We start from the raw sequence: 57,671 nt of genomic DNA on the forward strand, positions 1-57,671 counted from the left end.
TTGATTTCCAGCTTAACGGTAAATCCATTGAGCAGCGTCCGCTGATCGTGATGGAAAATGTGGAAGAGGGCGGATTCTTTGGTCGGATGTGGGATTTCGTGATGATGAAATTCCATCAGTGGTTCGGCAGCTGGTTCTCTTAATCTTCTGATAACCGGATGGCGCGAAACGTCATCCGGTTATACGTCATTAATACATCAACTTAATGCGCTGCGTCTGCGCGTACTTCACATACTCATCTTCCGGGCAACAATCGCTCACCACAATATCAAAGCGTTTCAGGTCACCCATGCGCGCCGGACGCACCTTGCCAAATTTACTGTGGTCGACAACCAGCACATGCTTTTGCGCCATCGACATGGCCCAGTGTTTTACCGGCAACTCTTCAAGATTAAAACAGGTAGCGCCTTTACTGACATGCACGCCCGCCGCAGAATAAAAAGCGATATCCGGGCAAAAATTATTCAGCGTTTGCTGAAAATCGATGGGTTTGAAAATGGCGTTGCTGGCGTGAAATTCACCACCGCACAGAAATGCGCGGCAATGGGGTTTCTCTTTCAGCGCCAGAAAGGTATTTAGCGAATAACAAACGGCGGTAAAAGGGATTTCATTATCAATCGCTTCAATAATCCACGGCGTGGTGGTGCCACAGTCAAAAAAGAGGGTCTGATCGGGTTCTACCAGTGTCGCAGCCAGTTTTGCCGCCCGGCGTTTTTCTTCCACCAGGCGGGATTTTTGATCGCTTAACAGGTAATGGCTGGCACTGCGCGGTTCCAGAACAATATAGCCGCCGAGCAAAACGACGGGCGCACTGTGGTTGTTCAGATCGCGACGAATCGTCATCTCCGAAACCCCAAGCAGGGCGGCGGCGTCTTTAAGATGTAACTTATCGCTGCGTTTTAATTCTTGCAGCAGCTGCCCGATACGCTCTTCGCGACGTGTTTCCATAATCCCTCTGAATAGTTATTGAAGCGAGCCGCTCAATACTACACTTTTTAGCAGAGATCAGTCACGCACCCAGCCTTTGCGGATCGGTAATGCAAAACAGAAGCGATACCACGATTGCAGACGTTGATAGAGTTTATGCCCCATCGCTTGCCAGATAATCTGAGCGCTAAGGCAGCCAATCATACCTGCCAGCAATCCACCGAGCATATCCAGCGGCCAGTGCACGCCAAGATAAACGCGCGACCAGGCAATGACGACGGCCAGCACCATTAAAAGTGAGCCGGACCACAGGCGATGCCAGCATAAAAATGCCAGTGCAAAGGTGAAAATCACCGTACCGTGGTCGCTTGGGAATGAGTCATCCGCCGCATGATGCAGGAAGTTATAGCCGATATTTTCGACAAAGGGTCGGTCGTGCGGAAAAAGATGTCCCATCGTCCAGGACACAAACAGGCTGACCGCCAGCGCGATAGCGATTTTTATCACCAGTTGCCGTTGTGCTGTAAGCCCCCACAACCAAAGCACCGCGGCCAGCAGCGGTACCACGGTAATCAAATCTTTAGCAATAAAAATCGCCAACGAGATCATCCACGGAGCCGAGTCTGGCGTCGCGTTAATAAGAGAGAATAGAGAGAGATTCAAATTTTCCAGCATAACTTCCCGACGCAAAGTGATTAAAAGGGAGCCAATACAGGCAAGTCGTTGAGAATAAAGTGCAGGTTAAACTGGGTAAAGCGGCATCGTCTTATTTCCCTCAAGCGGCCTGTTTACGGTGGGTAATTGTAACGGGCATAGGTTAAATAAAACTTAAAGAAAGCGTAGCTATACTCGCAATAATGTAAGAATGTGCTTAACCGTGGTTTCAGCTACAAAATTCGCTTTCTCGTTAGCTGTGCTTTTATTAAACTCTGCGCGATTATTATTGGCGAAGAAATTGCATGCAAAATAAATTAGCTTCCGGTGCCAGGCTTGGACGTCAGGCGTTACTTTTCCCTCTCTGTCTGGTGCTTTACGAATTTTCAACCTATATCGGCAACGATATGATTCAACCCGGTATGTTGGCCGTGGTGGAACAATATCAGGCGGGCATTGATTGGGTTCCTACTTCAATGACCGCATATCTGGCGGGCGGGATGTTTTTACAATGGCTCCTGGGGCCGCTGTCGGATCGTATTGGTCGCCGTCCGGTGATGCTGGCGGGGGTGGTGTGGTTTATCATCACCTGTCTGGCAATATTACTGGCGCAAAACATTGAACAATTCACTCTGTTGCGCTTCTTGCAGGGCATAAGCCTCTGTTTCATTGGCGCTGTGGGATACGCCGCAATTCAGGAATCCTTCGAAGAGGCGGTTTGTATCAAGATCACCGCGCTGATGGCGAACGTGGCGCTGATTGCTCCGCTACTTGGTCCGCTGGTGGGCGCGGCGTGGATCCATGTGCTGCCCTGGGAAGGGATGTTTGTCTTGTTTGCCGCATTGGCAGCGATCTCCTTTTTCGGTCTGCAACAAGCCATGCCTGAAACCGCCACGCGTATAGGCGAGAAACTGTCACTGAAAGAACTCGGTCGTGACTATAAGCTGGTGCTGAAGAACGGCCGCTTTGTGGCGGGGGCGCTGGCGCTGGGATTCGTTAGCCTGCCATTGCTGGCGTGGATCGCCCAGTCGCCGATTATCATCATTACCGGCGAGCAGTTGAGCAGCTATGAATATGGCTTGCTGCAAGTGCCTATTTTCGGGGCGTTAATTGCGGGTAACTTGCTGTTAGCGCGTCTGACCTCGCGCCGCACCGTACGTTCGCTGATTATTATGGGCGGCTGGCCGATTATTATTGGTCTGTTGGTCGCTGCTGCGGCAACGGTTATCTCATCGCACGCGTATTTATGGATGACCGCCGGGTTAAGTATTTATGCTTTCGGCATTGGTCTGGCGAATGCGGGACTGGTGCGATTAACCCTGTTTGCCAGCGATATGAGTAAAGGTACGGTTTCTGCGGCGATGGGAATGCTGCAAATGCTGATCTTTACCGTCGGTATTGAAATCAGCAAACATGCCTGGCTGAACGGGGGCAACGGACTGTTTAATCTCTTCAACCTTGTCAACGGAATTTTGTGGCTGTCGCTGATGGTTATCTTTTTAAAAGATAAACAGATGGGAAATTCTCACGAAGGGTAAAAAAATGCCTGATTGCTTTGTGCGATCAGGCATTCTCGAATTAATGGTGATGGTCGTCAATCTGGTGTTCGATAACCATCCCTTCACCTACGCTGGCAAGATGGCGAACATAAGGATGCGGGCGGTAAGCCGGAGCTGGCGCAGGAGCCACATAGACGGTTTGCGGCACAGTCGCGACGCTGACCGCTTGTGGAACGCTGACTGAATCAGGAACCACAACCACTTTGTATCCACTCGGCACATCGACGGTGACACTTTGCGCCATCGCCACACCAGTAAAGCCCATTAAAAGCGCGCCCAACAGTAGACAATTTTTCATAAACATTTCGCCTGAAATAATGCAGCGGGTTAATTTCCGCGAATTATGCAGCCTTCATTCAGGTATTGTGTTGCCGGGCGTGCTGCCGTTTTTATTGGTCAAATGGCGCTTCGTGTTTAAGCACTTTATCGATCACATCCAGTACGCCTTCACGGTTATTGGAGCCTGCCCGGTATTTTGCCGCTGCGACGACCGCATTGCCGGCATTTTCCATTGCAAAACTAAAGCCTGCCTGACGCAGCATCTCAATATCGTTACCGCCATCGCCAAAGACCACCACTTCGCTGTCGTCTATTCCCCATAATTTCTGCAGTTGGCGAAGGCCATTGGCTTTATGTACGCCGGGGATAATCAGATCGATGCTGCCGTTGCCGGTGTGGACCGGCACCATAATATCGCCGATGGCCTCATGTAATGCTTTTTGTACTTGTGGAATCAGTTCATCGGAAAGATTCAGGCCAAACTTAAAGAAGATATCCTCTAAGTTGTCAAAGTTATCGACGTATTCCAGACGGTGATAATACATTTCCGCCACCGTTTTCATGGCATCGTCATATTTTTTGAGCGTATAGGCGCTATTTTTTCCGCAGGCAATAATTTCCACTTCCGGGCGCGTCAGCAAATGTTCCACGACAGTAGTAAACGCATCCTTCGACAGCTCGCCATTAAAAACATCTTTGCCTTCGCTCACTACCCAGCCGCCGTTTTCAGCCACAAAGGCAATTTCATTAGCAATTTCAGGGAAGAAAGAGATCAACTGATAATATTGATTCCCGCTGGCGACTACAAAGCGAATTCCTTGTGCTTTCATTTGCTGATACTGAGCCATAAACCGCTCACGGTTATAGGTTTTTTGATCGCTTAAGAAAGTACCATCCATGTCTACCGCAATTAATTTAATGCTCATCAACTATTCTCCATCGCCGTCTGCGTTTTGGTATCGGGTTTGGCGACGGCTTTCGCGACAATAGCCGCGAGAATAACCAGCGCCAGTACAACCAGCATTGCACTACGTAATCCATAATGTTCGCCGAGATAGCCCAGCAGCGGCGGCCCGACGAGGAAAGCCAGATAACCGGTCGTTGCTACCACACTGACGCGGGTTGGTGCATCAGGGCCGGTATCGCTGGCGGCAGAAATGGTCAGCGGGAAGCCCAGCGAGGCACCCAGTCCCCAGAGTACAACAGACACCCCAGCGACCCAGGCGCTATCGACAAAAATAATCAGCCCAATACCCAACGCCCCCATTAGTGCACTGGCCCGAACCACGGCAACGCGACTGTAACGGTCGATGAACCAACCGCCGGTGAAGCGTCCAACGGTCATCCCCAGGGTAAAACCGGCATAAATCAGCGAGCCGGAAGTAGGGCTAAAACCGTGACCGTCAACCATTAATAAGGGTAACCAGTCGTTGGCAGAACCTTCGGCAAAGGCCATCGCCAGCACCACAACACCTATCAGCAGCAACTGGATATCGCGATAAAAAGGAATGCCTTTTTCGCCATGCTGGGTGCCATCGGCAGCATTTTTGCCCGTACCGTCAGGGATTGCCTGAATGGCGATATAAATAGGCGCGATACCTACCAGCGCCGCCAATAAAATGTGCACCGTTGCCGGAACGCCAAAGGCCGTCAGTGCCATCCCGACACCAGCGCCTGCCAGCGTGCCCAGGCTATAAAAACCGTGCATCATTGGCAAAACCGTTTTATTCATTTCTCGCTCAACGGCGGCACCTTCAACGTTTATCGCCACTTCCGCAGAACCAAAACTTGCCCCAAAGACGCCGAGACCAACGGCAAAGAGCAGGGGCGATGTCAGCCAGAGTGCCAGACTTAATATCATCATCCCGATCAATGCGCAGGACATCGTGACCAGGATGACATTACGCGTGCCAAAGCGTTTCACTAACCACGCCGAGCAGAGAATACCGCTCATCGAACCGATCGACAGACCAAAGAGAACACCGCCCATTTCAGCGATCGAGACAGAGAGAATATCGCGGATAGCAGGCGTACGGGTTGCCCAGGACGCCATTAACAGGCCTGGCAAAAAGAAGAACATAAACAGCGCCCAGGTTCGGCGTTTCAATGCATTACGTGAAGAATTTACGGTCATAGATCACGTCAAAATAAGAAGAGGGAAGACAACATTAGCAAGGTTGTGTACATTTGTACACAATTGCAGAGAGAGGAAATGACATGCGTCGCGCTAACGATCCGCAACGGCGAGAAAAAATTATCCAGGCCACGCTGGAGGCGGTGAAACTTTACGGAATACATGCTGTTACGCACCGCAAAATTGCTACCCTTGCCGGGGTACCGTTGGGATCGATGACCTACTATTTTTCAGGAATTGATGAGTTGTTGCTGGAGGCGTTCAGCAGTTTTACTGAGATTATGTCCCGGCAATATCAGGCATTTTTTAGCGATGTTAGTGATGCTCAAGGCGCATGCCAGGCTATCACCGATATGATCTACAGCTCACAGGTTGCAACGCCGGATAATATGGAGCTGATGTACCAGCTCTACGCGCTGGCTAGCCGAAAACCGCTATTAAAAACGGTAATGCAAAACTGGATGCAGCGCAGTCAGCAAACGCTCGAACAATGGTTTGAACCCGGAACCGCCCGCGCGCTTGATGCGTTTATTGAGGGGATGACGCTGCATTTTGTCACCGACCGTAAGCCGCTATCGCGCGAGGAGATTTTGAGGATGGTTGAGAGGGTTGCAGGGTAGTAGATAAGTTTTAGATAACAAAAAACCCATCAACCTTGAACCGAAATGGCGGGGTTGATGGGCTCCACAAAATGGGGACATCAAAGAAAAGCAGTGGCACTAATTAAGACTGATGCCCTGCGGAAAAGTTCTGCGGTTGTGCAAAAAAATTTCATTTTCAGGGCAACTTCAGTTTTATCCTAATCCTGGCCATACCATGACGATGATTGTCCCTGCCAGCGTCAGCAGGACGTTGGCGATTGCGTAGGTGCCCGCGTAGCCCAGCGCAGGGATGTTACTGCGAGCTGTATCACTGATGATCTCCATTGCCGGCGCGCAGGTGCGTGCGCCCATCATTGCGCCGAACAACAGTGCGCGGTTCATTCGCAATACATAAGCACCGAACAAGAAACAGATAACCACGGGCACAAGACTGACAATTAATCCGGCAATCAACATCTGACCGCCAATCGCGCCCAGGCCGTTATTAATACCGCTACCGGCGCTCAGACCAACGCCTGCCATAAACACCATCAAGCCGAACTCTTTCACCATGCTTAATGCACCTTGCGGAATGTAACCGAAGGTCGGGTGGTTAGCACGCATAAAGCCCAGCATAATTCCGGCGAATAACAACCCGGCAGCGTTCCCCATGCCGAAACTGAATGTGCTGAACTGGAAGGTGATCATCCCGATCATCAGCCCAATAACAAAGAAGGCGCAAAATGCCAGCAGGTCAGTGACCTGGCTGTGAATCGAGATAAAGCCGATGCGATCGGCGATGGTTTTTACGCGACGGGCATCACCGCTGACTTGTAAAACGTCACCTTTGTTAAGCACGACGTTGTCATCTATCGGCATCTCAATCTGGCTACGAATGACGCGGTTAAGGAAGCAACCGTGATCGGTCAACTTCAGTTGTGCGAGACGTTTACCTACAGCGTTATGGTTTTTAACGACCACTTCTTCAGTGACGATACGCATGTCGAGAAGGTCACGATCGAAAACTTCTTTACCGTTACGGAAGCTGGGATCGAGTCGGGCATGGGCGTCGGGATAGCCTACCAACGCTATTTCATCGCCCATTTGTAGCACGGCATCACCGTCTGGATTTGCCAGAATCCCGTTACGTCGAATACGTTCAATGTAGCAGCCGGTTTGTCGATAAATACCCAGTTCACGCAGATTTTTGCCGTCGGTCCAGGCCACCAGCTCCGGGCCGACGCGATAGGCGCGGATCACCGGTAAATAAACCTTACGGTTGGCATCAGTGTCCAGGCCACGTTCGCGGGCGATTTGCTGGGCGCTGGTCTGTAAGTCCTGATGCTGCAATTTCGGCAAGTAACGCGCACCAACAATCAAACTCACCAGACCGATTAAATAGGTTAAGGCATACCCGAGGCTCAGATTATCCAGTGCCAGTGAGAGCTGCCTGCTTTCCATGCCGGAATGACGCAGTGTATCGCCAGCACCGACCAGAACCGGTGTCGACGTCATAGAGCCTGCTAACATACCGGCCGTCAGGCCAATATCCCAGCCAAACAGCTTACCTAACCCTAAGGCGATCACCAGCGCACTGCCAACCATCACCAGTGCTAACATTAGGTAATTTTTCCCATCGCGAAAAAAAATGGAAAAAAAGTTCGGTCCGGCTTCGACCCCGACGCAGAAAATAAACAGCATAAAGCCAAGATTAAGCGCATCGGTGTTAATGCTGAAATGTTGTTGGCCTAATAACAGCGATACGACTAAAACGCCAATGGAATTACCCAGTTGGATCGAACCAAGTCGTAACTTTCCGAGACATAGCCCAAGCGCGAGGACCACAAATAATAACAGAATGTAATTCCCATTTAACAATTCGGCGACGTTTATATTCACGGAGGCTAACTTCTTGTTTACTAGTAAGCTGTTGAAAGAAATGGTAATTTACGATAATGTTTTTTACCAGAATTCAGGGCGCAGATTCATTCAGCGCACCTAAACGATAGTAAAGTAACAATATATTTTACTAGTGTAATCACATTAGGTATCAACGGCTATATGAATTGCGTTGGCCTATATTAGCATGGAATGCGAAGCGGCTTTATCTTACTGAACGCCACACTGGCGAAAAATGTGTTCGATAGACGCAGTGTCAGGAGGAACGAGTGAAACATAAACAACGTTGGGCGGGGGCAATCTGCTGTTTTGTCCTCTTCATTGTGGTGTGCCTTTTTCTGGCGACGCACATGAAAGGCGCTTTTCGGGCTGCCGGGCATCCTGAAATCGGCTTGCTATTTTTCATTCTTCCTGGAGCAGTCGCCAGCTTCTTTTCACAGCGTAGAGAAGTCCTGAAACCTCTGTTTGGCGCAATGCTGGCGGCACCCTGTTCGATGCTCATTATGCGGCTGTTTTTTTCACCGACGCGCTCATTCTGGCAAGAGCTGGCATGGTTACTAAGCGCGGTGTTCTGGTGTGCGCTGGGGGCACTGTGTTTCTTATTTATCAGTAGTTTGTTTAAACCACAGCACAGAAAAAATCAGTAAAGCCCTCAACGCGAGGGCTTGTCAGACGATCAGGCGTCCAGATTTTCTTTCACCCATGCAGCAAAATCGGTATAGCCGCCGATATGTTGCTGATCGACAAAAATCTGCGGCACGGTTTCTACGGGTTTACCTGCCTTTTGTTGTAGATCTTCTTTAGTGATCCCTTCCGCACGAATATCTACATACTGATACTGAAAATCATCGCGTTCATTGCTCAATTTCTCAGCCAGATCTTTTGCACGCACACAGTAAGGGCAACCCGGACGACCAAAAATAACGGTTTGCATTATTTCTCTCCTCATAGATTTATGCCTGTAATGATCACGCTAAAATGTATTCGCTGAAAGTAGGTTTAACCTGTTGCATTAATTGCTAAAAGCTATAACTGTTAAACACAATACAGTGAAAAGTTTTAGACTGAAGGCTCACTTTGCAGAGGGAAGCGTATGCGCGCGATCGGTAAATTGCCTAAAAGCGTGTTGATACTGGAATTTATCGGAATGATGTTGCTGGCGGTGGCGCTGCTGTCGGTAAGCGACTCCCTGTCGCTGCCTGAGCCATTTTCTCGGCCAGAAGTGCAGATTCTGATGATTTTTCTCGGTGTTTTGCTCATGCTTCCCGCTGCGGTGGTGGTTATTCTTCAGGTGGCAAAACGTCTTGCCCCACAGCTGATGAACCGTCCACCGCAATATTCACGTTCAGAAAGAGAAAAAGATAATGACGCCAACCATTGAACTTATTTGTGGCCATCGCTCCATTCGCCATTTCACTGATGAACCCATTTCCGAAGCGCAGCGTGAGGCGATTATTAACAGCGCCCGTGCGACGTCCAGTTCCAGTTTTTTGCAGTGCAGTAGCATTATTCGCATTACCGACAAAGCGTTACGTGAAGAACTGGTGACGCTGACCGGCGGGCAAAAACACGTAGCGCAAGCGGCGGAGTTCTGGGTGTTCTGTGCCGACTTTAACCGCCATTTACAGATCTGTCCGGATGCTCAGCTCGGCCTGGCGGAACAACTGTTGCTCGGTGTCGTTGATACGGCAATGATGGCGCAGAATGCATTAATCGCAGCGGAATCGCTGGGATTGGGCGGGGTATATATCGGCGGCCTGCGCAATAATATTGAAGCGGTGACGAAACTGCTTAAATTACCGCAGCATGTTCTGCCGCTGTTTGGGCTGTGCCTTGGCTGGCCAGCGGATAATCCGGATCTTAAGCCGCGTTTACCGGCCTCCATTTTGGTGCATGAAAACAGCTATCAACCGCTGGATAAAGGCGCACTGGCTCAGTATGACGAGCAACTGGCGGAATATTACCTCACCCGTGGCAGCAATAATCGCCGGGATACCTGGAGCGATCATATCCGCCGAACAATCATTAAAGAAAGCCGCCCATTTATTCTGGATTATTTGCACAAACAGGGTTGGGCGACGCGCTAAAACCGCCACGTCGATGTATGATACGCGGGCTTTTGACCAGGTCTGACAGAGAGGTGCAGGGTGAAAATTGCCATATTGTCCCGGGATGGAACGCTCTATTCGTGTAAGCGGCTGCGTGAAGCCGCTATACAGCGCGGTCACTTGGTTGAAATTCTTGATCCGCTTTCTTGCTACATGAACATAAATCCTGCGGCGTCTTCTATTCACTACAAAGGCCGCAAGTTACCCCATTTTGACGCAGTGATCCCGCGTATTGGCACCGCCATTACCTTTTATGGGACGGCGGCACTGCGCCAGTTCGAGATGCTGGGGAGCTATCCGCTCAATGAGTCGGTCGCCATTGCCCGGGCGCGTGACAAATTGCGTTCCATGCAACTGCTGGCGCGTCAGGGCATCGACCTGCCTGTCACGGGCATTGCGCATTCGCCGGATGATACCAGCGATTTAATCGACATGGTCGGTGGTGCGCCGCTGGTGGTCAAGCTGGTTGAAGGCACGCAGGGAATTGGCGTCGTGTTGGCGGAGACGCGTCAGGCGGCGGAAAGCGCGATTGACGCTTTCCGCGGTCTGAACGCGCATATTCTGGTGCAGGAATATATCAAAGAGGCGCAAGGGTGCGATATCCGCTGTCTGGTTGTTGGTGATGAAGTGGTCGCTGCGATTGAACGGCGAGCGAAAGAGGGCGATTTTCGTTCCAATTTGCATCGTGGCGGCGCGGCAAGCGTCGCCAGTATCACACCACAGGAGCGTGAAATCGCGATAAAAGCCGCGCGAACGATGGCGCTGGACGTTGCTGGTGTGGATATTCTGCGTGCTAATCGCGGGCCGTTGGTGATGGAAGTGAATGCGTCGCCAGGGCTGGAAGGAATAGAAAAAACAACCGGTATCGACATCGCGGGTAAAATGATCCGCTGGATCGAACGCCACGCTACGACGGAATATTGCCTGAAAACGGGTGGTTAGTCGCAATCACATTACTGATCATGGTTTTGCCTGCGCTTTTTGCGTAAGCTGTGCCGGTCTTTTTATCGGAAGAGGTTGTACAAAATTATGACATCGCTGGTCGTTCCTGGTCTGGATACGTTGCGTCAATGGCTCGATGACCTGGGGATGAGTTTTTTTGAATGTGATAACTGTCAGGCTCTGCATCTGCCCCATATGCAGAATTTCGACGGTGTCTTTGATGCCAAAATCGATCTGATCGATAACACGATCCTGTTTTCTGCCATGGCGGAAGTCCGACCTTCAGCCGTATTGCCGCTGGCGGCGGATTTATCTGCCATCAATGCTAGTTCGCTGACCGTGAAAGCATTTCTTGATATGCAGGATGATAATCTGCCAAAGCTGGTGGTTTGCCAGTCTTTATCCGTTATGCAGGGCGTAACCTATGAGCAGTTTGCATGGTTCGTGCGTCAGAGCGAAGAGCAGATTTCGATGGTCATTCTTGAAGCTAATGCCCATCAACTGCTGTTACCGACTGACGATGAAGGGCAAAACAACGTTACCGAAAACTATTTCCTCCACTGATAACTCCTTTCGAGCACGCAGTCGCTGGTGCAGTGGCTGCGCGCTGCAAAATTATCTGCTGTTTTTAACCTTTTCTTAAAGATTGTTTCACTTATCTTGTGTCGATTTGGCTTTATCACATAGAGCAAATACGCATAAAAATTTGTTAAATACCGTTTTTTAATCCGAGCTATAGTCTCAAACCCTGGCTAAAGTTATTCTTGCGATGCTTTTATATAGCGAGCAGTGCTGGCCGGGAGAGAGTTCTCTTTTCTTACACCGCGCCGATAAAAAATATGCACGTTTATTGCATATCTTTCAGTGTGACAACTTTTGTTCGTTTGTTAACGAAATTTCAGAAGGAAAGAGATATGACCGCCTTAAATAAAAAATGGCTATCGGGTCTGGTTGCGGGTGCTCTGATGGCCGTCTCTGCCGGCACGCTCGCTGCGGAACAAAAAACGCTGCACGTCTATAACTGGTCTGACTATATTGCGCCGGACACCGTCGCGAATTTTGAAAAAGAGACCGGCATTAAGGTTGTCTACGACGTATTCGATTCCAACGAAGTGCTGGAAGGCAAACTGATGGCGGGCAGCACCGGTTTCGACCTGGTGGGGCCGTCAGCAAGCTTTCTTGAACGCCAGCTGACAGCGGGAGTTTTCCAGCTGCTGGACAAAAGCAAATTGCCGGAGTGGAAGAATCTCGACCCGGAACTGCTGAAGTTGGTCGCCAAACACGATCCCGACAATAAATTTGCTATGCCCTATATGTGGGCGACGACCGGGATTGGCTATAACGTCGATAAAGTCAAAGCGGTGCTGGGCGAAAACGCGCCCGTCGATAGCTGGGACTTGATCCTCAAGCCTGAAAATCTGGAAAAACTGAAAAGCTGTGGCGTCTCTTTCCTGGATGCGCCTGAAGAAGTTTTTGCTACCGTGCTGAATTATCTCGGCAAAGATCCCAACAGCACTAAAGCAGATGATTACACCGGACCGGCAACCGATCTGCTGTTAAAGCTGCGCCCGAACATTCGTTATTTCCATTCATCGCAATACATTAACGACCTGGCAAACGGCGATATTTGCGTCGCTATCGGCTGGGCAGGCGATGTCTGGCAGGCGTCAAACCGCGCGAAGGAAGCGAAGAATGGCGTGAATGTCTCTTTCTCGATTCCGAAAGAAGGGGCGATGGCGTTCTTTGATGTCTTCGCCATGCCTGCGGATGCCAAAAACAAAGACGAAGCCTATCAGTTCCTGAATTACCTGCTGCGCCCGGATGTAGTAGCGCATATTTCCGACCATGTGTTCTATGCCAACGCCAATAAAGCAGCCACGCCGCTGGTGAGTGCGGAAGTCCGTGAGAACCCGGGTATTTATCCGCCTGCGGATGTTCGTGCGAAGCTGTTCACTCTGAAAGTGCAGGACCCGAAAATCGACCGTGTGCGCACCCGCGCGTGGACCAAAGTGAAGAGCGGAAAATAATCCGCAGCCTTAGATGCCGGGCGGGCGCACCACACCCGCCGGCAATTCGCACCATCATGGTGCGCTTGCACACATTCAATGCCGGAGAGCAGCCGTGAATGACGCTATCCCTCGCCCGCAGGCGAAAACCCGTAAGGCGCTGACGCCGCTATTAGAAATCCGCAACCTCACCAAATCCTACGATGGTCAACATGCGGTGGATGATGTCAGCCTGACCATCTACAAAGGTGAAATCTTCGCGCTGCTGGGCGCATCCGGCTGTGGCAAGTCCACGCTGCTGCGTATGCTGGCAGGTTTCGAACAACCTTCTGCCGGACAGATAATGCTTGATGGCGTCGATTTGTCACAGGTGCCGCCTTACCTGCGCCCCATCAATATGATGTTTCAGTCTTACGCGCTGTTTCCGCATATGACCGTGGAACAGAACATCGCTTTTGGCCTGAAACAGGACAAACTACCGAAAGCGGAAATTGCCAGTCGGGTCCATGAGATGCTCGGCCTGGTGCACATGCAGGAGTTCGCCAAACGCAAACCGCATCAGCTTTCCGGTGGTCAGCGACAGCGTGTGGCCCTGGCCCGAAGCCTTGCCAAACGCCCGAAACTATTACTGCTCGATGAGCCGATGGGCGCGCTGGATAAAAAGCTGCGTGACCGGATGCAGCTTGAAGTGGTGGATATTCTGGAGCGCGTCGGTGTGACTTGTGTGATGGTCACCCACGATCAGGAAGAGGCGATGACCATGGCGGGGCGTATCGCCATTATGAATCGCGGGAAATTTGTCCAGATTGGCGAGCCGGAAGAGATCTACGAGCATCCAACTACCCGCTACAGCGCTGAATTTATCGGTTCGGTTAATGTCTTTGAAGGTGTACTCAAAGAGCGTCAGGAAGATGGCCTGGTGCTTGATTCGCCGGGGCTGGTGCATCCACTGAAAGTCGATGCGGATGCTTCAGTGGTCGATAACGTGCCGGTACACGTAGCGCTGCGCCCGGAAAAAATCATGCTTTGCGAAGAGCCGCCCGCCAATGGTTGTAACTTCGCGGTGGGGGAGGTGATACACATTGCCTATCTCGGCGATCTTTCGGTGTATCACGTTCGTCTGAAAAGTGGGCAGATGATTAGCGCCCAGCTACAAAACGCCCATCGTCATCGTAAAGGGTTACCGACCTGGGGCGACGAAGTGCGTTTGTGCTGGGAAGTGGACAGCTGTGTGGTGCTGACGGTTTAAGGAGCAAAGATGAATACACTTGAACCTGCTGCCCAGTCGAAACCGCCGGGCGGATTTAAGCTGTGGTTGTCGCAGCTGCAAATGAAGCATGGGCGCAAACTGGTCATTGCGTTGCCATATATCTGGTTGATCTTGCTGTTTCTGCTGCCATTTCTGATTGTCTTTAAAATAAGCCTGGCGGAGATGGCGCGCGCTATTCCACCTTATACCGAACTGATGGAGTGGGCTGACGGGCAACTGTCCATCACTCTTAATCTCGGTAATTTTCTGCAACTGACCGACGATCCGCTCTATTTCGATGCTTATCTCCAGTCGCTACAGGTGGCTGCGATTTCGACATTTTGCTGTTTACTGATCGGCTATCCGCTGGCGTGGGCGGTGGCGCACAGTAAGCCTTCGACCCGTAATATTTTATTACTACTGGTGATCCTGCCGTCGTGGACCTCGTTTCTGATCCGCGTTTATGCCTGGATGGGAATATTAAAAAACAACGGTGTGCTGAATAATTTTCTGCTGTGGCTGGGGGTTATCGATCAACCGCTGACCATTCTTCATACCAATCTGGCAGTTTATATTGGCATTGTTTACGCCTACGTGCCGTTTATGGTACTGCCGATTTATACCGCGTTGATTCGTATTGATTATTCGCTGGTGGAAGCAGCGCTGGATCTCGGTGCACGACCGCTGAAAACGTTCTTTACTGTGATCGTGCCGCTGACTAAAGGTGGGATTATTGCCGGATCGATGCTGGTGTTTATCCCGGCTGTGGGCGAGTTTGTGATCCCGGAACTGCTCGGTGGCCCGGACAGCATCATGATCGGGCGCGTGCTATGGCAAGAGTTTTTCAATAACCGCGACTGGCCGGTGGCCTCGGCGGTAGCGATCATCATGTTGCTGCTGCTAATTGTGCCGATAATGTGGTTCCACAAACACCAGCAAAAAAGCGTGGGAGAACACGGATGAATAATTTACCGGTAGTTCGTTCGCCCTGGCGGATTGTGATTTTGCTGCTGGGCTTTACCTTTCTCTACGCGCCAATGCTGATGCTGGTTATCTATTCGTTTAACAGCTCGAAGCTGGTGACGGTGTGGGCCGGCTGGTCAACGCGCTGGTATGGTGAGTTATTGCGCGATGACGCGATGATGAGTGCGGTTGGTTTAAGCCTGACAATTGCTGCCTGTGCGGCAACGGCGGCGGCGATCCTCGGGACTATTGCGGCGGTGGTGCTGGTGCGCTTTGGCAGATTTCGCGGATCAAATGGCTTTGCCTTTATGATCACCGCGCCGCTGGTGATGCCAGATGTCATCACGGGCTTGTCGCTGTTGTTATTATTCGTCGCGCTTGCTCATGCCATTGGCTGGCCTGCGGACCGCGGTATGCTCACCATCTGGCTGGCGCATGTCACTTTTTGTACGGCTTATGTGGCGGTCGTTATTTCTTCAAGATTGCGGGAACTGGATCGCTCGATAGAAGAAGCAGCGATGGATCTCGGTGCGACGCCGCTGAAAGTGTTTTTCGTCATTACGCTACCGATGATCATGCCCGCGATCATTTCTGGCTGGTTACTGGCTTTTACTTTGTCGCTTGATGATCTGGTGATCGCCAGCTTTGTTTCCGGGCCGGGAGCCACCACGTTACCGATGCTGGTCTTTTCCAGCGTGCGGATGGGGGTGAATCCGGAAATCAACGCCCTTGCAACGTTAATTCTCGGTGCGGTCGGAATTGTCGGATTTATCGCCTGGTATCTGATGGCTCGCGCAGAAAAACAGCGGATACGCGATATCCAGCGTGCAAGACATGGCTGAAGACACTAAAATTTGCCAACCTGGCTACATAATGCCGCGCATGCCGCGGCATTGTTTTCATGGAAGACGAAACGTTGGGATTTTTTAAGAAAACATCTTCATCTCATGCTCGCCTGAATGTGCCTGCGCTGGTGCAGGTGGCGGCGCTCGCCATTATTATGATCCGTGGCCTCGACGTGCTGATGATTTTCAATACGCTGGGCGTGCGCGGTATTGGCGAGTTCATTCATCGCAGCGTACAAACCTGGAGTTTAACGCTGGTCTTTTTAAGCAGTCTGGTGCTGGTTTTCATTGAGATCTGGTGTGCGTTTTCACTGGTGAAAGGGCGTCGCTGGGCGCGCTGGCTATATCTGCTGACACAAATCACCGCCGCAAGTTACTTGTGGGCGGCTTCGCTGGGGTACGGTTATCCGGAGCTGTTCAGCATTCCCGGTGAATCAAAACGTGAAATCTTCCATAGCCTGATGCTGCAGAAGCTGCCGGATATGCTCATCCTGATGCTGCTGTTCGTTCCCTCGACCAGTCGGCGGTTCTTCCAGTTGCAATAATGTGTATAATCGTCGCCCCTGATGATGTGAAGGTCAATGTATGCAGTGCGCACTTTACGACGCGGGTCGCTGTCGTTCCTGTCAGTGGATAACGCAGCCGATTCCAGAGCAACTCTCCGCTAAAACCGCCGATCTTAAAAATCTGCTCGCCGATTTTCCGGTTGAGGAATGGTGCGCGCCGGTGTCAGGCCCGGAACAAGGGTTTCGTAATAAAGCCAAAATGGTGGTGAGTGGTAGCGTTGAAAAACCACTGCTCGGTATGCTGCATCGCGACGGCACACCAGAAGACCTTTGTGACTGCCCGCTTTATCCTGCCTCATTTGCGCCCGTTTTTGCGGCGCTAAAACCGTTTATCGCCCGTGCGGGGCTGACACCCTACAACGTGGCGCGTAAGCGTGGCGAACTGAAATACATTCTGCTGACTGAAAGCCAGAGCGATGGCGGCATGATGCTGCGCTTTGTACTGCGTTCTGAAACCAAACTGGCACAACTGCGTAAGGCGCTGCCGTGGTTACAGGAACAACTACCGCAACTGAAAGTTATTACCGTCAATATTCAGCCAGTACATATGGCGATTATGGAAGGGGAGACGGAGATCTACCTTACTGAACAACAGGCGCTGGCAGAGCGTTTTAATGACGTACCGCTGTGGATCCGTCCGCAAAGTTTCTTCCAGACTAATCCGGCGGTCGCCAGCCAGCTGTACGCTACCGCGCGCGACTGGGTACGGCAGCTGCCAGTTAAACATATGTGGGATCTGTTCTGCGGTGTGGGTGGCTTTGGTTTACACTGCGCGACGCCTGACATGCAGTTAACCGGGATCGAAATTGCATCAGAGGCCATTGCCTGTGCAAAGCAGTCAGCCGCTGAACTGGGCTTAACGCGTTTGCAATTTCAGGCGCTGGACTCCACTCAGTTTGCCACCGCTCAGGGGGAGGTGCCGGAGCTGGTGCTGGTTAATCCGCCGCGCCGCGGCATTGGTAAACCGCTATGTGATTATCTCTCAACAATGGCACCGCGTTTTATTATCTACTCCAGCTGTAACGCCCAAACCATGGCGAAAGATGTCCGCGAACTGCCAGGTTACCGCATCGAACGGGTACAGCTTTTTGATATGTTCCCGCACACCGCGCACTATGAAGTGCTGACGCTGCTGGTGAAGCAATAAAAAAGCCGCAGGTGCGGCTTCAGATTGCTGATCAGGTGCGCTTTGTTCATGCCGGATGCGGCGTGTACGCCTTATCCGGCCTACAAAATCATGCTAAATCAATACATTGCAGAGTTGATGTGGGCCGGATAAGCGCAGCGCATCAGGCAATCTTACTTTTGTCATCAGTCTCAATTACTGCGGAAACCACTGGTCATTGATTTTCTGATATGTACCGTCAGCTTTAATTGCTGCCAGCGCGTTATTCAGTTTTTCCAGCAGAGCTTTGTTATCCGGACGTACAGCGATGCCCAGACCGGTGCCGAAGTATTGCGGATCGGTCACTTTTTCAGTAGCAACGCCCAGTTGCGGATTGGTTTTCAGCCATTCGTTTACCACCGCTGTGTCACCAAATACCCCATCAATACGACCATTTTTCAGATCGATAAAGGCATTCTGATAACTGTCATAGGAGACAGTTTTCACTTCGGGGTGCTGATCCTGAATATATTTCTGGTGCGTGGTGCCGTTTTCCATCCCAATACGTTTGCCTTTCAGATCGGCAAACGTTTTGTAGGTATCTTTTTTGGCAATCACGACGGCTGAGTTTTCATAGTAGGGCGTGGTAAACGATACCTGCTTGCTACGCTCGGGCGTGATATCCATACCGGAGATTACGGCGTCATATTTTCTGAATTTCAGTGACGGGATCAGGCTGTCGAACGCGTGATTAGTAAAAGTACATTCTGCCTGCATTTGTTTGCACAAGGCTTTTGCCAGATCGATATCAAAGCCGACAATCTCATTATTAGCACCTATAGATTCAAAGGGTGGATAGGGGGCTGAAACGCCAAAATTGATTTTCTCTGCGGCAGAAGCACCGAAAGTAAAGGAAGCAAGTAAAGCGGCAAGAACTAACTTTTTCATGATGGAACTCCCGTCTGTCAATCTTATGATTTTTGGCCGTGTCTGCGGCATGGGATAACAATGCCATCAAGTGAATTTATATGCAATAAATATGATTAAATAATTTAAATGAAATAAAAAAAGACGGATACCTTAGTGAGTTGTCCGTCTTCATTATAAGAATTTATGCACTATGTAGGCCGGATAAGGCGTCCACGCCGCATCCGGCACAGGCACCGTGCTGATGTCTGATGCGACGCTGGCGCGTCTTATCAGACCTACAAACCCCCCCGGCGAATGTACGCAGCTACATTAATTTCGCCGTTCGAATGCCAGTGCTTTGCGCTCGATCAGACGCATCATCAGCGTCAGCAGGCCGTTGACGACCAGGTAAATAATCCCTGCCGCACCGAACACCATTACATCGTAGGTGCGTCCGTACAACAACTGGCTGTATCCCATCACTTCCATCAGCGTAATGGTGTAAGCCAGAGAGGTACTTTTGAACACCAGCACCACTTCGTTGGAATAAGAAGAGAGCGAGCGTTTAAAGGCATACGGCAGCAGGATCGCCAGCGTATCTTTTTTGCTCATTCCCAGGGCGCTACAGGACTGCCACTGACCTTCTGGGATCGCACGAATTGCACCGTAAAACAGCTGCGTGGTATACGCCGCACTGTTCAGCGATAACGCAATCAGCGCACATAACCACGGTTCTGACAACAAATGCCACAGTGCCGGATACTCCTGCAAAGTCGGAAACTGGCCCGGCCCGTAATAAATCAGGAAGATCTGCACCAGCAGCGGCGTACCGGTAAACAGCGTGATATAACCCCGCACCAGCCACACCAGCACCGGCGTTTTCAGCGTCAGGATGATGGTAAAAATCAATGCCAGAATCAGTGCCACAATCAGCGAGGCAACGGTTAGCGTCAGGCTGGTGTGTAGCCCTTTCATCAGTTCGGGTAAATACTCAAACATTAGCTGGGCCTCCGCTCAAAACGTGTCGCGCGCAGGTCAATGCGTTTGAGAATGTACTGACTGAGCAGGGTGATCACCAGGTAAATCGCCGCCGCCACAATGTACCAGGTAAATGGTTCCTGGGTACGAGTAGCGATGCTTTTTGTTTGCAGCATTAAATCATTCACACTAATCAAACTGACCAGCGCGGTATCTTTCAGCAGCACCAGCCACTGGTTACCGAGGCCAGGCAGCGCATGACGCCACATCTGCGGCATCACCAGACGGAAAAAGATAGCCGATTTCGACAGCCCCAGCGCCTGACCAGACTCCCACTGACCCACCGGCACCGCTTTCAACGCGCCCCGAAGCGTTTGCGAGGCATAGGCGGCATACAGCAGTGACAGAGCGATGACACCACAAAGGAACGGGCTAACGTCGAAGTTCTCAATGTCCATCTGCACTGGGATCTGCACGAACCCAAGATTGATAGTGAAGCCATCCGAAAGCGTCAGCAGCAGCTGCGAGGAGCCAAAATAGATAAACAGCACCACCAGAATTTCTGGCAGGCCACGCAGAATGGTTACCAGCGCTGAACCTGCCCACGCGACAGGACGCCATTTTGCCGACTCCCATACCGCAAAGAACATCGCCAGCGCCAGCCCGACAATCAATGCACAAACGGCAAGGCCGACGGTCATCCCGGCGGCGCTTGCTAAAGGAAAAAATTCATTCATCAGGAATTACTTCTGGAACCATTTGTTGTAGATGGTTTCGTAAGTGCCATCTTTCTTCACTTTTTCCAGCGCAGTGTTGAGTTTCTGCTGCAGCTCAGTGTTGCCCTGACGTACCGCGATGCCGAGGCCAGTGCCGAAGTAATCTTTATCGGTCACTTTGTCGCCCACCGCCGCCAGTTTCGGGTTATCTTTCAGCCATTCGGTTACCACTGCGGTGTCACCGAAGACGCCGTCGATACGCCCGTTTTGCAGATCCAGTTTTGCGTTCTGGTAGCTGTCATACGGAACGGTAGTGATTTCCGGGTGCTTATCCATAATGAATTTCTGGTGTGTCGTCCCGTTCTGTACGCCGACTTTTTTGCCTTTCAGCTGATCAACACTGGTGTATTTGCCTTGCTGACCCACAAACAGGGCAGAGTTGTCATAGTACGGGGTGGTAAACAGCACCTGCTTTTCACGCTCCGGAGTGATATCCATGCCCGCCATCACGGCTTCTACGCGACGGAATTTCAGGCTTGGGATCAGGCTGTCAAACGCCTGGTTAGAGAAAGTGCAGGTTGCATCAATCTCTTTACACAGCGCTTGTGCCAGGTCGACGTCAAAACCAACGATCTGGTTGTTTGCATCAATCGATTCAAACGGAGGATAGGATGCTTCGGTAGCAAAACGAATGGTTTCGGCAGCTGTGGCGGAAAGACTAAAACCTGCAATTAACGCGGCAATCAGAACTTTTTTCATTGTTGTTATCCCGAATCTTAGTGAGAGAGATAGTTTTTAAATGCTTCGGTTTGTGGCTCGGTAAAGCAGCTCGCGTCGCCTTGTTCTACGATATGACCATTTTCCATATACACCACTCGGCTGGCGGTTTTACGCGCCACTTCAACTTCGTGGGTGACGATCACCTGGGTAATATTCGTTTCTGCCAGCTCACGAATGATGCTGACGATTTGTGCCGTAATTTCCGGGTCCAGTGCGGCGGTCGGTTCATCGAACAGCAGTACCTGCGGTTCCATCATCAACGCACGGGCAATAGCAACACGCTGCTGCTGACCACCAGAAAGATGCAGCGGGTAACGATCGCTATAAGGTTTGAGACGCAGACGTTCCAGCAGTTTTTCTGCACGGGCCAGCGCCTGATCTTTACTCAACCCCAGTACACGGCAGGGCGCTTCAATCAGGTTTTGCTGCACGGTCAGATGCGGCCACAGGTTGTATTGCTGAAACACCATGCCAACGTTACGACGCAAATCGCGAATCGCTTTGTCAGAGGGTGTTTTGGTAAAATCGAAATGGTTGCCTGCAATGTTGAGCGTACCGGAGCGCGGCATCTCAAGCAGATTGAGTACACGCAGCAGCGAGCTTTTACCCGCGCCGCTGGGGCCAAGTAACACCAGCGTTTCGCCCTGTGGGCAATCCAGCGTGATATCGAACAGCGCCTGATGCGCGCCGTAGAAGCAATTAATGCCGTTTAATTGAATACTCATTGACACTCGTATACTGGCAGTCTGATAGCTATTGAGGTCGAAGATAGTACCTTTGACAGAATAATTATGCAATATTTCTGCTTTAAAAGTTAAAAGCAAAGCGCATTATTCAATAAACATAGCACAAAATAACGGGGGCGGTGGTCGGTGAGCATAAATGTCGGCATTCCTCACGAAATGCCGGACAATTTACGGGGTTTATTGGTTGATCAAGGCGTTAGCGATTCTCGATGGACTGACGGAGCGTACCCGCTGTGGCATGAACGCTGCCGCCTAAATAGCGTACATCGTCGATCACCCAACACTGGCCTTCCTGAATCATTAACACTTCATCCTGCCAGCTCTGATCACCCTGTTTTAGATCCACACGCAGAGGAATATTTCGCGCATCACGATTCGGGATTGTTGAGGCACTGGCAACACGGGCGCTCTCTGGCAAGGTTGTGCGACTGGAGAATGGATCGTTGGTCAGTAGTTCCCGATGGTTATTATCCCGGGAGGCATCGCTAAGCAGTGTCGCCAGTTTGTCGCTCAGATAAGGGCGCAAGGCGGTGATGTCGTTGCTGCGGTGCAAAATGCGGTAGTCATAAAATTGCTGGGCCACGTTATCCGGGCCTCCTTCAACGCAAGGACCACTGCGTGTGCCGTTATCTTTATAAGCTGGAGTGACTGTGGTGCAGGCACTGAGGAGCAGTGCGCAGGGGATAAGCATTGTCAATTTGCTGTAGCGCATAATGATTTCCTTATAAGCGATCGCTCTGAAAGCGTTCTACGATAATAATGATATCCTTTCAATAATAGCGTATCAGTCTGATAATGCTTTAGAGATCGAAGGCTTAACAAACAAGGAGATCGATCATGCAATTTTCTACAACCCCAACTCTGGAAGGCCAGACCATCGTTGAATATTGCGGTGTGGTGACCGGCGAAGCGATTTTAGGTGCCAATATTTTCCGTGATTTCTTTGCCGGTATCCGCGATATCGTTGGCGGACGTTCCGGTGCGTATGAAAAAGAACTGCGTAAAGCACGGGAGATCGCCTTTGAGGAATTAGGCTCCCAGGCGCGGGCGCTGGGAGCCGATGCCGTCGTCGGTATTGATATCGACTACGAAACGGTCGGGCAAAACGGCAGTATGCTGATGGTTAGCGTCAGCGGTACGGCGGTGAAAACGCGTCGATGAGAAGAGTCTTCTGGCTGATCGCTGCCGCTCTGTTACTGGCAGGGTGTGCAGGCGAAAAAGGCATTGTCGAGAAAGAGGGATATCAGCTTGATACCCGACGCCAGGCGCAGGCGGCGTATCCGCGCATTAAAGTGCTGGTGATCCACTACACCGCAGATGATTTTGATAGCTCGCTGGCGACACTGACCGATAAGCAGGTCAGCTCGCATTATCTGGTCCCTGCGGTACCACCGCGATACAACGGTAAACCGCGCATCTGGCAACTGGTGCCGGAACAAGAACTGGCCTGGCATGCGGGGATTAGCGCTTGGCGCGGGGCAACGCGCCTTAACGACACCTCTATTGGCATTGAGCTGGAAAACCGTGGCTGGCAAAAATCGGCCGGAGTGAAATATTTTGCCCCGTTTGAACCGGCACAGATTCAGGCGCTTATTCCACTGGCGAAAGATATTATTGCCCGTTATCACATCAAGCCGGAAAACGTAGTGGCACATGCGGATATCGCACCGCAGCGCAAAGACGATCCGGGGCCATTATTTCCCTGGCAGCAACTGGCGCAGCAGGGGATTGGTGCCTGGCCGGATGCGCAGCGGGTTAACTTTTACCTTGCCGGGCGCGCGCCGCACACACCGGTAGATACCGCGTCATTGCTGGAGCTTTTGGCGCGCTACGGTTATGACGTTAAACCTGATATGACACCGCGCGAGCAGCGGCGCGTGATTATGGCATTCCAGATGCATTTCCGCCCGACGTTATATAACGGCGAAGCGGATGCAGAAACTCAGGCGATTGCCGAAGCATTGCTGGAGAAATACGGGCAGGATTAGCGCGGCAGTTTTCCGTGGTCGCGTAGCCAGGCGGCAGTTTTCTCGATACCTTCATCCAGGGTGATGACCGGCTGATAACCTAACTCTTCCTGCGCACGCGTAATATCCAGCGTAAAGTCAAAATTCAACTTGGAGACGCCGTAGTGGGTCAGCGGCGGCTCTTTTGCTGACTTGCGGCCTAAACGCTCCATGCTGCGGGCGATCATATCCAGCATCGGGTAGGGGACGGAACGAATACGACAGTCAATATTCAACTCGTCGATCAGCTTCTGCACGATGCTGCGCAGTGTGCGATGCTCGCCGTTGGTGATGTTGTACACACGCCCGGAAGGTAGCTTATCGCAGGCTTCCTGGCTTGCCAGCCACATTGCGTGCACGGCATTTTCATAGTAGGTCATATCGACCAGCGCACTGCCGCCATGCGGTAACAGAATACTGCCGTAGTGGTGCATCATATGCGCCAGACGGGGAATAAAGACTTTATCGTGCGGTCCGAACAGACTTTGTGGGCGCAGAATAGTAAAGCGCGTTTGTGGATTCGCCTGCGAAAGCATATTGATCACTTCTTCGCTGGCTGCTTTGCTGCGGGCAAACTCGTTGGCGAAGCGGTGAGGGCGAAAATCTTCTTTAATATCGCGATGGTGGTGATAATCGAAGTACAGGGAGGGGGAAGAGATATGAATAAAGTTACGCACACCCCAGGCGACAGCCCATTCACCCAGGCGGCGAGTGGCGCGAACGTTAGCCAGATCGAAAGCCTGTTGTGTCCCCCAGGGTGAGGTAAAGCTGGAGCAGTGCCACAGCGTATCAATGCCCGCGAGCATCACTTTAGCTTGTGATGAAACCAGCTCGGTCAGATCCGCCGGAACAAACTCTGCGCCCATTTTTTCCAGCAATTTGCCCATTGCCTCGTTGCGACCGGTCGCTCGCACGCTGATGCCTTTCTGGCATAAAAACTCTACCGCGTTTCGACCTAAGCCGCTGGTGGCGCCGGTAACCAGTACCTTCATATCAATCCACTGTTGTTGAGAAAATAACGTGCGCATTCTTCCGTGATTTCCCCCATGATGCAATGGGAAACATGAAAGAATAACGCAGGTTTTGTCGATTAATCTGTGCTTTGTTCTGCCAGTCTGGCGATTTGTTTTGCCATTCCGCGAAAAATAAACAGATGCGCGGGGATCATCAATAACCAGTAAAACAGCCCCGGCATACCGTGCGGATGCCAGAAAGCGCGGACATCGATAGTACGATAGTCGCCTTTATCTTCCAGGCTAAAACACAGTCGTCCCAGCCCCGGCGCTTTCATGCCAAATAACAACGTAAGTTGTTTTTCCGGTTCAACGACAATCACTTTCCAGCTATCTACCGCATCGCCAGTCTGTAAATATTCGCGCTCCGGGCGGCCTTTCGCCAGCTTATGACCGATCGCGCGGTCCATCAACGCCCGTGTCTGCCACAAAATATTGCCAAAGAAATAACGCTCTTTACCGCCGATTTGGTTCACTACCTGCCATAAAGCAGCAAGGCTGGCGGACGTTTTAACGGTAAACCCCGCCTGTTTGGCAAAATAACCGTACTCCGGTCGCCAGCGGGCAAAGGCCTGAGCGTCGTAGCCCCAGTCGCTGGAGTTGACCAGTTTTTCCTCCTCTTTCAACGTGCTACGTACCGCGTCATCGAAAGCGATCAGCCGTTGTGGGATGAGGGCACGTAGCGCGGTATCATCCGCCAGCAGATCGTGTTTCAGCCCCTGAATCAACGCCCTGGCGGTGGTGGGCGGTACGGAAGTAATCACATTGAGAAACCACACCGAAATCCAGCGGGTGGGGAGGGGGATGGGGATCAACCAGCGGCGCTTACCGCTCACCGCCATAAAATGTTCAAACTGTTGCTGATAACTGAGCACCTCTGGTCCGGCGGCTTCGAAGATGCGGTGTTCGCTGGCCGGATGATCTAACAACGCCACCAGATAGTGCAGCAAGTTTTCCAGCGCGATGGGCGTGGTGCGTGAACGTACCCAGCGTGGCGGCGTTAACACTGGCAGGTTGTAGACCATATCGCGCATGACTTCGAACGCCGCTGAACCTGCGCCAACGATAATTCCGGCCCGAAGTTCGGTCACAGGTACATTCGCTTCACGAAGAATGTCCGCCGTAGCCTGACGAGCACGCAGATGATCCGACTGCTCATGTGGCGGGGCCTGCAACGAACTGAGAAAGATTAATTGCTTAACTGGTACTTCACGTAGCGCATCGCGGACGTTGAGAGCCACCTGGCGCTCCTGAGCGATAAAATCGCCGCCTTCGCCCATGCTGTGCACCAGAAAATAGACGGTATCGATATCCTGCAACAGGGCCGGAAGGTTATCCGGCCAGCTGAGATCGACTTTATGGCAACTGACGTTTGCCAGTTGCAGCTTTGCAAGCCTGTCGACATGACGTGCCGCCGCCAGGATCTGATGCCCTTGCTGGCTGAGTGTGCGCACCAGATGCTGACCAATGTAGCCACTGGCACCGAGAACTAAAATGCGTTGCGGCACGTCTCTCTCCTTAACGCGCCAGGAATGCGCGCCAGTGGGCGGCGACTTCCGCCAGTTGTTCGCGCGAGACGTCAAGATGCGTCACCAGGCGGACAATCGGCGAGGCGTTAATCAGCACGTTTCTCGCTTTCATGTATTCGCCTAACGCGGCAGCATTTTCTTCCCCGACGCGAACAAACAGCATATTAGTGTCCTGACGCATCACATCCGCGCCTGCTTCACGCAGTTGCTCCGCCATCCAGGCGGCGTTGTCGTGATCTTCCTGCAACCGTGCGACGTTATTTTTCAGCGCATACATCCCGGCGGCAGCCAGAATCCCGGACTGACGCATCCCGCCACCGGCCATTTTCCGCCAGCGGATGGCACGTTTAATGTAATCACGATTACCGACGAGTAATGAACCGACTGGCGTCCCAAGACCTTTCGACAGGCAAATGGTGAACGAATCACAATATTGCGTGATCTCTTTCAGTTCGCAGCCGTAAGCCACCACGGCATTAAAGATGCGCGCACCGTCAACATGCAGCGCCAGATTGCGCTCGCGGGTAAATTCCCATGCTTCTTTCAGGTATTCACGCGGCAGCACTTTGCCGTTGTGGGTGTTTTCCAGACTGAGTAATTTGGTGCGGGCGAAATGGATATCGTCGGGTTTGATTTTCATCGCCACTTTATCCAGCGGTAGCGTGCCGTCGGCAGCCGCGTCGATGGGTTGCGGCTGAATACTGCCCAGCACCGCTGCGCCACCGGCTTCAAACAGATAGTTATGCGCGGCCTGACCGACAATATACTCTTCGCCACGTTCACAGTGACTGAGCAGAGCGACCAGGTTGGCCTGAGTGCCGGTAGGCAGAAAAATGGCGGCTTCTTTACCGGAAAGCTCTGCTGCATAGTCCTGCAGAGCATTAACGGTAGGGTCGTCTCCGTAAACGTCGTCCCCAACCGGGGCGGCCATCATCGCTTCGAGCATGGCGCGGCTCGGTCGGGTAACGGTATCACTGCGTAAATCAATCATGGCATGTCCTTATTATGACGGGAAATGCCACCCTTTTTACCTTAGCCAGTTCGTTTTCGCCAGTTCGATCACTTCATCGCCGCGTCCGCTGATAATTGCGCGCAACATATACAGGCTAAAACCTTTGGCCTGTTCGAGTTTGATCTGCGGTGGAATGGCTAACTCTTCTTTGGCGACCACCACATCCACCAACACCGGACCGTCGATAGAGAAGGCGCGTTGCAGGGCTTCATCAACTTCAGACGCTTTTTCTACACGGATACCCGTAATGCCGCACGCTTCGGCAATGCGGGCAAAGTTTGTGTCGTGTAGTTCGGTGCCGTCAGTCAAATAGCCACCAGCTTTCATCTCCATCGCCACAAAGCCCAGCACGCTGTTGTTAAAGACGACAATTTTCACTGGCAGTTTCATCTGCACTACTGAGAGGAAATCGCCCATCAACATGCTAAAACCGCCATCGCCGCACATGGCGACCACCTGACGTTCTGGCTCTGTCGCCTGCGCACCCAGCGCCTGCGGCATGGCGTTAGCCATCGAACCGTGGTTAAACGAACCTAACAGGCGACGCTTGCCGTTCATTTTTAGATAACGTGCCGCCCACACCGTTGGCGTACCAACGTCACAGGTGAAAATAGCGTCATCGGCGGCAAAATGACTAATTTGCTGCGCCAGATATTGCGGGTGAATGGCTTTCTCGCTCGGTTTAGCTAAATCGTCCAGCCCTTTGCGGGCGTCGCGGTAATCTTCCAGCGCTTTATCCAGAAACTTGCGATCGGCTTTTTCTTCCACCAATGGAAGCAATGCACGCAGAGTCGACTTGATATCGCCGACCAGTGCCATATCCACCTTGCTGTGAGCGCCGATGCTGGCTGGGTTGATATCAATCTGAATGATTTTGGCATCGGTCGGGTAGAAGGCGCGGTAGGGAAATTGCGTGCCGAGTAGCACTAACGTGTCGGCGTTCATCATGGTATGGAAACCTGACGAGAAGCCGATTAACCCGGTCATTCCAACATCATACGGATTATCGTATTCGACATGTTCTTTACCGCGCAGGGCATGAACAATAGGCGCTTTAATTTTCCCGGCAAACTCAACTAACTCTTTATGCGCCCCCGCGCAGCCGCTGCCACACATCAGGGCGATATTGCTGGAATAACGCAGCAGTTGCGCCAGTTTGCGTAACTCTTCTTCTTCCGGCGTCACGACTGGTTGTGGCGCATGATACCAGTGCGTGGTTGCCCCTTCTGGCGCAGGTTTTAACGCCACGTCGCCTGGTAACACGACAACCGAAACGCCACGGTTAAGCACCGCTTTGCGCATGGCAATCGCCAGTACTTGTGGGATCTGCTCCGGGCTGGAAACCAGCTCGCAATAGTGACTACATTCGCGGAATAGCTCTTGTGGGTGGGTTTCCTGGAAATAGCCGCTGCCAATTTCGCTGGAGGGAATATGAGCGGCAATCGCCAGTACCGGAACGTGATTGCGGTGGCAATCGAACAGGCCGTTGATTAAGTGCAGGTTGCCGGGGCCGCACGATCCGGCGCAGACCGCCAGTTCTCCGCTAAGTTGTGCTTCAGCGCCAGCGGCAAAGGCCGCCACTTCTTCGTGGCGGGTGGACATCCACTCGATGGTGCCTATGCGATTAAGACTGTCACTAAGACCGTTCAGAGAGTCGCCAGTGACTCCCCAGATGCGTTTCACCCCTGCCGATTCGAGTGTTTTGGCGATATAAGCTGCAACCGTTTGTTTCATGGTTCTCCATCTCCTGAATGTGATAACGGTAACAAGTTTAGTTCATCTGACGGAGGGGGAAGGGATGGGAGAGAAAGGAGGCACTAACGGTTAAATAGCCCGATGAAAGGAATGTCATCGGGCATAAGGCGATTATGCGAGAACCAAATCCCCCTGCGGATGGCAGGAGCAGGCCAGTACGTAACCTTCAGCGATTTCGGCGTCGGTCAGCGTCATTGTACTGCTCACCGTATATTCACCGGAAACTACTTTTGTCTTACAGCAGCCGCAAACACCCGCACGGCAGGCAGCGACAACCGGAACGTTATTGCTTTCCAGCGCCTCCAGTAGCGTGGTGCCAACCGGGGCGTAAAATTCTCGTGCCGGTTGCAGTTTGGTGAATTTCAGACCGCTGGTCGCCGCTTCTGCTACTGGGGTGAAGAATTTCTCTTTAAAGAAACGCGTCACGCCGAGCGCTTTCACTTCCTGCTCTACCCAATCCATATACGGAGCCGGGCCGCAGGTCATCACGGTACGTGAAGCTAAGTCAGGTACACCTGCCAGCAGTTCGCGAGTGAGACGACCAGCGATAAAGCCTTCGGTAACGTTATTTTCTGCCACCAGCGTTACCGGATAGTTACGCCACTCATCGGCGAAAATAACATCCTGCGGCGTACGCACGTTGTAGATCACCCGCACATCGGCCTGTGGACGGTTCTTCGCAAGCCAGCGACGCATCGACATAATCGGCGTGACGCCGCAGCCTGCCGCCAGCAACAGGAATTTATCTTCTGCTTTATCGTCGCAGGTAAATTCCCCCATCGCGTCCGAAAGCCAGAGATAATCACCGCGTTTTACATCGCGCGTCAGCCACTGGGAGCCGACACCGTCATCAATCCGCCGCACGGTCAGGGTGATATATTCACTCACGCCTGGCGTGGAGGAAATGGTGTAAGCACGCAGCGTTTCCGCTGAGTTTCGCACGCTGACCAGTGCATATTGCCCGGCGCGATATGGGTAGTAATCGTGGCAAATCAGGGAAATCGTCCACACATCCGGCGTTTCTTGCGTAATGTGATGAACCTGCATCCGCCACGGGCATTGATTCGTTGGCATCGTCATCGACAAACTCCTTACGCGCTCAACAGTTGCTTCATGTCTTCTTCAACAGTGGTGATAGAACGCAGGCCAAATTTCTCGTTCAGCACCGCCAGCAGGTCTGGTGTCAGGAAACCAGGTGCAGTCGGGCCGGTGACGATATTTTTCACGCCCAGAGAAAGCAGCGTCAGCAGAATGACGATCGCTTTCTGTTCAAACCAGGAGAGCACCAGCGACAGCGGCAGATCGTTGACACCGCAGCCCAGTTTCTCTGCCAGAGTGACAGCCAGAATAATCGCTGAGTAAGCATCGTTACATTGACCTGCATCTACCAGACGCGGCAGACCTTCGATATCGCCAAACTCAAGTTTGTTAAAGCGATATTTACCACAGGCGAGGGTCAGGATCAGGCAGTCATCCGGCACGCTGGTGGCGAAATCGGTGAAGTAGTGGCGCTCGCCGCGTGCGCCGTCACAGCCACCAAGCAGGAAGATATGACGCAGTTTTTCACGGCTAACCAGATCAATCAGCGTATCGGCTGCACCAAGCAGCGTCTGGCGACCAAAGCCCACGGTGATCAGGTGAGGAATTTCGCTGTACGGGAAGCCCGCCATTTGTTGCGCCTGGGCGATGACCGCAGAAAAATCTTCGCCATCCAGATGACGCACACCCGGCCAGCCAACGATGCTGCGGGTCCAGATACGATCGTCATAAGCGCCTACGGTTGGGTCGATGATGCAGTTCGAGGTCATCACGATGGGGCCAGGGAAACGAGCGAACTCCACTTGCTGATTCTGCCAGCCGCTGCCGTAGTTACCGACCAGATGCTTGAATTTACGCAGCTCCGGGTAGCCATGCGCAGGCAGCATTTCGCCGTGGGTGTAAACATTAACGCCCGTGCCTTCGGTCTGTTCCAGCAGGTTGTAGAGATCTTTGAGATCGTGACCGGAAATCAGGATGCATTTACCCGCCGTCGCTTTGACGTTGACCTGGGTTGGCGTCGGGTGACCGTATTTACCGGTTTCGCCTGCATCCAGAATGCTCATCACTTTGAAGTTCATCTGGCCGATTTCCATTGAACACTCAAGAAGCGCGTTCATATCGGCAGGCCAGGTCCCCAGCCACGCCATGATTTTATGATACTGGGCATAAATATCGTTGTCGTATTGACCGAGAACATGCGCGTGTTCCATATAGGCCGCTGCACCTTTCAGGCCATACAGGCACAGCAGACGCAGGCCGAGAATGTTTTCGCCAATCGCCGCTTTATCTTTGTTAGGGGTAAATTCTGCTGCCTGACGTTGCAGCTCGCCGAGATCGTCGCTCACCAGTTGCAGGTCAGCCATCGGGTTATCGACGCGCGCGTTGGCATCTACAGCCAGGCATTGCGCTTTCAGCGCCTCGCGCAGGGCAATCGCTTCACGAGCGTAGCCGACAATACGCGGAGAATCGAAGTTAACGTTGGTCAGGGTTGAGAAAAAGGCACGTGGCGCGAAGCTGTCAACATCGTGGTTGATGATGCCGTATTCACGCGCTTTTACCGCCCAGGCAGAAAGCCCTTGCAGCGCCGCGATGAGTAAATCCTGAAGGTCAGAAGTTTCCGCCGTTTTACCACACATCCCCTGCGCGTATGAGCAGCCGTTTCCTGCCGGAGTACGGATAGTTTGTTCACATTGCACACAAAACATGATCACACCTTTTAAAGTTATATTTAATATACATGTTTAAGGTTAAGACGCTTAACGCGGGGATAAAAGGGATTTTTCATGCAACTTTAAGGGAGATTGATTTAGCGCAATTTTGGCGGCAGGGATCTACCGCCAGAGAGGTATTACGCAGAGAAAAAGGCGATGAGGATCGGCACTAACAGGCTAAGAATAAAACCGTGAACAATTGCCGCCGGGACCATATCCAGCCCGCCAGTACGTTGAAGAACGGGCAGGGTGAAATCCATTGATGTGGCACCGCATAAGCCCAGTGCAGTAGAGCGGCTGCGGCGAATCAGCCCAGGGATCAACATAATAGCAATCAGTTCACGGGCCAGATCATTAAAAAACGCCGCGCTCCCGATTACCGGACCAAAAGATTCGGTCAATAAAATACCGGAAAGAGAATACCAGCCGAAACCGGAGGCCATTGCCAGCGCGGTATTGATGGGGAGATCAAGAATAAAGGCGTTAATTAAACCACCAATTAATGAACTGACAACCACCACCACGGCGACAATCATTCCCCGGCGATTAAGGACAATCTGCTTTAAGGTCATGCCATTATTGCGCAACTGAATACCAACGAGGAAAAGTAGCAAAATTAACGTGTATTCACTGGCTTCGGTCGCGTGTTGTAAGAAAGCCAGTCCACTCAGACCAATGGCAAAACCAATCACTACTACGCCGCACAGTTTTAGCGACTCCAGCGCCATCGCAATACGCGACGGGAGTTTTTCTTGCTGATGGTGGTTGCGCCACGGCAGGCCTCGCTCCAGCCACATCAGGGCGGCAATATTACACAGTAAAATAACGGTAATACTGACGGCAGAATAATGCAGAATCGCCAACAGGTTACTGGCGAGGTTATCGAGAAACGCCAGACTGATACCCATAAAAAAGAGAATAAGGTAAACCATCCAGCTTAATAGCTGATTAATAACTTTTAACGCAGCTTGTTGGCGAAGCGGAATGAGGTAACCCACAATCAGGGGAACCAGAATGATTAACAGCCCAGAAAACATGAAAACCCAGTCCTTGCAAAGATGAAGTCGAAATGCGCGATGACACACTACTGAAAGCGGAAGGACGAGTAAAGTTGCAATTAAAAGGAAATGTTATGCATCAGAGGGGGATTTTTAATCCTATCTGAGTGTTTAGCATTGTTGCGCTCCTTTCATGTGCAATGCCATATAAAGCCACTGGCGCAGGGAGCGCGCAGGGGGCGGCCAGTCGCCGCCGCCCCCTGCACCCCCGGGCTCTGGCGAACAAAATCGCCGCTGCGCGGTACCTTCAGCTTATCCCCTTCGGCTACCGGGTCGGGCGCGAGGTAACGTCCTGTAAGACGCGCCCTCAGCCCACATCCATGTGGGCTGCCCCGGCCTTCGGGGAACGCTTCAGCGATTTTGACGCCACCAACACCCGTGCGGTTTGTAACGTCGAAGATAAAACAACCAGGGCAGATAAAATGCCAATGCTAATTAATTACGTTTTTCCAGCAGGGTCCGGTAAATCAGACCACCGATAATGCCGCCGACAATTGGCACCACCCAGAAGAACCACAGTTGTTCTAATGCCCAGCCGCCCTGGAAGATAGCAACCGCGGTGCTGCGCGCCGGGTTAACAGAAGTGTTAGTCACCGGAATACTAATTAAGTGAATCAGGGTTAAGGCCAGACCAATAGCGATCGGCGCAAAACCTGCCGGCGCGAATTTGTCGGTTGCGCCGTGGATCACCAACAGGAAACCTGCACTCAATACCAGTTCAACTACCAGCGCGGAAAGCATGGAATAACCGCCTGGTGAATGCTCGCCATAACCGTTAGAAGCAAAACCGCTGGCTGCCGCGTCAAAACCCGTTTTACCACTGGCAATTAAATACAGCAGCGCCGCTGCAACAATACCGCCGACAACCTGGGCAATTACGTAGCCAACGACTTCTTTTGCCGGAAAACGTCCGCCAGCCCATAAACCAATAGTGACCGCCGGGTTAAAATGACCACCAGAAATATGACCAACAGCAAAGGCCATCGTCAGAACGGTCAGACCGAACGCCAACGCCACGCCGGCAAAACCAATGCCTAATTCCGGGAAGCCTGCGGCCAGTACAGCACTACCACAGCCACCAAAAACAAGCCAGAAAGTACCAAAACATTCAGCTGCTAATTTTCTGAACATATCCACCTCAATTAAAAATTGACCCTGTGAAAAATATGGTCGTTTTATAGGGTCGTCGTAAAAAAGTGACGACGGAAATAATGCGCGGCTATTTTAAAAACGAAGGCGAGTCATTCACCAGATAAATAAATCCAGTAAATTTGATTTAGGGCAACAGCGGGTTGCCCCATATAGTCATTTGTCTGATTGACAGTGTAGTGCAAGCAAAAGATTTAATCCTTTAGGCGTAATAAAAAATAATTTATCATGCTAATTATTTGATTTTGTTGTTTTTGCAGACTTATCAGCAAGAGGGAGTATAACGCGATTATTCGCTCATTTTTCAGACATTTGCCATGCTTAAATGTGATGTCATCACGTATTAGCAAGGCCTTTCCCGTTATACTGCCAGCGTAAAGGATAAGTCACATATTTCTGGAGGGGATATGATTCTTGAGCGCGTTGAAATTGTGGGTTTTCGCGGTATCAACCGTTTGTCGTTGATGCTCGAACAAAACAACGTCCTGATTGGGGAGAACGCGTGGGGTAAATCCAGCTTGCTGGACGCCTTAACCCTGCTGCTATCGCCAGAATCAGATCTCTACCATTTTGAGCGCGACGATTTCTGGTTCCCGCCGGGAGATATCAACGGGCGAGAACATCATCTGCATATTATTTTGACCTTCCGCGAATCGCTGCCAGGCCGACATCGGGTTCGCCGTTATCGGCCGCTGGAAGCGTGCTGGACGCCATGCACCGATGGCTATCACCGTATTTTTTATCGTCTGGAAGGGGAGAGTGCGGAAGACGGCAGCGTGATGACACTGCGCAGTTTTCTCGATAAAGACGGACATCCGATTGATGTCGAGGATATTAACGATCAGGCACGCCATCTGGTGCGTTTAATGCCGGTGCTGCGCTTGCGTGATGCCCGTTTTATGCGCCGTATTCGTAACGGCACGGTGCCAAATGTTCCCAATGTGGAAGTCACCGCGCGCCAGCTCGATTTCCTCGCCCGTGAGTTGTCCTCACATCCGCAAAATCTCTCTGATGGACAGATTCGTCAGGGACTTTCCGCAATGGTGCAGTTGCTTGAGCATTATTTCTCTGAGCAGGGGGCTGGACAGGCGCGATATCGTTTAATGCGGCGGCGGGCCAGCAATGAGCAACGAAGCTGGCGCTATCTGGATATCATCAACCGGATGATTGACCGACCTGGAGGGCGCTCGTATCGGGTTATTTTGCTCGGCCTGTTTGCAACTTTATTGCAGGCAAAAGGCACATTGCGACTGGATAAAGACGCCCGTCCATTGTTGCTGATTGAAGATCCAGAAACCCGTTTACACCCCATTATGCTTTCAGTTGCCTGGCATCTGTTGAATCTTCTGCCATTGCAGCGCATTGCCACCACCAACTCGGGTGAGTTGCTTTCGTTAACTCCAGTGGAACATGTTTGCCGCCTGGTGCGTGAATCTTCTCGTGTTGCCGCCTGGCGTCTGGGGCCAAGTGGCTTGAGCACCGAAGACAGCCGCCGCATCTCTTTTCACATTCGTTTTAATCGTCCGTCATCGCTGTTTGCTCGCTGCTGGTTGCTGGTGGAAGGGGAAACAGAAACCTGGGTTATCAACGAACTGGCGCGCCAGTGTGGACACCATTTCGATGCCGAAGGGATTAAGGTCATTGAGTTTGCCCAGTCCGGGCTAAAGCCACTGGTTAAATTTGCCCGCCGAATGGGGATTGAATGGCATGTACTGGTCGATGGCGATGAAGCAGGGAAGAAATATGCCGCTACGGTACGCAGCCTGTTGAATAATGATCGGGAAGCCGAACGAGAACATTTAACGGCGTTACCGGCGCTGGATATGGAACATTTTATGTATCGCCAGGGATTTTCCGATGTGTTCCACCGCGTGGCGCAAATCCCGGAAAATGTACCGATGAATCTGCGCAAAATTATCTCGAAAGCGATCCATCGCTCTTCCAAACCCGATCTTGCCATTGAAGTGGCAATGGAGGCCGGACGTCGTGGTGTGGACTCCGTACCGACGCTGCTGAAAAAAATGTTCTCACGCGTGCTGTGGCTGGCGCGCGGTCGCGCGGATTAACCGCGAAACATCGTGGCCATTTGTGGCTGAATAGCGTCGAGCATCTCATAGCGCCGACGGTATTCAGCCCGTTTTTTACTGGCGATTTCGGCAATCTCTTTTCGTGCTATCTGTGCTGGAAGGCGGTAATGGCGTTCAGCATCACATACGCCGCCAACCGATTCCCAGAAAGCGTTGTAATCGGCATGGATCTTGCCTTCTTTATCACGATAACGCAGGCTGCGGTAAATATGCGTTTCATTGCTGACGGCAATAATCTGCTCTACCTGCAAACGTTGGGCAAACAGACAGGCCGCTTCCATCACGAGGCGTTTGGGAAATAGCCCGTGGCAGGCTTTCGTCGCATTCTGGATTTCCTGATGTGGAATTTCCCATTTTGCGCCTTGCAGTCCGCCAATAAACATCGTTCTTTTCCCCTGATATTCACACAGGGTAAACGTGATCTCTGCCAGAGGAATACCTTCGCTGTTGCGAAACAGGATTGTGCTGTCACCTTCTTTATCCATTGAGATCATCATGGTCAGCTCAAGCGTGAACTGCTCGCCGTTTTTGCCTTCCAGCTTCGCCAGTTGCAGCCCGGGGGTATTCAAATATAAGCTGAATTCTTCCGCCGACATACATCCGCGGAGTAACGCATAATGGTAACGTAACGCCTCCAGCAATTGCTTACGGCTAAGATTCGCCGCAAGGTAAGGGCGATGCAGACGCACAGGCAGTCGCGGTTGGCGCGTTAACAACACATTGAGATTAGGCCAGTGGGAAAGTTCGTTCATCCACTCAACGCTTAAACGCGGCATAATCAACGAGCGCAGCAAAAATTTCTGGCGAAAACTACGGCGATGCCAGAATTTACCCGGCCGACACTGTCCACGTGCCAGACTAAGAAAAAGTGACAGGCTGCTGAGAGATTCAGATGGCGTAAAGGTCCGTTCAGTTAGCTGCGACATATTCATGAAATCAATGGTTATACATGACGTCGATTTCACCATTGCGTATCTTAACCAAACATCAATAGTGTGATTACTAACGTAAATTTTAGGGTTTTGTTGATATTTCGTTGAAGTTAATGACCCGGATTGGCATATGGAGTATTCAGAATATTTATGAAAAAGCGGAAAACCGTGAAGAAGCGTTACGTTATTGCGCTGGTGATAGTCATCGCCGGACTGATTACGTTATGGAGAATTCTTAACGCACCCGTGCCGACTTATCAGACACTGATTGTGCGCCCCGGTGATTTACAGCAAAGCGTGCTGGCGACCGGAAAGCTGGACGCGCTGCGTAAGGTTGACGTGGGCGCGCAGGTCAGCGGTCAGTTGAAAACTCTGTCGGTGGCGATTGGCGATAAAGTAAAAAAAGACCAGCTTTTAGGGGTTATTGATCCTGAACAGGCTGAAAACCAGATTAAGGAGGTCGAAGCAACGCTGATGGAGCTACGTGCGCAGCGGCAGCAGGCGGAAGCGGAGCTGAAACTGGCGCGGGTGACGTATTCCCGTCAGCAACGTCTGGCACAAACGCAGGCGGTTTCACAGCAGGATCTCGACACCGCCGCGACGGAGATGGCTGTGAAACAGGCGCAAATTGGCACCATTGACGCGCAAATCAAGCGCAATCAGGCCTCTCTCGATACGGCTAAAACCAATCTCGATTACACTCGCATCGTTGCCCCGATGGCCGGGGAAGTCACGCAAATCACCACTCTGCAAGGCCAGACGGTGATTGCCGCACAACAAGCACCGAACATTCTGACGCTGGCAGATATGAGCACCATGCTGGTAAAAGCGCAGGTTTCTGAAGCGGATGTAATCCACCTGAAGCCGGGGCAAAAAGCCTGGTTTACGGTACTTGGCGATCCACTGACGCGCTACGAGGGGCAAATCAAGGATGTACTACCGACGCCGGAAAAGGTTAACGACGCTATTTTCTATTACGCCCGTTTTGAAGTCCCCAACCCCAATGGTTTGCTGCGGCTGGATATGACTGCGCAAGTGCATATTCAGCTCACCGATGTGAAAAATGTGCTGACGATCCCTCTGTCGGCGTTAGGCGATCCGGTTGGCGATAATCGTTATAAAGTCAAATTGTTGCGTAATGGTGAAACACGCGAGCGTGAAGTGACGATTGGCGCACGTAACGATACCGATGTTGAGATTGTCAAAGGGCTTGAAGCGGGCGATGAAGTGGTGATTGGTGAGGCCAAACCAGGAGCTGCACAATGACGCCTTTGCTCGAATTAAAGGATATTCGTCGCAGCTATCCTGCCGGTGATGAGCAGGTTGAGGTGCTGAAGGGCATCACCCTCGATATTTATGCCGGTGAGATGGTAGCGATTGTTGGCGCTTCAGGTTCCGGTAAATCGACCCTGATGAATATTCTCGGCTGTCTGGATAAGGCCACCAGCGGCACCTATCGCGTCGCCGGTCAGGATGTTGCCACACTGGACGCCGATGCGCTGGCGCAACTGCGCCGCGAGCATTTCGGCTTTATTTTCCAGCGTTACCATTTACTTTCGCATTTAACCGCCGAGCAGAACGTTGAAGTACCCGCCGTCTATGCCGGTCTTGAGCGGAAACAGCGGCTGCTTCGCGCCCAGGGGTTACTGCAACGACTGGGGCTGGAAGACCGTACAGAGTATTATCCGGCACAGCTTTCGGGTGGTCAGCAACAGCGCGTCAGCATCGCGCGGGCATTGATGAACGGCGGTCAGGTAATTCTTGCCGATGAACCAACCGGCGCACTGGACAGCCATTCTGGCGAAGAGGTGATGGCGATCCTGCATCAGCTGCGCGATCGCGGGCATACGGTGATTATCGTCACCCACGATCCGCAGGTCGCTGCTCAGGCCGAGCGGGTGATCGAAATTCGCGACGGCGAAATTGTGCGCAATCCTCCCGCCATTGAAAAAGTGAATGTTGCTGGCGGGACGGAGCCTGTTGTCAACACGGTGTCTGGCTGGCGGCAGTTTGTCAGCGGTTTTAACGAGGCGCTGACGATGGCATGGCGGGCGCTGGCAGCGAATAAAATGCGTACTTTACTGACCATGCTGGGGATTATTATCGGTATTGCGTCGGTGGTTTCCATTGTCGTGGTGGGTGACGCCGCCAAACAAATGGTGCTGGCGGATATTCGTTCTATTGGTACGAATACTATTGATGTCTATCCCGGGAAAGATTTTGGCGATGACGATCCGCAATATCAGCAGGCGCTGAAGTACGACGACTTAATCGCCATCCAAAAACAACCGTGGGTCGCCTCAGCCACACCTGCCGTCTCGCAAAACCTGCGCCTGCGTTATAACAATGTTGATGTTGCTGCCAGTGCCAATGGCGTGAGCGGCGATTATTTTAATGTCTATGGCATGACCTTCAGTGAAGGAAACACCTTTAATCAGGAGCAGCTGAACGGTCGTGCGCAGGTCGTGGTTCTCGACAGTAATACTCGCCGCCAGCTTTTCCCCCATAAAGCAGATGTGGTTGGCGAGGTGATTCTGGTCGGCAATATGCCCGCCAGAGTCATTGGTGTGGCGGAAGAAAAACAGTCGATGTTTGGTAGCAGTAAAGTGCTGCGTGTCTGGCTACCTTACAGCACGATGTCCGGGCGAGTTATGGGCCAGTCGTGGCTTAACTCCATTACTGTCAGGGTGAAAGAAGGATTTGACAGCGCCGAGGCGGAACAGCAACTCACGCGTTTACTTTCACTGCGCCACGGTAAGAAGGATTTCTTTACCTGGAACATGGACGGCGTCTTGAAAACTGTTGAAAAGACCACACGTACTTTACAACTGTTTCTGACGCTGGTGGCGGTGATTTCGCTGGTGGTGGGTGGTATTGGTGTAATGAATATTATGCTGGTGTCAGTGACCGAGCGGACGCGGGAAATTGGCATTCGCATGGCTGTAGGTGCGCGAGCAAGCGATGTTTTGCAACAGTTCCTGATCGAAGCCGTACTGGTTTGCCTGGTCGGTGGCGCGTTGGGAATAACACTGTCACTGTTAATTGCTTTCACCTTGCAGCTTTTCTTACCCGGCTGGGAGATTGGTTTTTCACCGTTGGCACTGCTGCTGGCGTTTCTCTGCTCGACGGCCACCGGGATTTTATTTGGCTGGTTACCCGCACGAAATGCGGCACGACTGGATCCAGTAGATGCTCTGGCACGAGAGTAATTTTTGAGATAAAAATGCCAGCCGATCGGGCTGGCATTTTGCCTTTAGGATGTACACAATGAGACAGAAGAGCTATGCGACTGCCGCTTCTACTTCGACGGGCACAATAACACTGGCGTGATTGCCTTTTGGCCCCTGGTGGACATCAAACTGAACGGATTGTCCAGCTTTTAGCGTTCTGTAACCATCCATCTGAATGGTGGAATAATGAGCGAAAATATCTTCGCCGCCGCCTTCAGGGCAGATGAAACCAAACCCTTTGGCATTGTTGAACCACTTAACAGTACCCTTTTCCATGCTTCGACATCCTTCGCAAATCTTATACAAGTAAGATGGAATAAACCGGGGTCAGAGAGGGGGCTGTTCAAAACCTCGCCAACTCTAGAAATACAATTTAGAGAATTAGGGCGAGCCGTCAAGCATTTGACAGGGGACAGGGGGCAGGTATGAATCAAAAATTTGAAGCAGTTAACGCTATTGACAGGAATGTGACAGATGTCGCTGATGCCAACGATAGATGATAGTTATCTATCATGTGGAGTAGATTGGTCAGGCAAATAAGCTCTTGTCAGCGGCAGGGCGTTCTGCCGATAACCGTAACCGAAGATGATAACTGACAATGGGTAAAACGAACGACTGGCTGGACTTTGATCAACTGGCGGAAGAAAAAGTTCGCGACGCGCTAAAACCGCCATCTATGTATAAAGTGATATTAGTCAATGATGATTACACTCCGATGGAGTTTGTTATTGACGTGTTACAAAAATTCTTTTCTTATGATGTAGAACGTGCAACGCAATTGATGCTCGCTGTTCACTACCAGGGGAAGGCCATTTGCGGAGTCTTTACCGCCGAGGTTGCAGAAACCAAAGTGGCGATGGTGAACAAGTACGCGAGGGAGAATGAGCATCCATTGCTGTGTACGCTAGAAAAAGCCTGAATGCAGGCATAAAAATTGGGGGAGGTGCCTATGCTCAATCAAGAACTGGAACTCAGTTTAAATATGGCTTTCGCCAGAGCGCGCGAGCACCGTCATGAGTTTATGACCGTCGAGCACTTGTTACTGGCGCTGCTCAGTAACCCATCTGCCCGGGAGGCGCTGGAAGCGTGTTCTGTGGATTTGGTTGCGCTCCGTCAGGAACTGGAAGCCTTTATTGAACAAACCACACCCGTTCTGCCTGCCAGTGAAGAGGAGCGCGACACACAGCCGACGCTGAGTTTTCAGCGTGTACTGCAACGTGCGGTCTTCCATGTCCAGTCCTCCGGTCGCAATGAGGTAACCGGTGCAAACGTTCTGGTCGCTATCTTTAGCGAACAGGAGTCGCAGGCGGCATATCTGTTGCGTAAACATGAAGTCAGCCGTCTCGATGTGGTGAACTTTATCTCTCATGGCACGCGTAAAGACGAGCCGACACAGTCTTCTGATCCTGGCAGCCAGCCAAACAGCGAAGAACAAGCTGGTGGGGAGGAACGTATGGAGAATTTCACGACGAACCTGAATCAGCTTGCGCGCGTGGGCGGAATCGACCCACTGATTGGTCGTGAGAAGGAGCTGGAGCGTGCTATTCAGGTTCTCTGCCGTCGCCGTAAAAACAACCCGCTGCTGGTGGGGGAATCTGGTGTCGGTAAAACCGCGATTGCGGAAGGTCTTGCCTGGCGAATTGTTCAGGGCGATGTGCCGGAAGTGATGGCTGACTGTACGATTTACTCTCTCGATATCGGTTCTCTGTTAGCGGGCACTAAATATCGCGGCGACTTTGAAAAACGTTTTAAAGCGTTGCTCAAGCAGCTGGAGCAGGACACTAACAGCATCCTGTTTATTGATGAGATCCACACCATTATCGGTGCGGGTGCAGCGTCTGGTGGCCAGGTCGATGCGGCTAACCTGATCAAACCGTTGCTCTCCAGCGGTAAAATTCGCGTAATTGGTTCGACAACCTATCAGGAGTTCAGCAACATTTTCGAGAAAGACCGTGCTCTGGCGCGTCGCTTCCAGAAAATTGATATTACTGAACCGTCGATCGAAGAAACTGTTCAAATCATCAATGGCCTGAAACCGAAGTATGAAGCGCACCACGACGTGCGTTATACCGCAAAAGCGGTGCGTGCAGCGGTAGAGCTGGCGGTGAAATACATTAACGATCGTCATCTGCCGGATAAAGCCATTGACGTTATCGACGAAGCGGGCGCTCGCGCACGCCTGATGCCGGTAAGCAAACGCAAGAAAACCGTTAATGTGGCGGATATTGAGTCCGTGGTGGCCCGTATTGCGCGCATTCCAGAGAAGAGTGTTTCTCAGAGTGACCGCGATACCCTGAAAAACCTCGGCGATCGCCTGAAAATGCTGGTCTTCGGTCAGGATAAAGCCATTGAGGCGCTGACTGAAGCCATTAAGATGGCGCGTGCAGGTTTAGGTCACGAACATAAACCGGTTGGTTCGTTCCTGTTTGCCGGCCCTACCGGGGTCGGGAAAACAGAGGTGACGGTACAGCTTTCGAAAGCGTTGGGCATTGAGCTGCTGCGCTTTGATATGTCCGAGTATATGGAACGCCATACCGTCAGCCGTCTGATTGGTGCGCCTCCGGGATACGTTGGTTTTGATCAGGGAGGTTTGCTGACTGATGCGGTCATCAAGCATCCACATGCGGTGCTGTTGCTGGACGAAATCGAGAAAGCGCATCCGGACGTGTTCAATATTCTGTTGCAGGTGATGGACAACGGTACGCTGACCGATAACAACGGACGCAAAGCGGACTTCCGTAACGTGGTGCTGGTGATGACCACCAACGCCGGGGTACGTGAAACTGAGCGTAAATCCATTGGTCTTATCCACCAGGATAACAGCACCGATGCGATGGAAGAGATCAAGAAGATCTTTACACCGGAATTCCGTAACCGTCTCGACAACATTATCTGGTTCGATCATCTGTCAACTGACGTGATCCATCAGGTGGTGGATAAATTCATCGTCGAGTTGCAGGTTCAGCTGGATCAGAAAGGTGTTTCTCTGGAAGTGAGCCAGGAAGCGCGTAACTGGCTGGCCGAGAAAGGTTACGACCGGGCAATGGGCGCACGTCCGATGGCGCGTGTCATCCAGGACAACCTGAAAAAACCGCTCGCCAACGAACTGCTGTTTGGTTCGCTGGTGGACGGCGGTCAGGTCACCGTCGCGCTGGATAAAGAGAAAAATGAGCTGACTTACGGATTCCAGAGTGCACAAAAGCACAAGGCGGAAGCAGCGCATTAATCTGATTGTCAGGTAGGTTGGTGAAGTCCGTAATCTCGTCAGGGGTTACGGACTTTTTATTTATGGGGTGGAGGAGGTTCAGACCCTTTTTTTAATGATGATGGTAAGTTGTTGATAATTAGTGCTGCGGGAAGGTAAGGATAAAAAAGGGTGCTGCAGGAGAATGGGATGGTTTTGCTTTATTAACAACGGGCTAAACGTGTAGTATTTGAGTTCACTGCCGTACAGGCAGCTTAGAAATCGACGGGGTGCGGTAAAACCTTTGCGAACGCGTTCACTGCCGTACAGACAGATAAAATGCGAAAAAAAAGCTCGCACTTTCGTACGAGCTCTTCTTTAAATATGGCGGTGAGGGGGGGATTCGAACCCCCGATACGTTGCCGTATACACACTTTCCAGGCGTGCTCCTTCAGCCACTCGGACACCTCACCAAATTGTTTTGCTACCAAACCTCATGGGTGGCAACGGGGCGCTACTATAGGGAGTTGGAGTAAAACGGTCAAGAAGAATTTTAATGATAATTATTGTTTGCTCATACTGTAAACAAGTTGTGCAGTATATCTACATCGAGACAAGTTACGGACTTATACTTCCAAAGTACTTCATACATATCACAAAATAAAAAGGCCGGTTAAACCGACCTTTTACTCGTTCTTTCTCTTCGCCCATCAGGCGGTAAAACAATCAGCGACTACGGAAGACAATGCGGCCTTTGCTCAGGTCGTACGGGGTCAGTTCAACAGTCACTTTGTCGCCCGTCAGGATGCGGATGTAGTTTTTGCGCATTTTACCGGAGATGTGTGCAGTAACCACGTGACCGTTTTCTAACTCTACGCGGAACATGGTATTAGGCAACGTTTCAAGAACGGTACCTTGCATTTCAATATTGTCTTCTTTGGCCATCTAATCCTCTGGGGTATCACTACCGTAATTTGAACCGGCAAGATAATGCCGAAGTTCTGTAAATAAGTAAAGATTTGCGCGCTAAATCGCAACAAACAGGTTCGGCACATTACTCCGAAAACACACGGCTAAGCCGCACCAAAAGCGCAACGTATAAGGGAGCGGTGAGATAAACGATGGGCGTTACCTGACGCGAAAAATTCCTTATCGGCAGCGGGGTAATGAGCGTAACCAACTCTGCGACCGCAATTATAACACTCTGGGGAGAAATGTGCCGAAAACATTCATTCTTGTGGTGAAAACAAGCATCGTGGTACCCAGAAATTATTCGGCAATCGTCCGAGGCGCATTTGATTGAGATAATTAAGGTAATCCCGGCGGGGAATTTCGCAGGCACCAAGCGATGCTGTGTGATCGTTAAGGACCTGGCAGTCGATAAGCTTACCGCCATGACCGATAAATTCCTCACAGAATACCAGAAGCGCCGTTTTAGACGCATTTTCCATCCGGCTGAACATGGACTCGCCACAAAATAGCGTTCCCTGGGCCACGCCGTACATACCGCCGACAAGCTCATCTTCACGCCAGACTTCAATGGAGTGGGCATGGCCGAGTTCGTGAAGGCGATGGTAGGCTTCGACCACGCCACGCGTGATCCAGGTTCCTTCTTCGCGATCGCTGGCACAGCCTTCAATGACCTGACCAAAAGCGTAATTCATCGTGACACGATAGGGCGAGCGTTTATGAAATCGCTTCATACTACGGCTGATATGCAGTGATTCTGGCCATAGCACCGCGCGGGGATCGGGCGACCACCAGAGGATGGGGTCGCCTGGAGAAAACCACGGAAAAATACCACGCTGGTAAGCCATTAACAGGCGCGCAGGGCTAAGATCGCCCCCAAGTGCCAGCAGGCCGTTAGGCTCACGTAATGCGCCTTCCGGGGAAGGGAAGGCTATTGAATGGCGAGAAAGCTGAACCAGGCGCATGACCGCAAAACTCCACGCAAGTCGGATCGTTCAATAATAGCTTACAAACCCTGCTTGAACTGGTAATAACGCCCCTGTCTGGCAAGCAGCTCTGCGTGAGTACCTTGCTCAATAATTTGCCCGTTGTCCATCACTATTATTTGTTGGAAACGAGAGAGTCCGCGAAGTCGATGGGTGACCATTAACACCGTTTTCTCACGCATCATTTCTGCAAGCAATTCAAGGATCTGGCTTTCGGTTGTGGCATCTAAGCCTTCGGTAGGTTCATCCAGCAACACCAGTGGCGCATCATGTAACAGCGCACGGGCGATAGCCAGACGGCGCAGTTCACCACCGGAGAGCTGGCGTCCGCCTTCACCTAACCAACTGTTGAGACCTGCATCCTCGAGCAGCTTCTCCAGGCCAACGCGACGCAAGCTCTCCGCCAGAGCCTCATCACTACTGCCAGGCGAGGCGAGTAACAGATTATCACGCAGCGTGGCGCTAAACAGATGCACTCGCTGAGGAACAACGCTGATGGTCTGTCGTAGAGCCGCTTCATTCAGGCTGGCTATGGGGCTATCGTTAAGCAAAATCTCGCCCTGTTGCGGGTCCCAAGCGCGGGTCAGCAGTTGTAACAGTGTTGATTTGCCGCATCCGGTTCGCCCGAGAATCGCAATATGTTCCCCGGCGTTTACCTGAAGAGAAATCCCTTTAAGTGCCTGTTGGGATTGCTCCGGATAAGTGAACTGAACATCCCGTAATGTCAGCGAAACGCGATCGGCAACACGAGTTTGGGTATCAGGGAAGGTGACTTCCGGTTTTTGATCCGTTAAATCAGTGATCCGAACGGCAGAGGCAATGACTTGCCCCAGATGCTGAAATGCACCCGTTACTGGTGCCAGTGCTTCAAACGCGGCTAACGCGCAGAAGACAAACAGGGCAATTAACGCGCCGGGTTGAGCATTGCCGCCAACGCCGCCAGACGCCATCCACAGCATCAGGATCACCGCTAACGCGCCAATGAGTAGCATTATCGCTTGCGACAATGCGGTCAGTTCAGATTGACGGCGTTGCGCTTCCAGCCATTGAATTTCTGTATTCTCTAGTTGCGTGCGATAACGATCGCTGGCACCAAAAATGGTCAGCTCAGCTTGCCCTTGCAGCCAGGCCGTCAGTTGTTGGCGATACTGTCCGCGAAGATGAGTCAGATTTTGCCCGGTGCTTTTTCCCGCACGATAAAACAGCGGTGGCATCAGGAAAAGCGTCAGTAACATAATGCCGCCCAGCGTAAAGGCGAGGGTGAAATCAAGGAAACTTAACCCGATTGTCACCACCATAATCACCACAAAAGCGCCCACCAGCGGCGAGATAACGCGCAGATAAAGATGATCGAGCGTATCAACATCCGCCACCACGCGATTGAGCAATTCGCCCTGACGATAGCGCGCCAGTCCGGCAGGGGAGAGGGGCAGCAATTTGCTGAAGGTGTAAATGCGCAGATGCTGCAACACGCGGAAAGTCGCGTCGTGACTTACCAGACGTTCAAAATAACGCCCGGCAGTACGGGTGATTGCTGCGCCACGCACGCCCGCAGCGGGTAGCATATAGTTGAAGCTGTACAGTCCGGCAACCCCCGCAACCGCTGAGGCCGAGAGGAACCAGCCGGAAAGTGTCAACAGACCGATACTGGCGAGCAGCGTGACAATTGCCAGCACGATACCAAGACTTAACATCCATTTATGACGTTTATACAGTGCCAGATAGGGTAGCAAAGCGCGCATTTAAATCTCCTCCTGACGATGGGCCAGTAATGTGGCGAATGGGCCACCAGCCACACTTAATTCCGCGTAACGTCCTTGCTCAATAATCCGGCCATCCTGCATAACCCAAATGACATCCCAGTCAGCAAGATCTTCTAACTGGTGGGTGACCATTAACGTTGTCTGGCGCAGAGAGGCGGCATTCAGCGCCTCCATTACGCGCTGTTCACTGTGAGCATCAAGGCTGGCAGCGGGTTCATCCAACAGTAATAGCGAACAGGGATTTAGTAACGCACGGGCCACCGCCACGCGCTGCGCCTGCCCCACGGAAAGGCGGGCAGCCTGGTCGCCAACAGGCGTATCAACGCCTTGTGGCAGGAGCGGTAGAAACTCGCTGACCCAGGCGTTATCCAGCGCTGCTTGTAATTCTTGTTCGCTGGCATCAGGTCGCGCCAGTAGTACGTTATCCCGCAATGTTGCTGCCGGTAATTGTGGGTTTTGCCCAACCCAGGAGAGATGTTTACGCCATGATTCTGGTGATAAATCGCGTAATTCTATCCCGTTGATTCGTAATGATCCCTGATATGAGAGAAAACCAGAAAGCGCGTTCAGCAGTGAGCTTTTACCTGAACCGCTGCGACCAACCAACACTGCACGTTGACCTGCTGGCAAAGTAAAGTTCAGCGGTCCGGCCAGCGTTTTACCTTCCGGCGACGTGATAAACAGATCCTCGGCCTCAATGGTCACCGGATCGGTCGATGCTATTTCCGTCTCACCGCGCTGCGGATGGGCGAGCGGGGTTTCCATAAACGTTTTCAGACTGTCAGCTGCACCAACAGCCTGGGCTTTAGCATGATAAAACGTACCGAGATCGCGTAATGGCTGGAAAAACTCTGGCGCAAGGATCAGGGCCAGAAAACCCGCAGCCAGCGTCACGCCAGTATCGTAGTGACCAAAATCCAGCTCGCCGAGATAGGAAAAACCAAAGTAGACCGCCACCAGAGCAATTGACAGCGAGGTAAAAAATTCGAGAATGCCGGAGGATAAAAACGCCAGCCGTAGCACTTCCATTGTCCGTTGGCGGAAATCTTCCGAAGCAGAACGAATACTTTCAATTTCAGCTTCACCACGACCAAAAATACGCAATGTTTCCATGCCGCGCAGGCGATCGAGGAAATGCCCACTTAAGCGAGCAAGAGCGAGAAAGTTACGCCGGTTAGCATCGGCAGCCCCCATCCCAACCAGCGCCATAAACAACGGAATTAACGGTGCTGTGCCCAGCAGAATGAGCGCCGCAGCCCAGTTAGAGGGGAAGATCGCCACCACAATCAGCAACGGCACCGACACTGCCAGCGCCATTTGCGGCAGGTAGCGTGCATAGTAATCATGCATATCGTCAATTTGCTCGAGTACCAACGTCGCCCAGCTCCCCGCAGGTTTACCCTGAATCCACGCTGGCCCTGCTTGTTGCAGACGGTCGAGAACCTGACGGCGGATGGCAAAGCGGATATGCTGCCCGGCGTGATAACCCACCCGTTCGCGTAACCAGACCACCCATGCGCGCAGTACAAAGGTCAGAACCAGTAACGTAAAGGGAAGCAGCAGGGCTTCACGGGGAATATTCTCCATAATCATATGTTGCAGAATTCGCGCCATGAACCAGGCCTGGGCAATGATCAATATGCCGCTTACAAAGCCCAGCAGACGAGAAATATTCAGCCAACGTTGGGAGATGACGCTTTGCTGTTTTAACCAGCGGGTTAACTCTTTTTGACGGGATTTATTCATTGCACGCTTAGCAGGTGAGTTATCAGAATTATTTGCAGAGCAATGTTACAACGGGGAAAAAATAAAGGCGACCCATAGTCGCATGGTGTCGCCTTCTTTACTTTTGTTACTGATTTGTAAAATTATTTTGCGTCAGCTAAACCATCGAGGTAGCGTTCCGCATCAAGTGCTGCCATGCAGCCTGTACCGGCCGAAGTAATGGCCTGACGATAAATATGATCCATCACGTCACCCGCGGCAAAGACGCCAGGAATGCTGGTCTGGGTGGCATTACCATGAATACCCGACTGCACTTTGATGTAGCCGTTTTCCAGTTCCAGCTGCCCTTCGAAAATGGCAGTATTCGGGCTGTGACCGATAGCAACAAACAGACCGGCAACGTCGAGTGACTCGATGTTATCGCTGTTTTGCGTATCGCGCAGACGAACGCCAGTGACACCCATTTGATCGCCGGTCACTTCTTCCAGCGTACGGTTGGTGTGCAGAATGATGTTGCCGTTCTCCACTTTATCCATCAGACGCTTAATAAGGATTTTTTCCGCGCGGAAACCGTCACGGCGGTGAATCAGATGCACTTCCGAAGCGATGTTAGACAGATACAGCGCCTCTTCAACCGCGGTATTGCCGCCGCCGATGACCGCAACTTTCTGGTTGCGATAGAAGAAACCGTCGCAGGTTGCACAAGCAGAAACCCCACGGCCTTTAAAGGCTTCTTCAGAGGGCAGGCCGAGATAGCGTGCAGAAGCTCCGGTGGCAATAATCAGCGCGTCGCAAGTGTATTCGCCGTTATCGCCATTCAGACGGAACGGACGGTTTTGCAGATCCACCTTGTTGATATGATCAAAAATGATCTCAGTTTCAAACTTGGTGGCATGTTCGTGCATGCGCTCCATTAATAACGGACCGGTCAGATCGTTTGGATCGCCAGGCCAGTTTTCCACTTCCGTGGTGGTGGTCAGTTGGCCGCCTTTTTCCATGCCGGTAATCAGCACAGGTTGCAGGTTGGCGCGCGCCGCGTAGACAGCAGCGGTGTATCCCGCCGGGCCTGAACCCAGGATAAGCAGTTTACTGTGTTTGGTCGTGCCCATGAGATCCCCATAGTTGTTGGCAGACAATGGGCAGGATTGTAGGGAATTTACAGACGTAAAAAAAGAGTATGACGATTTTGTTAACAATTTGTGCAATCGGCAGCATCGATAAGCAGGTCAAATTCTCCCGTCATTATCACCTCTGCTACTTAAATTTCCCGCTTTATAAGCCGATTAAATGATGAATAAACGCCCCTGTTAATGAATATCTGGCATGTTGTACTAAAAATCGATGTTTTGCTTTGACAATCCCCTGGTGTTTTGCGAAAACATTCGAGGAAGAAAAAAAACAGTATTCTTATATGCGCATAACCATGCATGTAAATACCATGTTTACCGTGCTAGTGAAATCTACGTATGGCGTGGACAGACGCCATTCGTGATGTCGATAGCTGCCACAAGGCAACGGTCTTCTCACCGTAGACCCAGGCATTGCGCGCCGTGAATCTTCATGATTTCGGTCTATCGTGACGGGTAGCGACTCTGAACAGTGATGTTTCAGGGTCAGACAGGAGTAGGGAAGGAATACAGAGAGACAATAATAATGGTAGATAGCAAGAAGCGCCCTGGCAAAGATCTCGACCGTATCGATCGTAACATTCTTAATGAGTTGCAAAAGGATGGGCGTATTTCTAACGTCGAGCTTTCTAAACGTGTGGGACTTTCCCCAACGCCGTGCCTTGAGCGTGTGCGTCGGCTGGAAAGACAAGGGTTTATTCAGGGCTATACGGCGCTGCTTAACCCCCATTATCTGGATGCATCACTTCTGGTATTCGTTGAGATTACTCTGAATCGTGGCGCACCGGATGTGTTTGAACAATTCAATACCGCTGTACAAAAACTTGAAGAAATTCAGGAGTGTCATTTAGTATCTGGTGATTTCGACTACCTGTTGAAAACACGCGTGCCGGATATGTCAGCTTACCGTAAGTTGCTGGGGGAAACCCTGCTGCGTCTGCCTGGCGTCAATGACACACGGACATACGTTGTTATGGAAGAAGTCAAGCAGAGTAATCGTCTGGTTATTAAGACGCGCTAACACGGAACAGGTGCAAAATCGGCGTATTTTGATTACACTCCTGTTAATCCATACAGCAACAGTACTGGGGTAACCTGGTACTGTTGTCCGTTTTAGCATCGGGCAGGAAAAGCCTGTAACCTGGAGAGCCTTTCTTGAGCCAGGAATACACTGAAGACAAAGAAGTCACATTGACAAAGTTAAGTAGCGGCCGTCGCCTTCTGGAAGCGTTGCTGATCCTTATTGTCCTGTTTGCCGTCTGGTTGATGGCTGCCTTACTAAGCTTTAACCCTTCGGACCCCAGCTGGTCGCAAACGGCCTGGCATGAACCTATCCATAATTTAGGTGGGATGCCCGGTGCGTGGCTGGCAGATACGCTGTTCTTTATTTTTGGCGTGATGGCTTACACCATTCCCGTCATTATTGTCGGCGGTTGTTGGTTTGCCTGGCGTCATCAGTCCAGTGACGAATACATTGATTATTTTGCCGTTTCGCTACGCATCATTGGCGTTTTGGCGCTCATCCTTACCTCCTGTGGTCTGGCGGCAATCAACGCTGACGATATCTGGTATTTTGCCTCCGGTGGCGTCATTGGCAGCTTACTAAGCACTACGCTACAACCACTGCTACACAGTAGCGGGGGAACTATTGCGCTGCTCTGCGTTTGGGCTGCGGGCCTGACGCTGTTCACCGGTTGGTCATGGGTGACCATTGCTGAAAAACTCGGCGGCTGGATTTTAAACATTCTCACCTTCGCTAGTAATCGTACCCGTCGCGATGATACCTGGGTCGATGAAGATGAATATGAAGATGACGAAGAGTATGAAGATGAAAACCACGGCAAACAGCATGAATCACGCCGTGCCCGTATTCTTCGCGGCGCGCTAGCGCGTCGTAAACGGTTGGCGGAAAAATTCATTAATCCGATGGGGCGGCAAACAGACGCTGCGTTGTTCTCCGGTAAGCGGATGGATGATGACGAAGAGATTACCTACACTGCACGCGGTGTGGCTGCCGACCCGGACGACGTCCTATTTTCGGGCAATCGTGCAACGCAGCCAGAATATGACGAATACGATCCATTATTAAACGGTGCGCCAATTACCGAACCTGTCGCTGTGGCAGCTGCTGCTACCACGGCGACACAAAGCTGGGCTGCGCCGGTTGAACCTGTGACTCAGACGCCGCCTGTTGCCTCTGTTGATGTTCCACCTTCGCAACCTACAGTAGCCTGGCAGCCTGTACCGGGTCCACAAACGGGAGAGCCGGTTATTGCTCCTGCACCGGAAGGTTACCCACAGCAGTCACAATATGCGCAGCCTGCAGTGCAATATAATGAGCCGCTGCAACAACCAGTACAGCCGCAGCAGCCGTATTATGCACCTGCAGCTGAACAACCTGCGCAACAACCTTACTACGCTCCTGCGGCGGAACAACCTGTTCAGCAACCGTATTACGCCCCTGCGCCAGAACAACCGGTGGCAGGTAACGCCTGGCAAGCCGAAGAGCAGCAATCCACTTTTGCTCCACAGTCTACATACCAGACTGAGCAAACTTATCAGCAACCAGCCGCTCAGGAGCCGTTGTACCAACAGCCGCAATCCGTTGAACAGCAGCCTGTTGTGGAGCCTGAACCCGTTGTAGAAGAGACAAAACCCGCGCGTCCGCCGCTTTACTATTTTGAAGAAGTGGAAGAGAAGCGAGCCCGTGAACGTGAACAACTTGCGGCCTGGTATCAACCGATTCCAGAACCGGTTAAAGAACCAGAACCGATCAAATCTTCGTTGAAAGCGCCTTCTGTTGCAGCAGTACCTCCAGTAGAAGCCGCTGCCGCTGTTTCTCCGCTGGCATCTGGCGTGAAAAAAGCGACACTGGCGACGGGGGCTGCCGCAACCGTTGCCGCGCCAGTCTTCAGTCTGGCAAATAGCGGTGGACCGCGTCCGCAAGTCAAAGAGGGGATTGGCCCGCAGTTGCCACGACCGAAACGTATCCGCGTGCCAACTCGTCGTGAACTGGCGTCTTACGGTATTAAGCTGCCCTCACAGCGTGCGGCGGAAGAGAAAGCCCGTGAAGCCCAGCGCAATCAGTATGATTCTGGCGATCAGTATAACGATGATGAAATCGATGCGATGCAGCAGGATGAACTGGCACGTCAGTTCGCCCAGACACAGCAGCAACGCTATGGCGAACAGTATCAACATGATGTGCCCGTAAACGCAGAAGATGCAGATGCTGCGGCAGAGGCTGAACTGGCTCGTCAGTTTGCGCAAACTCAACAACAACGTTATTCCGGCGAACAACCGGCTGGGGCGAATCCGTTCTCGCTGGATGATTTTGAATTTTCGCCAATGAAAGCGTTGCTGGATGATGGTCCACACGAACCGTTGTTTACGCCAATTGTTGAACCTGTACAGCAGCCGCAACAACCGGTTGCACCGCAGCAGCAGTATCAGCAGCCGCAACAACCAGTTCCGCCACAGCAGCAATATCAGCAGCCGCAACAGCCGGTTGCGCCGCAGCCGCAGTATCAGCAGCCACAACAGCAGGTTGCGCCGCAGCCACAATATCAGCAGCCGCAACAACCGGTTGCGCCACAGCCGCAATATCAGCAGCCGCAACAACCAGTTGCGCCGCAGCCGCAGTATCAACAGCCGCAACAACCGGTTGCACCGCAGCAGCAGGATACCCTGCTTCATCCGCTGTTGATGCGTAATGGCGACAGCCGTCCGTTGCATAAACCGACGACGCCGCTGCCTTCTCTGGATTTGCTGACACCGCCGCCGAGCGAAGTGGAGCCGGTAGATACCTTTGCGCTTGAACAAATGGCTCGCCTGGTGGAAGCGCGTCTGGCTGATTTCCGTATTAAAGCCGATGTCGTCAATTACTCTCCGGGGCCGGTTATCACTCGCTTTGAACTTAACCTGGCTCCTGGCGTAAAAGCGGCGCGCATTTCTAACTTGTCACGGGACCTTGCCCGTTCACTTTCGACGGTGGCGGTGCGTGTCGTTGAAGTTATTCCTGGCAAACCCTATGTAGGTCTGGAGTTACCAAATAAAAAACGACAAACCGTTTATCTGCGCGAAGTTTTGGATAACGCCAAATTCCGCGATAATCCGTCGCCATTAACCGTGGTGCTGGGTAAAGATATCGCCGGTGAGCCGGTGGTTGCCGATCTGGCGAAAATGCCGCACTTGTTGGTTGCGGGGACTACCGGTTCCGGTAAATCTGTCGGTGTGAACGCGATGATCCTGAGCATGCTTTATAAAGCACAGCCAGAAGATGTACGTTTCATCATGATCGACCCGAAAATGCTGGAGCTTTCGGTTTATGAAGGCATTCCGCATCTGTTAACGGAAGTCGTTACTGATATGAAAGATGCCGCCAACGCGCTGCGCTGGTGTGTTAACGAGATGGAGCGTCGTTATAAACTGATGTCTGCGCTGGGTGTGCGTAATCTGGCGGGTTATAACGAAAAAATTGCTGAAGCCGATCGCATGATGCGTCCGATTCCAGACCCGTACTGGAAGCCGGGTGACAGTATGGATGCCCAGCATCCGGTGCTGAAAAAAGAACCATACATTGTGGTGTTGGTTGACGAATTTGCCGACCTGATGATGACGGTAGGTAAAAAAGTGGAAGAGCTGATAGCACGTCTGGCGCAAAAAGCCCGTGCCGCGGGTATCCACCTCGTACTGGCAACTCAGCGTCCATCGGTTGATGTTATTACTGGTCTGATTAAAGCGAATATTCCGACCCGTATCGCCTTTACCGTATCCAGTAAGATTGACTCACGTACCATTCTTGATCAGGCTGGCGCGGAATCACTGCTGGGGATGGGGGATATGCTCTACTCTGGGCCGAACTCCACGTTGCCGGTACGTGTCCATGGTGCTTTTGTTCGCGATCAGGAAGTTCATGCCGTGGTGCAGGACTGGAAAGCGCGTGGTCGCCCACAGTATGTTGATGGCATCACTTCCGACAGTGAAAGCGAAGGTGGCGCGGGCGGTTTCGATGGCGCTGAAGAACTGGATCCGTTGTTCGATCAGGCGGTGCAGTTTGTCACTGAAAAACGCAAAGCGTCAATTTCTGGCGTACAGCGTCAGTTCCGCATTGGTTATAATCGTGCAGCGCGTATTATCGAACAGATGGAAGCGCAGGGGATTGTCAGCGAACAGGGGCACAACGGTAATCGTGAAGTGCTGGCCCCACCGCCGTTTGACTAATTAATGCATCGTATGCCGGATAAGGCGCGGTAGCGTCGCATCCGGCACTCTGGTAACTGAAAATTCAGTATTTTCTTCTTTCCTCAAGCTGATTATTAGCCTGGAATAGAGAGTAGAGGGAACTCCCGATCGGGAGTGACGTAATTTGAGGAATAATGATGAAAAAAATTGCCATCACCTGTGCATTACTCTCAAGCTTAGTAGCAAGCAGCGTTTGGGCTGATGCCGCAAGCGATCTGAAAAGCCGCCTGGATAAAGTCAGCAGCTTCCACGCCAGCTTCACACAAAAAGTGACTGACGGTAGCGGCGCGGCGGTGCAGGAAGGTCAGGGCGATCTGTGGGTGAAACGTCCAAACTTATTCAACTGGCATATGACACAACCTGATGAAAGTATTCTGGTTTCTGACGGTAAAACACTGTGGTTCTATAACCCGTTCGTTGAGCAAGCTACGGCAACCTGGCTGAAAGATGCCACCGGTAATACGCCGTTTATGCTGATTGCCCGCAACCAGTCCAGCGACTGGCAGCAGTACAATATCAAACAGAATGGCGATGACTTTGTCCTGACGCCGAAAGCCAGCAATGGCAATCTGAAGCAGTTCACCATTAACGTGGGACGTGATGGCACAATCCATCAGTTTAGCGCGGTGGAGCAGGACGATCAGCGCAGCAGTTATCAACTGAAATCCCAGCAAAATGGGGCTGTGGATGCAGCGAAATTTACCTTCACCCCGCCGCAAGGCGTCACGGTAGATGATCAACGTAAGTAGAGGCACCTGAGTGAGCAATCTGTCGCTCGATTTTTCGGATAATACTTTTCAACCTCTGGCCGCGCGTATGCGGCCAGAAAATTTAGCACAGTATATCGGCCAGCAACATTTGCTGGCTGCGGGGAAGCCGTTGCCGCGCGCTATCGAAGCCGGGCATTTACATTCTATGATCCTCTGGGGGCCACCGGGTACCGGCAAAACAACCCTCGCTGAAGTGATTGCCCGCTATGCGAACGCTGATGTGGAACGTATTTCTGCCGTCACCTCTGGCGTGAAAGAAATTCGCGAGGCGATCGAGCGCGCCCGGCAAAATCGCAATGCAGGTCGCCGCACTATTCTTTTTGTTGATGAAGTTCACCGTTTCAACAAAAGCCAGCAGGATGCATTTCTGCCACATATTGAAGACGGCACCATCACTTTTATTGGCGCAACCACTGAAAACCCGTCGTTTGAGCTTAATTCGGCACTGCTTTCCCGTGCCCGTGTCTATCTATTGAAATCCCTGAGTACAGAGGATATTGAGCAAGTACTAACTCAGGCGATGGAAGACAAAACCCGTGGCTATGGTGGTCAGGATATTGTTCTGCCAGATGAAACACGACGCGCCATTGCTGAACTGGTGAATGGCGACGCGCGCCGGGCGTTAAATACGCTGGAAATGATGGCGGATATGGCCGAAGTCGATGATAGCGGTAAGCGGGTCCTGAAGCCTGAATTACTGACCGAAATCGCAGGTGAACGTAGCGCCCGCTTTGATAACAAAGGCGATCGCTTTTACGATCTGATTTCCGCACTGCATAAGTCGGTACGTGGTAGCGCACCCGATGCGGCGCTCTACTGGTATGCGCGAATTATTACCGCCGGTGGCGATCCGTTATATGTCGCGCGTCGTTGCCTGGCAATTGCTTCCGAAGATGTCGGCAATGCCGACCCACGGGCGATGCAGGTGGCAATTGCGGCCTGGGATTGCTTTACTCGCGTTGGCCCGGCGGAAGGTGAACGCGCCATTGCTCAGGCGATTGTTTACCTGGCCTGCGCGCCAAAAAGCAACGCTGTCTACACTGCGTTTAAAGCCGCGCTGGCGGATGCTCGCGAACTTCCGGATTATGACGTGCCGGTTCATTTGCGTAATGCGCCGACGAAATTAATGAAGGAAATGGGCTACGGGCAGGAATATCGTTACGCTCATGATGAAGCAAACGCTTATGCTGCCGGTGAGGTTTACTTCCCGCCGGAAATAGCACAAACACGCTATTATTTCCCGACAAACAGGGGCCTTGAAGGCAAGATTGGCGAAAAGCTCGCCTGGCTGGCTGAACAGGATCAAAATAGCCCCATAAAACGCTACCGTTAATGTTATCGTTGCGGTAATGTTGTTACTGTATCCCTGTGGTCGCAGGCTGTGGCCACATCTCCCATTTAATTCGATAAGCACAGGATAAGCATGCTCGATCCCA

The 57,671-nt window shown here is 51.8% G+C and carries 54 protein-coding genes, 1 tRNA gene and 1 pseudogene (1 of these 56 running past the window's edge); 27 read left to right on the forward strand and 29 right to left on the reverse strand.

What is annotated here, in order from left to right:
* A pseudogene (locus QZF50_RS02280) lies at window positions 1–143 on the forward strand (serine-type D-Ala-D-Ala carboxypeptidase); the annotation flags it as partial.
* Between the two features lie 46 nt (window positions 144–189).
* Here QZF50_RS02280 and deoR read toward each other — a convergent pair.
* Both deoR and ybjG read right to left on the reverse strand, forming a co-directional pair.
* Window positions 190–948 (reverse strand): DNA-binding transcriptional repressor DeoR, encoded by a 759-nt coding sequence (gene deoR / locus QZF50_RS02285; protein ID WP_000450121.1) that lies wholly within the window; start codon window positions 946–948, stop codon window positions 190–192.
* 57 nt (window positions 949–1,005) lie between these two features.
* Complete coding sequence (gene ybjG, locus QZF50_RS02290) at window positions 1,006–1,602, reverse strand: undecaprenyl-diphosphate phosphatase (RefSeq protein WP_000892317.1); 597 nt, start codon at window positions 1,600–1,602, stop codon at window positions 1,006–1,008.
* 284 nt (window positions 1,603–1,886) lie between these two features.
* On the opposite strand from ybjG, the gene mdfA reads away from it, so the two are divergent.
* Entirely contained in the window at window positions 1,887–3,119 is a 1,233-nt protein-coding gene (gene mdfA, locus QZF50_RS02295) for a multidrug efflux MFS transporter MdfA (protein ID WP_001180076.1), read from the forward strand.
* Between the two features lie 40 nt (window positions 3,120–3,159).
* On the opposite strand, the gene ybjH is transcribed toward mdfA, so the two are convergent.
* The 3 genes from ybjH to QZF50_RS02310 all read right to left on the reverse strand — a co-directional run bounded on the left by ybjH (window position 3,160) and on the right by QZF50_RS02310 (window position 5,553).
* Window positions 3,160–3,444: a protein YbjH gene (gene ybjH / locus QZF50_RS02300; RefSeq protein ID WP_000480892.1), complete on the reverse strand. Its 285-nt coding sequence runs from the start codon at window positions 3,442–3,444 to the stop codon at window positions 3,160–3,162.
* A gap of 85 nt (window positions 3,445–3,529) precedes the next feature.
* Complete coding sequence (gene ybjI, locus QZF50_RS02305; protein ID WP_001297001.1) at window positions 3,530–4,345, reverse strand: 5-amino-6-(5-phospho-D-ribitylamino)uracil phosphatase; 816 nt, start codon at window positions 4,343–4,345, stop codon at window positions 3,530–3,532.
* Window positions 4,345–5,553 carry an MFS transporter gene (locus tag QZF50_RS02310; protein WP_000217848.1) on the reverse strand — a complete coding sequence of 403 codons (1,209 nt, stop codon included), beginning with the start codon at window positions 5,551–5,553 and terminating at the stop codon, window positions 4,345–4,347. The genes ybjI and QZF50_RS02310 overlap by 1 nt, the downstream gene beginning before the upstream one ends.
* 83 nt (window positions 5,554–5,636) lie before the next feature.
* Between QZF50_RS02310 and rcdA the strand changes: the two genes are divergently transcribed.
* Window positions 5,637–6,173, forward strand: coding sequence for a DNA-binding transcriptional regulator RcdA (rcdA, locus tag QZF50_RS02315; RefSeq protein WP_001297003.1), 537 nt, complete (start codon window positions 5,637–5,639; stop codon window positions 6,171–6,173).
* A gap of 174 nt (window positions 6,174–6,347) precedes the next feature.
* Here the strand turns inward: rcdA and QZF50_RS02320 are convergent, their stop codons facing one another.
* Window positions 6,348–8,033, reverse strand: a complete 1,686-nt coding sequence (locus tag QZF50_RS02320; protein WP_001024876.1) for an aspartate:alanine antiporter — start codon at window positions 8,031–8,033, stop codon at window positions 6,348–6,350.
* Between the two features lie 269 nt (window positions 8,034–8,302).
* Here QZF50_RS02320 and QZF50_RS02325 point away from each other — a divergent pair, with 269 nt between their 5' ends.
* Complete coding sequence (locus QZF50_RS02325; RefSeq protein WP_000681108.1) at window positions 8,303–8,680, forward strand: inner membrane protein YbjM; 378 nt, start codon at window positions 8,303–8,305, stop codon at window positions 8,678–8,680.
* Window positions 8,681–8,709: 29 nt separating this feature from the next.
* Here QZF50_RS02325 and grxA read toward each other — a convergent pair whose 3' ends face one another.
* Window positions 8,710–8,967 carry a glutaredoxin 1 gene (gene grxA, locus QZF50_RS02330; protein WP_001195231.1) on the reverse strand — a complete coding sequence of 86 codons (258 nt, stop codon included), beginning with the start codon at window positions 8,965–8,967 and terminating at the stop codon, window positions 8,710–8,712.
* A gap of 159 nt (window positions 8,968–9,126) precedes the next feature.
* Here grxA and QZF50_RS02335 point away from each other — a divergent pair, with 159 nt between their 5' ends.
* The 10 genes from QZF50_RS02335 to rlmC all read left to right on the forward strand — a co-directional run bounded on the left by QZF50_RS02335 (window position 9,127) and on the right by rlmC (window position 17,859).
* On the forward strand, window positions 9,127–9,414 hold the full coding sequence (locus QZF50_RS02335; protein WP_001201576.1) for a DUF1418 family protein: 288 nt from the start codon (window positions 9,127–9,129) through the stop codon (window positions 9,412–9,414).
* Complete coding sequence (gene nfsA / locus QZF50_RS02340; protein ID WP_000189159.1) at window positions 9,398–10,120, forward strand: nitroreductase NfsA; 723 nt, start codon at window positions 9,398–9,400, stop codon at window positions 10,118–10,120. The genes QZF50_RS02335 and nfsA overlap by 17 nt, the downstream gene beginning before the upstream one ends.
* Window positions 10,121–10,180: 60 nt before the next feature.
* Complete coding sequence (rimK, locus tag QZF50_RS02345) at window positions 10,181–11,083, forward strand: 30S ribosomal protein S6--L-glutamate ligase (RefSeq protein ID WP_061892228.1); 903 nt, start codon at window positions 10,181–10,183, stop codon at window positions 11,081–11,083.
* Window positions 11,084–11,170: 87 nt separating this feature from the next.
* Complete coding sequence (locus QZF50_RS02350; protein ID WP_000203025.1) at window positions 11,171–11,647, forward strand: YbjN domain-containing protein; 477 nt, start codon at window positions 11,171–11,173, stop codon at window positions 11,645–11,647.
* A gap of 350 nt (window positions 11,648–11,997) precedes the next feature.
* The gene (gene potF / locus QZF50_RS02355) at window positions 11,998–13,110 is read left to right on the forward strand and encodes a spermidine/putrescine ABC transporter substrate-binding protein PotF (protein ID WP_290388816.1); all 1,113 of its coding nucleotides are present in this window, start codon (window positions 11,998–12,000) and stop codon (window positions 13,108–13,110) included.
* 94 nt (window positions 13,111–13,204) lie between these two features.
* Window positions 13,205–14,338: a putrescine ABC transporter ATP-binding subunit PotG gene (potG, locus tag QZF50_RS02360; protein WP_000995994.1), complete on the forward strand. Its 1,134-nt coding sequence runs from the start codon at window positions 13,205–13,207 to the stop codon at window positions 14,336–14,338.
* Between the two features lie 9 nt (window positions 14,339–14,347).
* Window positions 14,348–15,301 carry a putrescine ABC transporter permease PotH gene (gene potH, locus QZF50_RS02365; RefSeq protein WP_001093858.1) on the forward strand — a complete coding sequence of 318 codons (954 nt, stop codon included), beginning with the start codon at window positions 14,348–14,350 and terminating at the stop codon, window positions 15,299–15,301.
* Window positions 15,298–16,143: a putrescine ABC transporter permease PotI gene (potI, locus tag QZF50_RS02370; protein WP_001061657.1), complete on the forward strand. Its 846-nt coding sequence runs from the start codon at window positions 15,298–15,300 to the stop codon at window positions 16,141–16,143. Before potH ends, potI begins: the two co-directional genes overlap by 4 nt.
* Window positions 16,144–16,202: 59 nt before the next feature.
* Window positions 16,203–16,691, forward strand: coding sequence for a YbjO family protein (locus QZF50_RS02375; RefSeq protein WP_000389260.1), 489 nt, complete (start codon window positions 16,203–16,205; stop codon window positions 16,689–16,691).
* 40 nt (window positions 16,692–16,731) lie between these two features.
* On the forward strand, window positions 16,732–17,859 hold the full coding sequence (rlmC, locus tag QZF50_RS02380; protein ID WP_001149734.1) for a 23S rRNA (uracil(747)-C(5))-methyltransferase RlmC: 1,128 nt from the start codon (window positions 16,732–16,734) through the stop codon (window positions 17,857–17,859).
* Between the two features lie 174 nt (window positions 17,860–18,033).
* On the opposite strand, the gene artJ is transcribed toward rlmC, so the two are convergent.
* The 6 genes from artJ to QZF50_RS02410 form a co-directional block, all read right to left on the reverse strand.
* A complete protein-coding gene (artJ, locus tag QZF50_RS02385; RefSeq protein ID WP_290388817.1) occupies window positions 18,034–18,765 on the reverse strand; it encodes an arginine ABC transporter substrate-binding protein ArtJ in 732 nt (243 codons plus the stop codon).
* A 291-nt stretch (window positions 18,766–19,056) separates the two neighbouring features.
* A complete protein-coding gene (gene artM, locus QZF50_RS02390) occupies window positions 19,057–19,725 on the reverse strand; it encodes an arginine ABC transporter permease ArtM (protein WP_000464491.1) in 669 nt (222 codons plus the stop codon).
* The gene (gene artQ / locus QZF50_RS02395; protein WP_001001691.1) at window positions 19,725–20,441 is read right to left on the reverse strand and encodes an arginine ABC transporter permease ArtQ; all 717 of its coding nucleotides are present in this window, start codon (window positions 20,439–20,441) and stop codon (window positions 19,725–19,727) included. The genes artM and artQ overlap by 1 nt, the downstream gene beginning before the upstream one ends.
* A gap of 6 nt (window positions 20,442–20,447) precedes the next feature.
* The gene (artI, locus tag QZF50_RS02400; protein ID WP_000756569.1) at window positions 20,448–21,179 is read right to left on the reverse strand and encodes an arginine ABC transporter substrate-binding protein ArtI; all 732 of its coding nucleotides are present in this window, start codon (window positions 21,177–21,179) and stop codon (window positions 20,448–20,450) included.
* Window positions 21,180–21,196: 17 nt separating this feature from the next.
* Complete coding sequence (gene artP / locus QZF50_RS02405) at window positions 21,197–21,925, reverse strand: arginine ABC transporter ATP-binding protein ArtP (RefSeq protein WP_000027205.1); 729 nt, start codon at window positions 21,923–21,925, stop codon at window positions 21,197–21,199.
* Between the two features lie 217 nt (window positions 21,926–22,142).
* Window positions 22,143–22,658 carry a lipoprotein gene (locus QZF50_RS02410; RefSeq protein ID WP_001270740.1) on the reverse strand — a complete coding sequence of 172 codons (516 nt, stop codon included), beginning with the start codon at window positions 22,656–22,658 and terminating at the stop codon, window positions 22,143–22,145.
* Between the two features lie 125 nt (window positions 22,659–22,783).
* Here QZF50_RS02410 and QZF50_RS02415 point away from each other — a divergent pair, with 125 nt between their 5' ends.
* Both QZF50_RS02415 and amiD read left to right on the forward strand, forming a co-directional pair.
* On the forward strand, window positions 22,784–23,107 hold the full coding sequence (locus QZF50_RS02415; protein WP_001160737.1) for a heavy metal-binding domain-containing protein: 324 nt from the start codon (window positions 22,784–22,786) through the stop codon (window positions 23,105–23,107).
* The gene (gene amiD, locus QZF50_RS02420) at window positions 23,104–23,934 is read left to right on the forward strand and encodes an N-acetylmuramoyl-L-alanine amidase AmiD (RefSeq protein ID WP_001255144.1); all 831 of its coding nucleotides are present in this window, start codon (window positions 23,104–23,106) and stop codon (window positions 23,932–23,934) included. Before QZF50_RS02415 ends, amiD begins: the two co-directional genes overlap by 4 nt.
* On the opposite strand, the gene QZF50_RS02425 is transcribed toward amiD, so the two are convergent.
* The 8 genes from QZF50_RS02425 to aqpZ all read right to left on the reverse strand — a co-directional run bounded on the left by QZF50_RS02425 (window position 23,931) and on the right by aqpZ (window position 34,200).
* Window positions 23,931–24,944 carry an NAD(P)-dependent oxidoreductase gene (locus tag QZF50_RS02425; RefSeq protein WP_001338420.1) on the reverse strand — a complete coding sequence of 338 codons (1,014 nt, stop codon included), beginning with the start codon at window positions 24,942–24,944 and terminating at the stop codon, window positions 23,931–23,933. The two genes, amiD and QZF50_RS02425, sit on opposite strands and share 4 nt — an antisense overlap.
* A gap of 98 nt (window positions 24,945–25,042) precedes the next feature.
* Window positions 25,043–26,473 carry an SDR family oxidoreductase gene (locus tag QZF50_RS02430; protein WP_001136554.1) on the reverse strand — a complete coding sequence of 477 codons (1,431 nt, stop codon included), beginning with the start codon at window positions 26,471–26,473 and terminating at the stop codon, window positions 25,043–25,045.
* Window positions 26,474–26,483: 10 nt separating this feature from the next.
* Window positions 26,484–27,485 (reverse strand): low-specificity L-threonine aldolase, encoded by a 1,002-nt coding sequence (gene ltaE / locus QZF50_RS02435; protein ID WP_000566372.1) that lies wholly within the window; start codon window positions 27,483–27,485, stop codon window positions 26,484–26,486.
* A 36-nt stretch (window positions 27,486–27,521) separates the two neighbouring features.
* A complete protein-coding gene (gene poxB / locus QZF50_RS02440; protein WP_061892231.1) occupies window positions 27,522–29,240 on the reverse strand; it encodes a ubiquinone-dependent pyruvate dehydrogenase in 1,719 nt (572 codons plus the stop codon).
* Window positions 29,241–29,372: 132 nt separating this feature from the next.
* Complete coding sequence (gene hcr, locus QZF50_RS02445; RefSeq protein WP_000178677.1) at window positions 29,373–30,341, reverse strand: NADH oxidoreductase; 969 nt, start codon at window positions 30,339–30,341, stop codon at window positions 29,373–29,375.
* 11 nt (window positions 30,342–30,352) lie between these two features.
* A complete protein-coding gene (gene hcp / locus QZF50_RS02450) occupies window positions 30,353–32,005 on the reverse strand; it encodes a hydroxylamine reductase (protein WP_000458817.1) in 1,653 nt (550 codons plus the stop codon).
* Window positions 32,006–32,148: 143 nt separating this feature from the next.
* Window positions 32,149–33,048, reverse strand: coding sequence for an L-lysine exporter LysO (lysO, locus tag QZF50_RS02455; protein WP_000491142.1), 900 nt, complete (start codon window positions 33,046–33,048; stop codon window positions 32,149–32,151).
* Between the two features lie 456 nt (window positions 33,049–33,504).
* Window positions 33,505–34,200: an aquaporin Z gene (gene aqpZ / locus QZF50_RS02460; protein WP_000488716.1), complete on the reverse strand. Its 696-nt coding sequence runs from the start codon at window positions 34,198–34,200 to the stop codon at window positions 33,505–33,507.
* 425 nt (window positions 34,201–34,625) lie between these two features.
* On the opposite strand from aqpZ, the gene QZF50_RS02465 reads away from it, so the two are divergent.
* Window positions 34,626–36,284, forward strand: coding sequence for an ATP-dependent endonuclease (locus QZF50_RS02465; protein ID WP_000599806.1), 1,659 nt, complete (start codon window positions 34,626–34,628; stop codon window positions 36,282–36,284).
* Here QZF50_RS02465 and QZF50_RS02470 read toward each other — a convergent pair.
* Window positions 36,281–37,237, reverse strand: a complete 957-nt coding sequence (locus QZF50_RS02470; RefSeq protein ID WP_001355621.1) for a VirK/YbjX family protein — start codon at window positions 37,235–37,237, stop codon at window positions 36,281–36,283. The genes QZF50_RS02465 and QZF50_RS02470 overlap by 4 nt on opposite strands.
* A 150-nt stretch (window positions 37,238–37,387) precedes the next feature.
* Between QZF50_RS02470 and macA the strand changes: the two genes are divergently transcribed.
* Entirely contained in the window at window positions 37,388–38,503 is a 1,116-nt protein-coding gene (gene macA / locus QZF50_RS02475) for a macrolide transporter subunit MacA (RefSeq protein ID WP_000746460.1), read from the forward strand.
* Window positions 38,500–40,446, forward strand: a complete 1,947-nt coding sequence (macB, locus tag QZF50_RS02480; protein WP_000188193.1) for a macrolide ABC transporter ATP-binding protein/permease MacB — start codon at window positions 38,500–38,502, stop codon at window positions 40,444–40,446. The genes macA and macB overlap by 4 nt, the downstream gene beginning before the upstream one ends.
* 72 nt (window positions 40,447–40,518) lie before the next feature.
* Here macB and cspD read toward each other — a convergent pair whose 3' ends face one another.
* Window positions 40,519–40,743: a cold shock-like protein CspD gene (gene cspD / locus QZF50_RS02485; protein ID WP_000410785.1), complete on the reverse strand. Its 225-nt coding sequence runs from the start codon at window positions 40,741–40,743 to the stop codon at window positions 40,519–40,521.
* A gap of 149 nt (window positions 40,744–40,892) precedes the next feature.
* On the opposite strand from cspD, the gene yljB reads away from it, so the two are divergent.
* The 3 genes from yljB (at window position 40,893) to clpA (ending at window position 43,693) form a co-directional block, all read left to right on the forward strand.
* Window positions 40,893–40,967, forward strand: coding sequence for a protein YljB (yljB, locus tag QZF50_RS02490; protein ID WP_001406719.1), 75 nt, complete (start codon window positions 40,893–40,895; stop codon window positions 40,965–40,967).
* A gap of 98 nt (window positions 40,968–41,065) precedes the next feature.
* Entirely contained in the window at window positions 41,066–41,386 is a 321-nt protein-coding gene (clpS, locus tag QZF50_RS02495; RefSeq protein ID WP_000520781.1) for an ATP-dependent Clp protease adapter ClpS, read from the forward strand.
* A 30-nt stretch (window positions 41,387–41,416) separates the two neighbouring features.
* Window positions 41,417–43,693 carry an ATP-dependent Clp protease ATP-binding subunit ClpA gene (clpA, locus tag QZF50_RS02500; RefSeq protein WP_000934041.1) on the forward strand — a complete coding sequence of 759 codons (2,277 nt, stop codon included), beginning with the start codon at window positions 41,417–41,419 and terminating at the stop codon, window positions 43,691–43,693.
* A 343-nt stretch (window positions 43,694–44,036) separates the two neighbouring features.
* Here the strand turns inward: clpA and QZF50_RS02505 are convergent.
* The 6 genes from QZF50_RS02505 to trxB all read right to left on the reverse strand — a co-directional run bounded on the left by QZF50_RS02505 (window position 44,037) and on the right by trxB (window position 50,203).
* Window positions 44,037–44,124 (reverse strand) — tRNA-Ser (locus QZF50_RS02505).
* 253 nt (window positions 44,125–44,377) lie between these two features.
* On the reverse strand, window positions 44,378–44,596 hold the full coding sequence (gene infA / locus QZF50_RS02510) for a translation initiation factor IF-1 (RefSeq protein ID WP_001040187.1): 219 nt from the start codon (window positions 44,594–44,596) through the stop codon (window positions 44,378–44,380).
* 284 nt (window positions 44,597–44,880) lie between these two features.
* Window positions 44,881–45,585: a leucyl/phenylalanyl-tRNA--protein transferase gene (gene aat / locus QZF50_RS02515; RefSeq protein ID WP_001241678.1), complete on the reverse strand. Its 705-nt coding sequence runs from the start codon at window positions 45,583–45,585 to the stop codon at window positions 44,881–44,883.
* A gap of 41 nt (window positions 45,586–45,626) precedes the next feature.
* Complete coding sequence (cydC, locus tag QZF50_RS02520; protein ID WP_001202188.1) at window positions 45,627–47,348, reverse strand: cysteine/glutathione ABC transporter ATP-binding protein/permease CydC; 1,722 nt, start codon at window positions 47,346–47,348, stop codon at window positions 45,627–45,629.
* The gene (gene cydD, locus QZF50_RS02525; RefSeq protein WP_001043601.1) at window positions 47,349–49,115 is read right to left on the reverse strand and encodes a cysteine/glutathione ABC transporter permease/ATP-binding protein CydD; all 1,767 of its coding nucleotides are present in this window, start codon (window positions 49,113–49,115) and stop codon (window positions 47,349–47,351) included. It lies immediately after the preceding gene.
* A 122-nt stretch (window positions 49,116–49,237) separates the two neighbouring features.
* Complete coding sequence (trxB, locus tag QZF50_RS02530; protein WP_000537418.1) at window positions 49,238–50,203, reverse strand: thioredoxin-disulfide reductase; 966 nt, start codon at window positions 50,201–50,203, stop codon at window positions 49,238–49,240.
* A 544-nt stretch (window positions 50,204–50,747) separates the two neighbouring features.
* On the opposite strand from trxB, the gene lrp reads away from it, so the two are divergent.
* The 5 genes from lrp to serS all read left to right on the forward strand — a co-directional run.
* A complete protein-coding gene (gene lrp / locus QZF50_RS02535; protein ID WP_000228473.1) occupies window positions 50,748–51,242 on the forward strand; it encodes a leucine-responsive transcriptional regulator Lrp in 495 nt (164 codons plus the stop codon).
* Window positions 51,243–51,376: 134 nt separating this feature from the next.
* Window positions 51,377–55,444 (forward strand): DNA translocase FtsK, encoded by a 4,068-nt coding sequence (gene ftsK, locus QZF50_RS02540; RefSeq protein ID WP_000077054.1) that lies wholly within the window; start codon window positions 51,377–51,379, stop codon window positions 55,442–55,444.
* A 158-nt stretch (window positions 55,445–55,602) separates the two neighbouring features.
* Entirely contained in the window at window positions 55,603–56,214 is a 612-nt protein-coding gene (gene lolA, locus QZF50_RS02545; protein ID WP_001295343.1) for an outer membrane lipoprotein chaperone LolA, read from the forward strand.
* Window positions 56,215–56,224: 10 nt separating this feature from the next.
* Complete coding sequence (rarA, locus tag QZF50_RS02550) at window positions 56,225–57,568, forward strand: replication-associated recombination protein RarA (RefSeq protein WP_000067751.1); 1,344 nt, start codon at window positions 56,225–56,227, stop codon at window positions 57,566–57,568.
* Between the two features lie 90 nt (window positions 57,569–57,658).
* On the forward strand, window positions 57,659–57,671 hold the 5' end (the start) of the coding sequence (gene serS / locus QZF50_RS02555) for a serine--tRNA ligase (RefSeq protein WP_000886683.1). The gene runs 1,280 nt beyond the window's last position; only the first 13 of its 1,293 coding nucleotides appear in the window; it begins with the start codon at window positions 57,659–57,661; the stop codon falls past the right edge of the window.

Origin of the sequence: uncultured Escherichia sp. (genome assembly GCF_948475835.1) — a bacterium.
In the GTDB taxonomy this organism is placed as follows: Bacteria; Pseudomonadota; Gammaproteobacteria; order Enterobacterales; family Enterobacteriaceae; genus ECMA0423.

What these genes read in the sequence shown, in the direction of transcription:
- deoR (WP_000450121.1), bottom strand. Translation starts at nt 948, where the DNA reads ATGGAAACACGTCGCGAAGAGCGTATCGGGCAGCTGCTGCAAGAATTA.
- ybjG (WP_000892317.1), bottom strand. Translation starts at nt 1,602, where the DNA reads ATGCTGGAAAATTTGAATCTCTCTCTATTCTCTCTTATTAACGCGACG.
- mdfA (WP_001180076.1), top strand. Translation starts at nt 1,887, where the DNA reads ATGCAAAATAAATTAGCTTCCGGTGCCAGGCTTGGACGTCAGGCGTTA.
- ybjH (WP_000480892.1), bottom strand. Translation starts at nt 3,444, where the DNA reads ATGTTTATGAAAAATTGTCTACTGTTGGGCGCGCTTTTAATGGGCTTT.
- ybjI (WP_001297001.1), bottom strand. Translation starts at nt 4,345, where the DNA reads ATGAGCATTAAATTAATTGCGGTAGACATGGATGGTACTTTCTTAAGC.
- QZF50_RS02310 (WP_000217848.1), bottom strand. Translation starts at nt 5,553, where the DNA reads ATGACCGTAAATTCTTCACGTAATGCATTGAAACGCCGAACCTGGGCG.
- rcdA (WP_001297003.1), top strand. Translation starts at nt 5,637, where the DNA reads ATGCGTCGCGCTAACGATCCGCAACGGCGAGAAAAAATTATCCAGGCC.
- grxA (WP_001195231.1), bottom strand. Translation starts at nt 8,967, where the DNA reads ATGCAAACCGTTATTTTTGGTCGTCCGGGTTGCCCTTACTGTGTGCGT.
- QZF50_RS02335 (WP_001201576.1), top strand. Translation starts at nt 9,127, where the DNA reads ATGCGCGCGATCGGTAAATTGCCTAAAAGCGTGTTGATACTGGAATTT.
- nfsA (WP_000189159.1), top strand. Translation starts at nt 9,398, where the DNA reads ATGACGCCAACCATTGAACTTATTTGTGGCCATCGCTCCATTCGCCAT.
- QZF50_RS02350 (WP_000203025.1), top strand. Translation starts at nt 11,171, where the DNA reads ATGACATCGCTGGTCGTTCCTGGTCTGGATACGTTGCGTCAATGGCTC.
- potF (WP_290388816.1), top strand. Translation starts at nt 11,998, where the DNA reads ATGACCGCCTTAAATAAAAAATGGCTATCGGGTCTGGTTGCGGGTGCT.
- potH (WP_001093858.1), top strand. Translation starts at nt 14,348, where the DNA reads ATGAATACACTTGAACCTGCTGCCCAGTCGAAACCGCCGGGCGGATTT.
- potI (WP_001061657.1), top strand. Translation starts at nt 15,298, where the DNA reads ATGAATAATTTACCGGTAGTTCGTTCGCCCTGGCGGATTGTGATTTTG.
- QZF50_RS02375 (WP_000389260.1), top strand. Translation starts at nt 16,203, where the DNA reads ATGGAAGACGAAACGTTGGGATTTTTTAAGAAAACATCTTCATCTCAT.
- rlmC (WP_001149734.1), top strand. Translation starts at nt 16,732, where the DNA reads ATGCAGTGCGCACTTTACGACGCGGGTCGCTGTCGTTCCTGTCAGTGG.
- artJ (WP_290388817.1), bottom strand. Translation starts at nt 18,765, where the DNA reads ATGAAAAAGTTAGTTCTTGCCGCTTTACTTGCTTCCTTTACTTTCGGT.
- artM (WP_000464491.1), bottom strand. Translation starts at nt 19,725, where the DNA reads ATGTTTGAGTATTTACCCGAACTGATGAAAGGGCTACACACCAGCCTG.
- artQ (WP_001001691.1), bottom strand. Translation starts at nt 20,441, where the DNA reads ATGAATGAATTTTTTCCTTTAGCAAGCGCCGCCGGGATGACCGTCGGC.
- artI (WP_000756569.1), bottom strand. Translation starts at nt 21,179, where the DNA reads ATGAAAAAAGTTCTGATTGCCGCGTTAATTGCAGGTTTTAGTCTTTCC.
- artP (WP_000027205.1), bottom strand. Translation starts at nt 21,925, where the DNA reads ATGAGTATTCAATTAAACGGCATTAATTGCTTCTACGGCGCGCATCAG.
- QZF50_RS02410 (WP_001270740.1), bottom strand. Translation starts at nt 22,658, where the DNA reads ATGCGCTACAGCAAATTGACAATGCTTATCCCCTGCGCACTGCTCCTC.
- QZF50_RS02415 (WP_001160737.1), top strand. Translation starts at nt 22,784, where the DNA reads ATGCAATTTTCTACAACCCCAACTCTGGAAGGCCAGACCATCGTTGAA.
- amiD (WP_001255144.1), top strand. Translation starts at nt 23,104, where the DNA reads ATGAGAAGAGTCTTCTGGCTGATCGCTGCCGCTCTGTTACTGGCAGGG.
- QZF50_RS02425 (WP_001338420.1), bottom strand. Translation starts at nt 24,944, where the DNA reads ATGAAGGTACTGGTTACCGGCGCCACCAGCGGCTTAGGTCGAAACGCG.
- ltaE (WP_000566372.1), bottom strand. Translation starts at nt 27,485, where the DNA reads ATGATTGATTTACGCAGTGATACCGTTACCCGACCGAGCCGCGCCATG.
- poxB (WP_061892231.1), bottom strand. Translation starts at nt 29,240, where the DNA reads ATGAAACAAACGGTTGCAGCTTATATCGCCAAAACACTCGAATCGGCA.
- hcr (WP_000178677.1), bottom strand. Translation starts at nt 30,341, where the DNA reads ATGACGATGCCAACGAATCAATGCCCGTGGCGGATGCAGGTTCATCAC.
- hcp (WP_000458817.1), bottom strand. Translation starts at nt 32,005, where the DNA reads ATGTTTTGTGTGCAATGTGAACAAACTATCCGTACTCCGGCAGGAAAC.
- lysO (WP_000491142.1), bottom strand. Translation starts at nt 33,048, where the DNA reads ATGTTTTCTGGGCTGTTAATCATTCTGGTTCCCCTGATTGTGGGTTAC.
- aqpZ (WP_000488716.1), bottom strand. Translation starts at nt 34,200, where the DNA reads ATGTTCAGAAAATTAGCAGCTGAATGTTTTGGTACTTTCTGGCTTGTT.
- QZF50_RS02465 (WP_000599806.1), top strand. Translation starts at nt 34,626, where the DNA reads ATGATTCTTGAGCGCGTTGAAATTGTGGGTTTTCGCGGTATCAACCGT.
- QZF50_RS02470 (WP_001355621.1), bottom strand. Translation starts at nt 37,237, where the DNA reads ATGAATATGTCGCAGCTAACTGAACGGACCTTTACGCCATCTGAATCT.
- macA (WP_000746460.1), top strand. Translation starts at nt 37,388, where the DNA reads ATGAAAAAGCGGAAAACCGTGAAGAAGCGTTACGTTATTGCGCTGGTG.
- macB (WP_000188193.1), top strand. Translation starts at nt 38,500, where the DNA reads ATGACGCCTTTGCTCGAATTAAAGGATATTCGTCGCAGCTATCCTGCC.
- cspD (WP_000410785.1), bottom strand. Translation starts at nt 40,743, where the DNA reads ATGGAAAAGGGTACTGTTAAGTGGTTCAACAATGCCAAAGGGTTTGGT.
- clpS (WP_000520781.1), top strand. Translation starts at nt 41,066, where the DNA reads ATGGGTAAAACGAACGACTGGCTGGACTTTGATCAACTGGCGGAAGAA.
- clpA (WP_000934041.1), top strand. Translation starts at nt 41,417, where the DNA reads ATGCTCAATCAAGAACTGGAACTCAGTTTAAATATGGCTTTCGCCAGA.
- infA (WP_001040187.1), bottom strand. Translation starts at nt 44,596, where the DNA reads ATGGCCAAAGAAGACAATATTGAAATGCAAGGTACCGTTCTTGAAACG.
- aat (WP_001241678.1), bottom strand. Translation starts at nt 45,585, where the DNA reads ATGCGCCTGGTTCAGCTTTCTCGCCATTCAATAGCCTTCCCTTCCCCG.
- cydC (WP_001202188.1), bottom strand. Translation starts at nt 47,348, where the DNA reads ATGCGCGCTTTGCTACCCTATCTGGCACTGTATAAACGTCATAAATGG.
- cydD (WP_001043601.1), bottom strand. Translation starts at nt 49,115, where the DNA reads ATGAATAAATCCCGTCAAAAAGAGTTAACCCGCTGGTTAAAACAGCAA.
- trxB (WP_000537418.1), bottom strand. Translation starts at nt 50,203, where the DNA reads ATGGGCACGACCAAACACAGTAAACTGCTTATCCTGGGTTCAGGCCCG.
- lrp (WP_000228473.1), top strand. Translation starts at nt 50,748, where the DNA reads ATGGTAGATAGCAAGAAGCGCCCTGGCAAAGATCTCGACCGTATCGAT.
- lolA (WP_001295343.1), top strand. Translation starts at nt 55,603, where the DNA reads ATGAAAAAAATTGCCATCACCTGTGCATTACTCTCAAGCTTAGTAGCA.